Here is a 50,404-nt window from a genome sequence, read left to right on the forward strand (position 1 = left end):
TGAGGTGGAAGCGCGGTGACGTGTGGAGCTGACAGATACTAATCGATCGAGGACTTAACCTAAATATTTAAGCGAACGTCAGTGAATTGAATTGTGAGTTGTTATCTAGTTTTGAAGGAATATCCTTCTAAATATGTCTGGTAATGATGGCGAAGAGGCCACACCCGTTCCCATGCCGAACACGGAAGTTAAGCTCTTCAGCGCCGATGGTAGTTGGGGGTTTCCCCCTGTGAGAGTAGGACGTTGCCAGGCTTTGTATATTAATCCGCAGTAGCTCAGTGGTAGAGCTATCGGCTGTTAACCGATCGGTCGCAGGTTCGAGTCCTGCCTGCGGAGCCATTGCTTCCATAGCTCAGTTGGTAGAGTACTTCCATGGTAAGGAAGAGGTCACCGGTTCGAGCCCGGTTGGAAGCTTATGAAAATATTCTTCTAACTAAAGAACGGCCCATTGGTCAAGCGGTTAAGACACCGCCCTTTCACGGCGGTAACACGGGTTCGAATCCCGTATGGGTCACCAAAGTTTTTTTGCATAGCGAAAAAACTTACATTAATAATTTTCCTATAATAATAACTTTTGGAGGATTAGCTCAGCTGGGAGAGCATCTGCCTTACAAGCAGAGGGTCGGCGGTTCGATCCCGTCATCCTCCACCATAGATTTTTCGCGGAGCGAAAATATCTTACCATTTCATTTAACATCTTAAATACCTTCTACTAGCTTAGAGTATTTATTCCAAAGTGAAAATGGATTCTAAGATATTCAATGAAATAAATACTTAAATCTACACGCCGGTGTAGCTCAACTGGTAGAGCAACTGACTTGTAATCAGTAGGTTGGGGGTTCAAGTCCTCTCGCCGGCACTGTTTTATATATGGAGGGGTAGCGAAGTGGCTAAACGCGGCGGACTGTAAATCCGCTCCTTAGGGTTCGGCAGTTCGAATCTGCCCCCCTCCACCATCTTATTATATAATGAATGATGATAAACGATGATAGAGTTGGTTTTAATACAATTCATTAATTGTTTTTTTATTTTCTCATTATCAATATTGTGAATAACTTCACGATAATATGGTTACTATAATTATTAAGACATTTATTTATTGGGCTATAGCCAAGCGGTAAGGCATCGCACTTTGACTGCGACATGCGTTGGTTCGAATCCAGCTAGCCCAGCCATTTAGAGAGCCATTAGCTCAGTTGGTAGAGCATCTGACTTTTAATCAGAGGGTCGAAGGTTCGAATCCTTCATGGCTCATTTTTGCGGAAGTAGTTCAGTGGTAGAACACCACCTTGCCAAGGTGGGGGTCGCGGGTTCGAATCCCGTCTTCCGCTCCATATTTTTAAGGGGCCTTAGCTCAGCTGGGAGAGCGCCTGCCTTGCACGCAGGAGGTCAGCGGTTCGATCCCGCTAGGCTCCACCAAAATTATCAACAATAATGTACTTATATAAAAAGCGATAAACCTAGTTTATCGCTTTTAAAATTGTCTTTTTTAATTTCAATAATAAAATCAATGGGTTTTTCACGATTTATTTTACTTTCTTTAAAACTTTCCTCCAAAGTTCTCCAAAATTTGTTAAAATAATTTTATGTGAAAAAAATGAAACCAAACGGTAACCTTAATCGTATAAAAAGAGACCCGCAGAGTGCGGAGGTATGACAAAATGGAAACGATCGTGAAAAAAAGGATTAAACAAGTGAAAAAAGGTGATCAGAATGCCTTTGCTGAAATTGTTGATCTGTATAAAGACAAGATATATCAATTGTGTTATCGAATGCTAGGAAATGCTCATGAAGCTGAGGACATAGCTCAAGAAGCTTTTATTCGATCATATGTAAATATTCATACATATGATATGAATAAAAAGTTTTCTACATGGCTATACCGTATTGCAACAAACCTTTGTATCGATAGAATAAGAAAAAAGAAACCTGATTATTATTTAGATGCAGAGATTTCTGGAACTGAGGGTTTAACAATGTATTCTCAGGTTGCATCACAGGATGCTTTACCTGAAGAGGAGTTAGAAACAATAGAACTGCAGGAAACTATTCAGAAGGAAATTCTAAAGCTTCCAGATAAGTATAGAACTGTTATTGTTTTGAAGTATATTGACGAACTATCATTAATTGAGATTAGTGAAATTTTGGACATTCCTGTTGGTACGGTTAAAACCCGCATCCATAGAGGAAGAGAGGCACTCAGAAAGCAATTAAGGCATTTATAAAGAGGTGAGTAATGTGAGCTGTTCTAATGAGTTTATTCAGCTTTTACACAAATATATGGATCAAGAACTATTAGAGGAAGATGAAGCTAAAATAAAAGAACATCTTCATACATGTAAGGAATGTTATCACCATTTTCATGAACTTGAAAAAGCTGTTGCACTTGTTCAAAGTACATCTCATATAGAAGCACCATCTGATTTTACATCAGCTGTTATGAACAGACTTCCTAAAGAAAAGAAAACTGTATCTTGGAATAGATGGTTAAAGGGTCACCCACTACTATCAGCTGCATCTTTATTCTTATTACTGATGACAGGTAGCTTATTTTCTGCATGGAATGAAGATCAGCATTTTAGCGTTTCTAAGCAGTCTAATTTAGTTGTTGAAAATAGCAAGGTGACTGTACCAAAAGGTGAAATCATTGAAGGGGACGTTACAGTAAAGAATGGAACACTCTTAATTGAAGGTAAAATAGATGGAGATGTTACTGTAATTAATGGGGATGTAACGTCAAATAATGGTGAAAAGTATGTAGCATCTGCTGGTCAAGTTACTGGTGATATACATGAAGTAAATGAGATGTTTGATTGGCTTTGGTATCATATAAAGTCAACTTCAGAGGATGTTGTTAGTATTTTAAGATAATCGCTGGTAGGTACATCAGTTTGACTATCTATGCTCAGAAGATTGGCTGCACTATTTTTAAGGTCATCAAATTGGTGACCTTTTTACATGATTAAAGGTGAAGTGATATAATAGAGAAGTTACCTTTCGAAGCTATTTACATAACTGGATAAAAGATGAGGTAATGAGTTTTTTAGTGAAAATTATATATTGGAAACAGATTTTAAATAAAATGTATTGAGGTTTCTAGATTTTATTAAATTCTGTTTTATGTTTTAAACACAAATAGGCTTGCTTAGAAAGACGATTAAAACTCATGGAGGACGAGTGAATGGGATATGAGGATATACCGGTATTACATTACCTCGGTATAGCTGTTGATATTCTCCTTGTTTGGTATGTTATCTATAAACTAATTATGGTAGTAAGGGGAACAAAAGCTGTTCAGCTATTGAAAGGAATTACAGTTATAATCGTAGTCCGTATGTTAAGTCAGTACATGGGTTTGAGTACATTGCAATGGTTAATGGACCAAGCTCTAACATGGGGATTTTTAGCGATTATTATCATATTCCAACCAGAGCTGCGCAGAGCTTTAGAACAGCTAGGAAGAGGTCGGTTATTTACTAGAGGTGGTTTACCTGGAGAAGAAGATCCAGAAGTAGCCGTCGAAGCAATCGTAAAAGCAACAGATTATATGGCTAAACGTCGTATTGGGGCATTAATGACGATTGAAAAAGAAACAGGGATGAGTGACTATATAGAAACTGGAATCGCCTTAGAATCTAGAATTTCATCTGAATTACTAATTAATATCTTTATCCCAAATACACCTCTTCATGACGGTGCAGTTATCATTCAGAAAAACCAAATTGCAGCTGCAGCGTGTTATCTGCCACTATCGGAAAGCCCTTTTATTTCGAAGGAGCTTGGTACGCGACATCGAGCGGCATTAGGAGTTAGTGAGGTTACGGATAGTTTAACAATTATTGTTTCTGAAGAAACAGGAAGTGTATCTGCTGCTAGAAATAGTGAACTTCATAGGAACTTAACTCAGGATGAATTAAGAAATATTCTACAAAAAGAGTTAAATGCTCCAACAAAAGCTGTTTCCTCAAACCGTTGGCAATGGAGGGGAAAAAAGAATGGATAAACTAATAGAAAGCCCATGGGTCATGAGGTTTATTGCATTATTTTTAGCCTTGATGCTTTATGCCTCGGTTAATATTGAATCAGGATCTCCAAGTACAAGTAAGCCACCGCCATTATTAGGAGGATCTACATCTACTGATCAGAGCACGGTTACAGAAGTACCCGTCACTACATATTTTGATCAAGAAAATCTTGTTGTAACAGGAGTACCTGAAACAGTTAGTGTAACATTAGAGGGAACAACTGGTTCGATAACAAAGGCAAGTAAGCAAAAGGGTTTCGAAATTTATGCAGACTTAACGAATTTATCTATTGGAACACACCAAGTGAAATTAAAGCATAAAGATCTTCCAAGTGACTTAACAGCAAGCATTAACCCTTCAATTATTACAGTCTCAATTGAAGAAAAAATAACAAAGAGCTTTCCAGTGACAGTTGATTTTCTAAATGAAGATAAACTTGAAGAAGGCTATGAACCAGATCAGCCAATTGTTAGCCCAAATAGTATTAATGTGACGGCATCAAAGGAAGTAATAGAGCGAATTTCAGCTGTGAAAGCAACAATAAATTTGGAAAATGCAAAAGAAACAGTTGAATCAGATGCAACCATAACAATATATGATGGGGATGGAAATATTCTTCCTGTGGAGGTTGAACCTTCAGTTGTTGATGTTACGGTTCCTATTAAAAGTCCAAGTAAAGAATTACCTTTTAAAATAGTTAGAGAAGGTGAGCTTGGAAAAGGACTAAGCATTTTAAGTCTTGAGCCTGATCCAAAGCAGGTTACTGTTTATGGTCCTTTAGATGTTTTAGAGAACCTGGAATTTTTAGATGGAATCAAAGTTGATCTAAGTAAAGTGACAGAAGATACTGTTCTGGAAGTTGCAATTCCAAAGCCAGAAGGAGTTAACAAGGTATCTCCTGAGAAAATTAACATAAAAGTAGATATAGATAATCAAGAAGAAAAATTATTATCTGATCAATCAATCCAAGAGGTTGGAATGTCAGAGGGAAAGAGATTTGATTTCCTTGATCCAGATTTAGGCTCTATTGATGTACAAATCTTTGGGGCACCAAGTGTTATTGAAAACATAACGAGTGATGATATAGAGCTGTATATTAATTTGGCAGATTTAAGTGATGGAGAACATGAAGTAAAGGTAGAGGTTAATGGTCCTCAAAACATCACCTGGTCATTAGAACAAGAAACAGTAAAAGTGAAAATTTCCTCAGCCTCTTAGGCAGATAGGATAAAAGGAGCGAAACCAAATGGGAAAGTATTTTGGTACAGATGGAGTACGAGGAGTAGCGAATAGTGAATTAACACCTGAATTAGCTTTTAAAATAGGGCGATTTGGTGGGTACGTTTTAACAAAGGATAAAGAGCGTCCTAAGGTTCTTATTGGTCGTGACACTCGGATATCAGGACATATGTTAGAAGGAGCACTAGTTGCTGGGCTTTTATCAATTGGGGCAGAGGTTATGCGATTAGGCGTCATCTCGACACCAGGTGTTGCTTATTTAACAAAGGCACTTGGGGCAGAAGCTGGAGTCATGATTTCTGCATCACATAATCCTGTTGAAGATAATGGAATTAAATATTTCGGACCAGATGGTTTCAAGCTTTCTGATGATCAAGAGCTGGAAATTGAAGCATTGATGGATCAAGAAGAAGATACTTTACCTAGACCTGTAGGGAAGAATTTAGGACAAGTTAATGATTATTTTGAAGGTGGACAGAAATATCTTCAATTCTTAAAACAAACAGTAGATGAAGACTTTACTGGCATTCATGTTGCATTAGATTGTGCACATGGTGCAACATCGTCATTAGCAACACATTTGTTTGCTGACTTGGATGCAGATGTTTCTACTATGGGTACATCACCTAATGGATTAAATATTAACGATGGTGTTGGTTCAACACATCCAGAGGCACTTTCAGCCTTTTTAAAAGAAAAGAATGCAGATATCGGATTAGCATTTGATGGAGATGGTGACCGTATGATTGCAATAGATGAAAATGGTGCAATCGTTGATGGTGATCAAATTATGTTCATTTGTGCCAAGTACTTAAATAATGAAGGTAGACTGAAGAAAAATACTGTTGTATCTACAGTTATGAGTAACCTTGGTTTCTATAAAGGCTTGGAGATAGAAAATATCAAGAGTGTTGCTACAGCGGTAGGTGATCGTTATGTAGTAGAAGAAATGAGAAAAAATGACTATAATCTTGGTGGAGAACAGTCAGGGCATATTATTTTCTTAGATTACAATACAACAGGTGACGGATTGCTTTCTGGTTTACAGCTGGTTAATATTATGAAATTAACTGGTAAGAAATTATCAGAGCTTGCAGAGGAAATGCAAAAATTCCCTCAATTACTTATTAATGTGAGAGTAACTGATAAATATAAAGTAACTGAAAATGCCAAAGTTAAAGAAGTGATTACAGCAGTTGAAGCAGAGATGAATGGAAATGGTCGTATACTTGTTAGACCATCAGGTACAGAGCCGTTAGTACGTGTTATGGCAGAAGCTCCAACTGAAGAGCAATGCCGTGAATATGTAGAAAGAATTGTAGAAGTTGTAAAAGCAGAAATGGGATTAGAGTAGTAGCTTTAGAAGCGGGGAAACCCGCTTTTTTATATGCTTAAATATTGAGGATCAAGGTTTCTCATTAACAAGAAAAGAAACCCATGCATATAGTGTAAGTAAACAATCGATACTAAGGTTGTGAAGCAATTGGAAAAAATAGATTGACGATTTAAATCTTCGTATTGTAATATTAACTTTGTGTTTAAATTTAATGTAAAGGAGCATAGGTTTTATCTGAAAACATCATAAAGCGCCTGAACTAAGTGGACGAAAAAGCTTAGTTGACGAGGATGGAGGTTATCGAAATTTCGGCGGATGCCTCCCGGTTGATTGGTTACAACCGTAAACTTTTTCTTAAAACAAAGAGGTAACTTTTTGAACAAAGGGAAAAGTGTAGCCTTCCAAATAACAAAAAACATGTGTGAGGGGACAGTGAATGTCTCCGAAATTTAATTGACAACTGTCCCATGACACACTCTATGGGAGGAAACAAATATGTGCGGAATAGTAGGATATATTGGACAAAATGACTCTAAGGAAATTCTTTTAAAGGGATTAGAGAAATTAGAGTATCGAGGATATGACTCTGCTGGAATTGCAACGATGAATCAAGATGGAGTGCATATTTTCAAAGAAAAAGGTCGTATTGCTGAGCTACGTAAAAGTGTAGATGAGAAAGTTGAAGCATCAACAGGAATTGGTCATACAAGATGGGCGACTCATGGCGTACCAAGCCAAGTAAATGCACACCCACATCAAAGTACAACTAGTAGATTTACTATTGTACACAATGGTGTGATTGAAAACTATGCCATCTTAAAACGTGAGTATCTACAAAACGTTGACCTAAAAAGTGATACAGACACAGAAATAATTGTCCAAGTTATTGATAAATTTGTTAATGAAGGATTAGAGGTTGAGGAAGCGTTCCGTCAAACGTTATCAATCTTAAAAGGCTCTTATGCAATTGCATTATTAGATGAGCAAAATCCTAACATGATTTATGTCGCAAAAAACAAAAGTCCTCTTCTTGTTGGTTTAGGTGATGGTAGCTTCAATGTTGTAGCATCAGATGCTATGGCAATGCTACAAGTAACTGATCAATATGTGGAGATCATGGATAAAGAAATGGTATTCGTTGAACGTGAAACGGTTACTATTAAAGATTTACAAGGTAATGTAATTGAACGTGCACCTTACAAAGCTGAAATTGATTCTAGCGATATTGAAAAGGGCACATATCCTCACTACATGTTGAAAGAAATTGATGAGCAACCTTTAGTTACAAGAAGAATTATTGATAAATACCGTAATGATGCTGATGAAATCACAGTTGATTCAGATATCGTAGCTGCAGTTAATGCGGCAGACCGAATTTATATTGTTGCTGCAGGAACTAGCTATCATGCAGGGTTAATTGGTAAACAGTTTATTGAAAACTGGGCTAAAATTCCTGTTGAAGTTCATATTGCAAGTGAATTTTCTTACAATATGCCTTTATTATCACCTAATCCACTGTTTATTTTTATCTCACAAAGTGGAGAAACAGCTGATAGCCGTGCAGTATTAGTACAAATTAAAGAGCTTGGACATAAAGCATTAACAATTACAAATGTTCAAGGATCTACACTATCTCGTGAAGCTGATTATACAATGTTATTACATGCTGGTCCTGAAATTGCTGTAGCATCAACAAAAGCATATACAGCACAACTAGCAGTGCTTTCTATTCTTGCAGCAGTTGCAGCTGAAGGAAAAGGTCGTTCATTAGAATTTGATCTAACGAAGGAGCTTGGAATTGTTGCTAATGCAATGGAGGTTCTATGTGATCAAAAAGAAGAAATGGAAGAGATTGCAAAGGAATACTTTGCAACAACTCGTAATGCATTCTTTATTGGTCGTTCTGTAGACTACTATGTAGGATTAGAAGGAGCATTGAAGCTTAAAGAAATCTCATATATTCAAGCTGAAGGCTTTGCAGGTGGAGAATTAAAGCATGGGACGATTGCTTTAATCGAAAATGGAACACCAATTATTGCACTATCAACTCAAGAACATGTTAACTTAAGTATTCGTGGAAATGTGAAAGAAGTAGTAGCACGTGGTGCAAATCCTTGTATCATTTCTATGAAAGGCTTAGAAGAAGAAGATGATCGTTTCATTCTTCCAAGTGTTCATGAGCAATTATCACCATTAGTAGCTGTTGTACCATTACAATTAATTTCTTATTATGCAGCATTACACCGTGATTGTGATGTTGATAAACCAAGAAATTTAGCTAAGAGTGTTACAGTAGAATAATTGGTTAGAGTTAAATGCTATTAACAACATAAAGTTGCTAAAAGCTAATATATAAGTAATTCCCAAAAGCGATTGAAAATTGGAGCATCCCTCCAGTTTCAATCGCTTTTTTGTTTTCTTGTAAAGAAATAATATAGAAAAGTAGGTACCGTTGATATAAGTTTAGAAACTAAAATTTAAATACAAGTTGACAGGTAGGAATAATATGAATTATAATCTGACTAATTAGAAAATGGAATAAGAAAGCCGATCGGTCAACCGAAGGTATAACTTTATCACATGATTGGGTTATGCCTTTTTTATTGTCATTTTCATATCAAATGAGGTGTTAATTATGAGAAAATTGATTGTTTTTGCCTTTATTGGATTACTTGCACAGTTAATTGATGGTGCATTGGGAATGGCATATGGTGTTACATCTACATCACTTTTGTTGACCTTCGGCTTTGCTCCGGCAGTAGCTTCTGCATCGGTACATCTTGCTGAGGTAGTGACGACTGCTGCTTCAGGTGCGTCACATATCAAGTTTGGAAATGTTGATAAGCAGACTGTTTATCGATTAATTATTCCTGGTTCAATAGGAGCCTTTTTAGGAGCTACATTTCTTAGTCATATCCAGGTGAACTTGCAAAGCCTTATATATCGTTATTTCTTCTTTCGCTAGGCGTGTATGTATTGATCAAGTTTTTATTTAAATTCACTCCTACACAAGTAAAGAAAGAGATCTCACTTACTAAAAAGCAATCAATTCCACTAGGGTTGATCGCAGGCTTTGCTGATGCAACAGGTGGAGGAGGTTGGGGACCAATTGCTACACCTGTTTTATTATCAAAAAAGGGAATGAGTCCTCGCAAAGTAGTTGGCACAGTTGATACAAGTGAGTTTGCAATTGCTGTATCAGCAACACTAGGATTTCTTATTTCATTAGGGTGGCAAGATGTAAATTGGTTATGGGTAGGTGCATTAATGATAGGTGGTATTATTGCGGCACCAATCGCAGCTTGGATCGTTCAAAAAATTCATGGTCAATTAATGGGTGTTCTTGTAGGTGGATTTATTATATTGATTAATTCTAGAACATTAGTAACAAGCTGGATCGATAATACGGCAGTATATCCTTATATTTATATCGGGATTTTTGTAATTTGGATTATTGCTATTTCTCACACTGTATCAAAAATCAGAAGCATAAGCAGTAAGGTGAAAAATCAACTATCACTTGATTAAAAAGTAAACATTATTTAAGTGTTTGAGTATACACAGTGAAAGGTGAAAGGGGAGAAGGTTGTTGGTAAGGAATAATAGTAAACAAGAAGTTATCGATAAAATTGCTAGTTTATTAGAGGATATTGAATTTGGAACACTGCAAATCACAATACATGATTCACAAGTTACCCAAATAGAAAAAAGTGAGAAGTATCGTTTTGCCTTTAACAAAGGGAATGAAGAAACACAGGGTAAAAAGAAGTAAATAAAAAGTTGACCGTTTATTAGGCAGTTTACTCTATACTTTTCTAGAAAGAAACTTTTAAAAAAATCTCAATGATTTGAATAGAGATTTCAGGTAAAATAATTAGAATTGCTCGTAGAAAAAAGGAAGAAAGAGGAGAAGAAGGGAAGAAGGGGGTCTGTCCCTCACTATGGTGAGGGACAGACCCCCTTCTTCCCCCTTCTTCTATAAACAAATTATATCAAATTTAACTAAAAGCGTTTACAAGTAGGAGACATATTTCTTATAATAGAAATAAGTTAATATTCGTGCTGATAAGAAACCAGAGACAGCTATGCGTAATTATCGATTCATTCGATAGATGCATATGCTGTCTATTTTTTTATAAATATATAATCATTTATCGTTATCAGGGTCATTATTAAACGAAGAGTATTGTCTGAATAGATATAAGTAAATAGGGGGGATTTCAGTGGAAAAGAAATATGTATTAGCACTTGATCAAGGAACAACAAGCTCACGAGCAATTCTATTTAATAAAGAAGGAGAAATAGTTGATATTGCTCAACAAGAGTTCAAGCAATATTTTCCTAAATCAGGTTGGGTTGAGCATAATGCACAAGAAATCTGGAGCTCAATATTAGCTGTAATTGCACAATTATTAACTAAAACATCTATTTCTCCTAAAGAGATTGCAAGTATTGGTATTACAAATCAAAGAGAAACGGCTATCGTGTGGGATAAAGAAACAGGATTACCTATTTATAACGCAATTGTATGGCAATCAAGGCAAACAGCAGATATTTGTGAGGAATTAAAGGAAAAAGGATATAGCGACTTATTTCATAATAAAACAGGGTTGTTAATTGACGCCTATTTTTCCGGTACTAAGGTGAAGTGGATTCTTGATCATGTAGAGGGAGCAAGACAAAAGGCAGAAGAAGGGAAATTGCTATTTGGTACAGTAGATACATGGTTAATTTGGAAGTTATCTGGTGGACAAAGGCATGTAACAGATTATAGTAATGCTTCAAGAACACTTATGTATAATATTTATGACTTGAAATGGGATGAAGAATTATTAGACATTTTAACGATTCCAAAGTCAATGCTACCAGAAGTATGTTCTTCGTCTGAAGTGTATGCTACTACAGTTGATTATCACTTTTTTGGAGAAGCTGTACCGATTGCAGGTGTAGCGGGAGACCAGCAAGCAGCATTATTTGGGCAAGCATGTTATGAAAAAGGAATGGCCAAAAATACTTATGGAACAGGCTGTTTCATGTTAATGAATACTGGTGAAAAAGCGGTAAATTCAGAAAGTGGCTTACTAACAACAATTGCCTGGGGAATTGATGGGAAAGTTGAGTACGCGTTAGAAGGAAGTATCTTTGTAGCGGGCTCTGCCATTCAATGGCTCCGTGATGGACTAAGAATGATTGATGATGCTTCTGCTAGTGAGGAATATGCTAGTAAGGTTGAGTCTTCTGAAGGTGTATATGTTGTGCCTGCATTTGTTGGTTTAGGAACACCATATTGGGATAGTGAATCACGAGGAGCTGTTTTTGGTTTAACACGCGGAACAACAAAAGAGCATTTTATTCGTGCAACGTTGGAATCTCTAGCATTCCAAGCAAAAGATGTTCTTAAAGCAATGGAAGCAGATTCAGGTATTGAGCTTAAAAAGCTTAGAGTTGACGGTGGAGCGGTTAAGAATAATTTCTTAATGAATTTTCAAAGTGATGTTTTAAATGTACCTGTCGAACGACCAGTAGTTAATGAGACAACAGCGTTAGGAGCAGCATATTTAGCAGGTTTAGCAGTCGGATTTTGGCAGGATCGGAATGAAATTGCGAAGAAGTGGAAAGTAGAGAAGTCATTTGATCCAAGTATGAATGAAGATGAAAGAAGTCAGTTGTATGAAGGCTGGCAAAGAGCTGTCCATGCAACTATGAGCTTTAAACCTATGAAATAAAGAAAACGATGAAAGAGAGGCTGACAGCTTACCCAGTAATGCTGTCAGCCCTTTTTAATGCCACAACTTATAACCTAGTCGCTTTAAGATTATTTAATTGAGCTAGTAAGGAATTCAATTACTTGATCAGGTGTTTTTGCATTTGCGCTATGTAAGTGTGCTTGTTTTTCACCGTCCTTGAATACTAATAAGCTTGGAATCCCCATGACATCATACTTTTCTGCTATTTCAGGTAAATCATCTTTGTTGATTTCATACATCTCTACATTTTCAACCTCTTCAAAAACTGTTGGTAAAAACATATCCATTCGTTTGCAATCAGGACACCAATCTGTAAAGAATTTCAAAACAACTGGTTTATTGCTATTTATTAACTCCATAAATTTCTCTTCTGTTTTTACATGCTCCATTAAGATCACCTCATTCACTATTTTAACCTAATCATAAAGAAAATAAAGACCTCTATTCAACAATAGTAAAACAAAGCTTTGTTGCTACTTATTTGGTACAAGAAAAAATAACACTACCAAGATTTATCATGAGCTTTACTATAAGCTTTCATATATAATGTAAAACATCATATTTTCTATAGGAAAAAGCATAGAAAATTGACTTATTTATCTTTCGAATTTAAACTTACTTACAATAAGTAACCACTAATATTCTATAGATAGTAGGGGTACACGTAACTTCTTTTAGACAATGTAAGGGAAAGACCTTTTATATAATGGATCAATAATCAGGAGGCAATATGATGATAGAAGCAACAGAACAAACATCATTAAAAGCTTTGAAAAAGAAAATAAATATGATATCTCATGAATCTGGACAGACTTTTATTGTTGGTCCAATAAAATTGCCGGTTCAATTGGACGGGGCAACTTTGGAATTTAACTGGTACAGTTGGTTAGAGATGGAGAATTCCTTAAATCTACCTTTAGAAGAGCAAAAGGATATGTTAATCAAAAGCTTAGCAACGGCTAACTTAGCAGAAAGTCAGCAATCTAGTGTATTAGTTTATGGAGATTTTGAACATAGTGAAGAAGCACTTATCCGTATGCATAGCATTTGTCATACTGGTGATATATTTGGAAGTAAGCGATGTGATTGTGGATTTCAGTTGAAGCAATCGATGAAGATAATCGCTGAACATGGATCAGGTGCACTTTTTTATTTGGCAAATCATGAAGGTAGAGGAATTGGATTATTTAGCAAAGCAATGGCCTATCTTTTACAAGAAGAAGGGTTAGATACAGTAGAAGCTAATGAATATTTAGGCTTTAAAGATGATAGCCGTAATTATGATGAAGCTATTAGAGTATTAAAATCTATTCGTCAGAAGCCTGTTACGTTAATCACGAATAATCCGAATAAATTAGAGGCACTTAAAAATTCAGGTGCAAATGTGACTGGTAGAATGCCTTTATGGGGAGATATTTCGATGTATAATCAACGTTATTTAGAAACGAAAATGGAGAAAGCAGGTCATTTCCGAGGAGGATATCCAATTTGAGTGAACATGAATTTTACATGAAGCTAGCATTAGACAATGCGAAGGCGATGAAAGGCCAAACAGCTCCTAATCCGCTTGTAGGAGCTGTTATTGTGAATGACAATCGGATTGTTGGTGTTGGTGCCCATCTAAAAGCTGGGGAACCTCACGCGGAAATTCATGCTTTACGCATGGCAGGCGAAAAAGCAAAGGGTGGTACTATTTATGTAACACTGGAACCATGTTCACATCATGGACGAACAGGTCCTTGTGCAGAGGCACTTGTTACAGCTGGGTTAAAGAAAGTGATTATTGCAACACTTGATCCTAATCCAATTGTTGCGGGAAATGGTGTTAAAATTTTAGAAAAAGCTAATATTGAGGTTATCGTTGGAGTTTGTGAAGAAGAATCACGTAAAATGAATGAAGTATTTAATAAGTTTATTGTGAAGAAGCAGCCGTTTATGACATTAAAAGCAGCTACAACGTTAGATGGGAAAATATCCTCTCATATATGGGACAGTAAATGGATTACTTCAGAAGAAGCTCGCCATGATGTTCATCATTTGCGGAATGAACATACAGGTATTTTAGTCGGCGTTCATACAGTTATACAAGATGACCCAGAATTAACAACGAGAATACCATACGGTCGAAATCCTATTAGAATTATTTTAGACAGTACTTTACGTATTCCAATGAATAGTAAGGTAATTACTGACAAAAAAGCTGAAACATGGATTTTTACATCCGAGAATTATAATTCAGGGCTGAAACAGGAGTTAGAAAAACTCGGTGTGAAGGTTTTTGTAACAAAGGGCAAACAACGAGTAGATTTACATGATACCCTGAAAATATTAGGTGAACAAAATGTTTCATCTGTGCTAATTGAAGGCGGAGGAGAAGTTAATGCGTCCTTTTTAAAAGAACAATTAGTTGATAAGCTAGTTTTATATGTGGCGCCTAAATTAATTGGCGGTAAAAGTTCACCAGGTTTTTTTGCAGGTGAAGGTATCGAGAAAATGTCCGATGCAATAGATCTTAAAGAATTAGAAATTATTAAAATTGGTAAAGATTTTAAATATACTGGTTATCCTGTCTTTAAGAATGAAAAATAAATAGACGTTAACTATACACGATGTAAGCTCTTAAGCTTAATACATCGTGTTTTTTAATGTTGTCATGGAAAGAGATATCCTGTAGAATAAAACCAAGTAAACTAATAAGAATAATTAAGATAAACATATAATCTAAATAATCAAATCGACTAGGAGGAAGGAAGATGGAAAAAAACTCATATCCTGTGATCAATGGTGCAGAAAGCTTATACTTCTCTGGAAATAAAAAAGGAATTTTGTTATGTCATGGTTTTAATGGAACTCCACAGAGTATGCAATATATAGGTGAACAATTATCACAATATGGTTATACAGTATCTATTCCACGGTTATCAGGTCATGGTACTCACTATAAGGAAATGGAAAGTAGTACGTATGAAACTTGGATTTCAGATTTAGAAAATGCTTATGAGGAATTAAAATCAAGCTGTTCAAGCATATTTATTGTTGGTCAATCTATGGGAGGTGCTTTAACTCTACAGCTTGCAGCAAAAAAGCAGCATATTGATGGGATTTTCCTTATTAATGCTGCTGTAACAGAGGTAGCTTATGAAAATTTAAGAGACGCGGAATCACCAAGATTTATTAATGAAGGAACACCAGATATTAAAAAGCCTTCAGTCTTTGAAATTACTTATGATAAAGTGCCACTTAAAGCGATCCATCAATTATTATTTTTAATGGAGGATACAAAGCAGAAGATTACAAAAGTAAGTTGTCCTACTTTCATCTTTAAATCTGCCGTTGATCATGTTGTATCGCCAAGAAATTCAGATTTTATCTTCCATTATGTTTCATCAGATATCAAAAAACAAACTGTGTTAGAGCATTCATACCATGTAGCTTCAATGGATTATGATGCTCAGCTTATTGTTGATACTATCCACAAAGATATTAACAATTTAAAATCTCTTGAATCAGTAAAAACAGGAAAAAATGAAGTGTATAAAGCATAAAAGTGGATAACTAAGCATGTTATCCACAGGTTATCCCCATAATCACATAGTTACCCACATTTTTGTAAACACTTTATTTTTATAAATGTTATTCTCCACAGCTGTTACAACCCCCAAAAGTAATGCTATAATTTGTCATTATGAAAACCATTTTAAATGAGGTCGAGTAAAATGAATGTAACAATTCGGAGTATGAAAAATGAAGAATGTAACAATTCGGAGTATGAAAAATGAAGATATTCAGAGTGTTCAACATGTAGCGAAAACAAGTTGGAACACTACTTATAAGGGAATTATTCCAACCGAAATACAGGAAAATTTTATTAATATGGCATATTCTAATGAAATGCTCGAAAAGAGATTAGTAAATACAGTATTTTTAGTAGCTGAAGTAGAAGGGGAGATTATCGGATTTATTAATTTTACACCTTTAAAAAGTGATGCTAAAGTTGAATTAGCTGCTATTTATCTTTATAAAGATTATCAAGGAAAAGGGATTGGCACATCTTTATTAAATGAGGGAATTACGTTCTTTCCCAACTTGAAGAAAGTATATGTTAATGTTGAAAAGGATAATGAGGTTGGACTTGCCTTTTATAAAGCCAAAGGGTTTATCATTGAAACAGAGTATGATGATTTGTTCGATGGTCATATATTAAAAACAATCAGACTGGCACTAAATTTATAGAACTTTTACACTCGCTTTAATAGATAGACCGAAATATAATAAAAGTGAGAAGATAAAAGTTTTATAAGGGAGTGAGTGTAGTGAGAAAAAGCTTACAGTATCCGATTGGTGAATTTGTCGTTCCGAAACAAACTAGTATCGAAGATAGGAATCAGTGGATAACAGATATAGAACAAATGCCTCTTCTCTTAACAAAGGCACTTGATGATTTATCTAAATCGTTGATAGATACATCATATAGACCTGGAGGATGGACAGCAAGGCAAGTTGTTCACCATTTGGCTGATAGTCATATGAATAGTTTTATACGTTTTAAGCTAGCTCTTACTGAGGAGAGGCCGACAATAAAGCCATATGAGGAGCATTTATGGGCTGAGCTGCCAGATTCTAAGTTATTCCCAGTGGAACACTCACTTGATTTACTTCATTCTCTTCATAGTCGTTGGACGTATTTATTGAAGAATATGTCTTCTTCAGATTTTGATAAAACCTTATATCATCCTGCAAGTAAGAGGGAGATGTCTTTGTTAATAAATACTGCTCTTTATTCTTGGCATGGTCGACATCATATTGAGCATATTAAATTAGTGCAGGTTCATTAATAGTAAGAGGAATGTATAGGATTTAAATAAGGATAGGTTGCTAGTAGTAGAGCTAGTAACTTATCTTTTTTATTTAGGGCGTTTTCTTAAACTAGGTTGGTTTTGGTGAGAATAGTTATTTTAGTGGATTTTAACGTAAAAATTGGTTCGTTTCATTGCGTTGCAGACACAAGATTCGCCGGGGAGGAAGTCGAGCCTCCTCGTAAGCTGCGCGCCTGTGGGGTCTCGATCATTCCTCTACACCCGCAGGAGTCAAGTGTCTTCCGCTCCATTCCACTATGGTTATATTAATATTTTTAAAGCAACAATCCTTTGAGTAGACCATTTTTTGAGAAGAAAACATAAAGTATGACTTGAAATAAGATATTAAAACATAATTATGTTTAGCTGCATTAACGTATAAAAAACAATGCAAATAGCGAAGAAGAGAGTGTGTCCCACATTCAATGAATTTAAAAGTTTGTAAAAACATATTGGTATGCAAGTATATAAGCGATATTTAATGCTATTGCAATTATTAATTTGATGAAGGGTTCTTTTAACACAATTGCACCTATTCCTAAAAGTACTCCGCAAAATGTTACCATTGGTGGTAAGAGGAAGATAGCAATATTTAAGATCCGTAGGGAAAAAAAGTCGAAATGTTAGATGGAAAAGTGACTATAGTTAACGTGATATTAAGTACGACACAAAAATAGGACATTTTATTTAAAGGTGGCAATAAATTAACCTCTATTCATTTGTGGAGTTTTTCGACCAATCACTTGAACATAGGGGTTGTATGTTTAGTAAACATCACCTGACTTCAACAAGGGTTTGATTTATTCCTATAATTGAAGTGAGCTGTAGTTTGTTTTAAAGTGGTTGAATAATGCAACTTCGATATTCGATAACCACTTTAGTTCTCCTAAATGTCTTCGGAATACTAATTCATCTGGCTTCTCAGATGCTACTCTTTTTCTGGCTATTTCTTGTCCGTTCTTATCCTTTGCGATCAAAAATATATCACAGGAATATAAACCATGTTCTATAAAAACTTCTGCTTTATAGTTTCGATTTGGGCTACTTTTTGGTTTCTTCCATACATAATTAGTTTTGTAACTAGCTTTTTTCACGCAATTATAAGCATCATTGAATGGAGTGCTTTCCCATTTATTCAGTTCAACGACTTTATCAATCCCTTGCTTCAACTTCTCGAGTATGACTACTCTTTTCTCTTCGTCATCTAACTTGAAAAATTCACTTGCATCATAAAGAATCTCCACATCGCAAAAGCCGCCTATAATAGTTAAATTTGACTTTGGAGATGCCTTCACACAGATAATATTGATTTGTTTAACTTCGGTCGTGTAAAAATTTGAAAAGTGTCTTTCATAAAGAGACGTTATACACCTTGATTGAAAAGACAGATTTTTATCCACTTCTGCAATACCCTCATCATCACTGGAATACAAGAGAAAATGTTTTAAAATTATTAGTTATCACCCTCTGTAGTAGCTATTAAATTAATGTTTCTCATCCCTGAATCATTTTGCTATGTTAATAGCGACTGTTCTTATTGAACACTCGCCCCGTTTGTTGAATATGGTTAGTCAAATTGTCTTATAGGTGGTTCTTAGTTTAATGAGTTGGAGAAGAACTCGCTAATATTTTTTTCAAGAGTCGAAAAATAAGATAAAATATAAAACAATTAAATAAAAAGCCTAATGGTTGAAGGGAAACAGAGCCATTTATAGGATAATAGCTGAACCATTGTGCAGGAAAACCATAGAAACTGTCATCACCTTCAGTGTAAACACCTATAACAGGTACAAAAACAATCCCTATCGTAATAACATAACTTAGGAAGTAGAAATTTTTATATAGCTTCATATCTTTTCCAAATAAATATACTCCCATAACTCCAATAATCAAAGCAACAATAATAAATGGAACAAAGAAACTGGGTTCTTCGATGTCATAAAACCTCATGGGGGGGATGATAGTTATGAGATAAAAAACTAGGAAAATATACAATACTTTACATGTATCCTTGATCATCAGTTTACCTCCTGAAACTTGGTTTTCTCAATAGCATTTACTTGAAAAATATCTTGATGTTAAGACGGACTATTTTATTTTTAAACTATCCATTAATTAAAAGGTATTCCTGCTTTTATCGGAGAAGGGCTCTCTAGATGAAGATCATCTGTTTTCTACTTTATAAAAATATGGTCCACACATTGATTCATGGGTATTAACATATGTCCAAGAAAAGTTTTTATCGAAAATATAAATATCTTGCTGAGAGTCAAAGTTTTCAGCTACTAATTCAGATGCATTTAAATATAGAAGTACACTAGTAACTCCTTGATACATGATGTAAAGATCTTGTTTCTCGACAGCATTAAAAGCATTTCTCGCTGCTTCTTCCTCTAAGCACTCTTGTTTCTCGTAACTAAAAATATGCCACCTAAATTGATCATAATAAATATCTCTTTTAACGTGATCACTTATATTCTTGGCAAACGTGCGATCCCATCTCTTAATTAGTTCCTCTGAATCTTCTATATCTGAAATAACGACTCCTTTATCTTGAAGATTTTTATTATATAGATACTCTTCTTCGATGGATTTAATTGACCAATAAACATTTTCTAATTCTTCTTCTGGTAACTTGTCTAAAAGTTGGTTGATTTTAGTTCTTATCATTTTGAACTCCTTACTTTACTTTAGTGATGTAGTCAGTCTTCTTGCATTTTTTAAAAGAAAGGCTCTAATCTCTTTATTAACTAAGGTACTCTTGAACTAATTTTCTTCACGAAGAATCATTTCTTTAAATTTTAACATTAATTTCCTTTTATGTATCCGAAAAAATTCATCTGTTAGTGATTATATAAAGAAGAAATTCTCGCTAAAAGGTTTAGTATGTATGAAAAAGTGGCATTTAAATGATAAGGTGATGTGTTGATGAAGTCATTTAAGAAACATTTTAGTAAACCAGATGGGATTTTAGGGATGATAGCTGGGAGAATTATGGCTTTAGAAAATAGAAAGTTAAATGCTTGGACTGTTTCTTTATTAGGGTTAAAGAATCATGATCATATACTTGAAATTGGCTATGGAAGTGGAATGTGTATGGAAAAGATCTTAAAAACGCACAATAATATTAAGATTGATGGAGTAGATGTGTCTGAAACGATGAGAAAGCAAGCATCCAAAAGATTAGAAGATAAAATCGAAAATAAGCAAGTTCATCTTATCACTGGTGATATTGAAGAGGTAGATATGCCTTATCAGGCTTACGATAAAATTATGACAGTGAATAACTATACGATCTGGGATCATCCCAAAAAGGGTTTGGAGAATGTGTTTGGTGCTTTAAAATCAAATGGGAAAATAGCAATCACAATGCAACCACGGGAAGAAAATGCAAGCTCAGCAAAAACAAGAATGTTCGCTAAACAAATTTTTAATGATTTAACTAATTGTGGTTTTTCTAATATAAAAATTCACTTCAAAAGAATTCGCCCTGAATTAGCAGTTTGTGTAACTGCTGTTAAATTAAAGAGGCTGGGACATAATTAAAGATGTCATACAAAAAGACGAATAAATTTAAATTCAGTTAAGTTGAAAGAATCAAGTTCGTTCCATTGCGCTGCAGACATTTGCTTTCCGCGGGGAGGAGGCTAAGCCTCCTCGGCGCAAGCGCCTGTGGGGTCTCAGCCTTTCCTCTGCACCCGCAGGAGTCAAATGTCTTCCGCTTCATTCCACTAGTTCTTAAAGATAGTATGCAAAATCAAAAGATCTATTGAAGACAACAAATAAAAACCCGAAATATTAGGCGAATAATCAATTGAAATATCTCCTAATATTTCGGGTTTATCATTAGCTTAAATACTTATGTCCCGGCCTCTTTTGTTCATTTTTATGTTAAATCCCTATTTCTCAAGATAAGAGCTAACAAGACCGATAAGAATTCCAAGCAATGCTCCTCCTGCAACCTCAGCAGGTTGGTGACCCAGTAATTCATTCAATTCTTTTTCTTGTTTGACGTGAAATAATCCAGGCATATGACCGGACAAAACCTCAATATCAGCATCGATATCATTGACTATTTTAGCTATTTCTCCAGTATGTCTTCTAATTCCTTGAGCGTCATACATAACAATGATTCCAAAAATAACAGCTAGTGCTGTATCTGTGGAGTTCCATCCTTTTTTTGTTGCTACATAAGTAGCTAAAGCAGAAACTCCTGCAGAGTGGGAGCTTGGCATACCACCTGTTTGAAAAATAGGTCTCCAATCCCACTCATTATTTACTCGTTTATTTGTGAGAACCTTCAATCCTTGAGCAATTCCAATTCCTGAAAGTGCTGTCCATATTCCTCGATTCATTAAACTCACCCCTATATATGTAGTGTTCAACAAATTCATTTCTATATTCCAAAAAGGGTCGTGATTTCTCAAAAAACATTTGTGCTTAAGTGAGTGTTTTAGATGAGGAGGTTTTAGAAAGTAGTGGCACTTTTTTTTGATAACCAGAAAGAAATACTAGCAACTCGTCAAATTTAGACAAATTATTTCCCGTAAAATAATTGGTGATTCATTTTTAGATAAATGGTTCAAGCAATGCTAAGAAGGGAATGGATTGGTATATACAAAATGAAAGGAGAACATAAATGTGGATTAAGCATTCCTTTTTTAAATATGTAACAGCTACTATCTTAATATTAATTGTACTGCTTTTATTAGGTAGACTAGATTATTTAGTACAGCCGGTAATGACATTAATTGAGACTTTATTTTTACCTATTCTAATTGCAGGGTTTTTGTATTACCTTATCCGGCCAATCGTCGTATTTGTTTCAAAAGCTCGATATATTAATCGAACAGTAAGTATTTTCTTAGTATTTGGTTTAATTATCGGGGGGATAAGTGGTCTCGTTTATTCAATGGGTGATGTTGTTCAGAGTCAATTTAATGAATTAAAAAGTGAGGTACCAAGCAAATTTGAAGAATCTGTTGGGAAAACAGAGGCCTTTATTAATGAAAATAACCTCCCTTTTTCCATAACGAAAAATGTAAGAGAAACAGCATTTTCCTATATTGCTGATTTAGGCGAAAACCTCAGTGATCATATTTTCGGAATTATATCAGCTATTGCAAATTTTGCAACAGTGTTAATAATCGTTCCATTTATTTTGTTTTATTTATTAAAAGATGATAACCGTTTTTCGCCATATTTATTGAAATTCATCCCTGAAGATCATGAAAAGGAAGGTAAAAGGATATTGTCGGATATACATACGACGTTATCTACCTATATTGTCGGTCAAATGATTGTAGCAAGTGTAAATGGTGTACTTATGTATATTGGATATCTAATCATAGGTCTTGATTATGCTCTAGTCTTAGCTTTATTTGTTGTCATTACAGCAATTGTACCCATTTTGGGACCATTGTTAGGAGTATTGCCTGCCCTGTTTGTTGGGTTAATGTATGATCCATTCATGCTTGTCAAAATTGGTGTGGTTTTACTCATTGTTCAACAATTAGAAGGTAATTTAGTTTCGCCGCTTGTTATAGGAAATCGATTGAAGTTACATCCACTAACTGTCATTCTACTATTACTTGCAGCAGGTAGCATGTATGGATTCATTGGGATCTTAATCGTTATACCTGTTTACTCTGTATTAAAAGTCACAATTAATAACGCTATTCGTTTCTACAAGCTACGTTATAGCTAAATAAGGAAGCGCCCTGATCTCACAATAAAGATCAAGGCGCTTTTTCATTATGTTTGTTGACGTGTAATCCATTTAGTTAGCGGAGGAGGATCATATGTAAAGAATTTTTCAATAAGTGGTTTCGGATCTTCCTTAACAATAATCATTGACTGATATTCAGGCTTAAGAAATTGCTCTTGGACCATATGGTCGAAAAAGGTAAGCAGCTTATCATAATAATGGTTGCTATTGAGGATACCAATTGGCTTTCGATGTTCTCCGAGCTGTGCCCATGTATAGACTTCGAAAAATTCCTCCATAGTGCCAGGTCCTCCTGGTAAAACAACAAATCCATCTGAGAGCTCTTCCATTTTAGCCTTACGTTCATGCATTGTATTGACTACAATTAACTCTGAAATACCTGTATGTGCTATTTCTCGTTCCATTAACATCTTAGGAATAACGCCAATTACCTCTCCACCAGCTTGGAGTGCTGCATTTGCCACTACACCCATTATTCCTACTTTTGAACCACCATAAACAAGAGTTAAACCTTCCTTTGCTAGCTGTGTTCCAAGCTGTTTTGCTGATTCGGAATATAATGGAGATGCTCCAGTGCTTGATCCACAAAAAACACTAATTCGCTTCATCGAAATTCACGTCCCTTTTGGTCTCGATAGAATTTTTTTGTTAGTAACTACAATTAAGTGTAGTATGTTTTCCTAAATTAAAAAAGACTATATTTGTTAAATTTGTTCCTTAAGTGGGAATGTTTCTATTTACAAGCTTTTTATTGTGATAAAAGGTTAATGCATAAAGCTATTAAATTACTATATGCTTACTAAGGTTCTAAATAGTAAATGGGAAGTAAAATTTTTAAATTACATAATTTTCATGAATAAGAGAGAAAATGGAAACATATCAATGTAATTTAGGAGAGATAATGATGAATTTTGATTTCCGCTTGTTAGTGATGAAAGACGGTATAAAGCTTTTAAGTCCTAATGATAAAGAAGTGGCAATTACTTTTTATGAGAAGTACATACAGAAACCAAAAGGAAGATTCTTAGAAATAGCGATAAATCCACAGGAACCATTATTTCATAATAGCGATGATAAAATAGATAAATTAACACTTACAAATGAGGAGCTTAATACAAGCAGAAACCATGTTTTAGTAGAAAAGCAAGAATCAGGATCGATCTATAAAGCAACAACAACTAACCAATTTAGCCTACCTTATCTATATGATGTCATAATGATTCCATTTGGTGGGATATTGTCGGTAGGTGACAGAAAGACTGCCATAGGCGTATTAAAATCAATTTGTGATTCTTTAAAAACTGGTGGAGAAATCATTATTGATCTTTTTAGTCAAAATGAACTTTATCTTAATAAGCAGGAAGAAAACATTGAGAGTGAAGATAAAAATATTACAATATTCGATTCACGTGTCTTAGATGTTGATTTTTTTCAGCAAAAAGTAAACTACTTACTTTCACTTGAAAATTGGCAGGAAGGTAAATTAGTTAATAAAGAACGAAAGCTCCAGCCATTTATTTGGTTTGGTATGAAGGAATTTAAATTAGTTCTTGAAAGAGTGGGATTTAGTGAGGTTGAGGTCATTGGTGATTATCTTCGTACAAATGAAAAAAGTTATTCAGAAAGTAAGGTTTTCACATTTGTAGCCAAAAAAGCATAAAGATTATGTTAAAGCTTCCTGTTTTTAATAGTAAGATACCCACAGGTGCACTAAGTCGGAAAGTGAATCGTTGTAACGGTCATCAACTACAAAGGTGTACAGAGCCTATAAAAAATATAATGAAGCCCCCCTCAAACATCATTTCTTGATTCGAATATCTTTAGATCTAGAAAGAGATGGAAAATTTAATGAGAAATAGCTTAATCATTAATAACAATTTTGTCTTAAAGTGATAAAATAGGAATGATGAAAGTACTTGAGGAGGAAACCTACATGAAAATGAAATTAGGTCTAATATATGGTGGGAAGTCTGCAGAGCATAATGTGTCCCTGCAAACAGCCCTTGCGGTTATAAATGCGTTAGATATGAGTAAATTTGACATACATCCAATATATATTAAAGAAAATGGTGAATGGGTTAGAGGTCAATCATTACAAGAACCTGTAAAGGAAGTAAGTACATTAAAGCTTGATAACAATGGTGAGGTTATTTCGCCAGTTTCTTTGAATACAGAGTTATTTCCTACAAAGGTAGATAGTCCTGGCAAAATCGATGTGATTTTTCCTTTACTTCATGGACCAAATGGTGAGGATGGAACTGTTCAAGGTTTGCTAGAGTTAATGAATATCCCTTATGTGGGGAACGGAGTCCTTGCTTCTGCCGCTGGAATGGATAAAGTAGTAATGAAAAACCTTTTTGCTCAGGCTGGTCTTGCTCAGGCTAAGTATGTTCATTATATAAAAAAGGATTATGATAAAAGACCTTTAGAAGTTGTTGAGGAAGTTGAAAATACACTTGGTTATCCTTGCTTTGTTAAGCCGGCAAATTTAGGTTCTAGTGTTGGGATAAATAAGTGTGATGATCGTAAAGGTCTAGAAGCTGCAATCATAGAAGCATTTGAGTATGATCGTAAAATTATTATTGAAGAAGGTATTGTAGGAAGAGAAATTGAAATTGCTGTAATTGGAAATGATGATCCAATCTGTTCTGTTGTTGGAGAAATAGCTCCTAAGAAGGCATTTTATGATTATAAAGCAAAGTACGAAGATGGTGACACAGAATTAATTATTCCTGGCAATATTACAGAAGCTGAATATAAAATGATTGAAGAAATGGCAATAGCATCATTTAAAGCAATTGATGGTTCAGGCTTAGTGCGTGCTGACTTTTTCTTAACAAAAGATGGTGAAGCATTGATTAATGAAGTAAATACAATGCCAGGTTTTACACCATTTAGTATGTTCCCATTAATGTGGAAGCATACAGGCTTAGAATATGCTAAATTAATTGAGAAGCTTGTTGAGCTTGCTTTAGAGCGATTCGAGCAAAAGCAGAGCATTAAGCATACTGTTTAATGAGATGAACGGGTATGAAATTATCTGAGAGATATAAGATTTAAGATTGGTTTAGATTAGTATGGGGAGCTGAATGTGTTCTAGTCAGTTCCCTTTTTTAGTCATGTTAAATGATAAACAGAAAGGGGAGTTATATGTGATTGTAAAAACATTGTCTTCTGTAGAAAAAATGGTGAGTGGTTTTGGCTTAAAAGAAGAGCATCTAAACATTACGATTGAAGGTGTCACAACGGATTCTCGTCAGGTTGAACAAGGGAATTTATTTTTCCCATTAGTTGGTGATGTTTTCAATGGTCATGAATTTGTTGATAAAGCAATAAATAATGGTGCAGCAGCAATTATTTGGGGTAAATCAGAAGAAAATCCTCCTGAAAATATACCGGTTATCTTCGTAGAGGATACACTTCTTGCGCTTCAAGCCCTTGCTAATAATTATATTGATTTATTAAATGTTAAAGTAGTGGGTATTACAGGAAGTAATGGGAAAACGACAACTAAGGATATGGTTTCAGCTGTATTAGAAACAACGTTTAAAGTACATAAAACAAAGGGTAATTTTAATAATCATATTGGATTACCTTTAACGATTCTAAGTATGAGTGAAGATACAGAAATCGCTATTTTAGAAATGGGTATGAGTGGAAGAGGAGAGATTGAGCTTCTTTCAAAGCTTGCCAAACCAGATGTGGCGATTATTACAAATATTGGAGAAGCCCATTTGCTTGATTTAGGATCTAGAGATGCTATAGCAGAAGCAAAGCTAGAAATTGCAACAGGTCTTAAAGACAAGGGTGTATTAATTTATCATGGTGATGAACCACTGTTACAGGAAAAAGTAAAATCTGTGATGAAGGAAAAAGTGACATTTGGTGAAACAAAGCAAAATGATTATTTTGCAACAAATATTATCCAAGAATTAACAGGAACATCTTTTAAAATAAAAGATGAAGATTATTTTATCCCTGTTTTAGGCAAGCATAATGTTAGCAATGCATTAGCTGCATATGCAGTAGCGAAAGCATTTGATGTAAAAGAGGTGTCTATAAAAGAAGGATTTAAATCTATTAAGGTAACTGGTATGCGTTTGGAATTAATCGAGTCCAAAAAGGGTTTTTCAATTATTAATGATGCTTATAATGCTAGTCCAACTTCAACAAAGGCGGCTATTTCTTTGTTAGAGGATTTAAAAGGCTTTGATAAGAAATTTGTTGTGCTAGGAGATATGCTGGAGCTAGGAGAAGATGAAAAGGAATTTCATCGTCAAGTAGGTCGTTCCATAAGCAAGGATAAGATCTCCCATATCGTAACTTATGGTGAACTAGGTAAAGAAATTGCAATAGGAGCTAAAGAAACACATTCTGCGGATGCTGTACATCATTTTGATGATAAGCAAAAATTAATACAGTACCTAGATCGTTTAATGAACAAGAATGATGTTGTCCTTATAAAAGCATCCAGAGGAATGGAATTAGAAGAAGTTGTGGAAGCATTGATTTAACCTGAAAATTTATCTAGGTGTGGTTTGCTCCTTATAGAGATATCTTTTATCTAGGCTGTTTTCGCAAGCTTTGTTGCTTCTAAATACTTGAGAAATCAGCACAGTAGTAAACCTAATGGCATCTCTTCTTCATATATATGCGAAAATCACTGTTACTACTGTATATTTTAGTTACATAGCAACAATCATTCAAAAAAAGAGCCTTTAAACCCCAAAATGATTTCAACAAACACCAAAAATAAGGAGCTAATTGTTTAGTGATTTTTCTAAATAAATCTTTAGAAATTAATTTGTAATTTGTGGAATTGTTTTCATAAAAAGGAGGGGAAAGTATGAAGGGATGTCTATTCATACATGGTTTTACTGGTGCGCCATATGAAGTTGAGCCATTAGCAAACTACTTTAAGGAAACAACAAATTGGGTAATTAAAGTTCCTACACTTCCGGGACATGGAGTAACACTTGCTCTAAAAGGGCATACATATAATGACTGGGTTTCACATGCTGAAAAAGAGCTTCTTGAATTAATGGAGCAGGTAGATGAAGTATATGTCATTGGTTTTTCAATGGGTGGAATAATTGCTTCTTATTTAGCTGCTAAATACAATGTGAGTAAGTTGATTTTGCTTAGTGCAGCAGCTTACTATGTGAATCCAAAGCAGCTCATGCTAGATTTTAAAGATATGGTAAAGGATTTTTTAAAAGGATCTATTTATGAAAATGAATTGTTTAATCGTTACAAAAAAAAGATCATGCAGACTCCTCTACGTTCAACATTAGAATTTCAGAAGTTAGTTAAAGCAATTAAGCCATATTTAGAGAAAATAACGTTGCCAGTTTTGATTGTCCAAGGTGAGTGTGATGGTATTGTACCGGTAAAAAGTGCACACTATCTATATAATACAATTCCATCTGAGATGAAGGAACTATGCTTACTTCCATGTTCTAAACATCTTGTCTGTCATGGTGATGATTATGAACATTTAAAGAAACTAGTAGAGGATTTCTTACATGAACATAATCATGACGTAAAACATGTGAATCCAAGTCAACAAATAAATATTCATTAAAAGTAAGAGCTTACATGCTTATTGTGAGTAGTTTTTATCATTATTGCAGCAGGATTAAATCTTACAATAAGTTGAAATTACGAAATGGTAGTGGTATGATTACATTTAAAGTGTTTGCGGGCTTTAAATAAGGTAAACTGCTGCCCTTGGTTGTTGAAGGGTATTTTTTGTGTGAGGGAAATGGAGACGAAGAAACGCTAAATATGTAGCATATGCATTATATTAAATGATTTTGCCATGTGTTTAGTAGTACTTCGTTCGCTATGCTAACGTGTATAAGGGTTTCGGCGATACTCAGTTTTTCCTTCATTTAGATGTTGGCGTCTTTAAGCCATAGCCGTATTGTAAACAATAAATCAGAACGGTTTTCTACATCTACTGTTTTTCATGATGACACAACAGTTGATAACTTACTTTGAGCTTTTAAAGGCTACATGCCTATAGCTTATAAGGATTGGATATAAACATCGTTTCATTATGAACACGATATAAAATTACCTATAAGGTCTGTAAATATTTACAGCAAACGATATAGAAGGAGTATGAAAACATTGACATTAACGTTTCAAGAATTAGGTTTAAGTTCGTCATTAATGGAATCAATAAGTAAAATGGGGTTTGAAGAGCCATCACCAATACAGGCTCAAACAATTCCACTTGGTCTACAAAACAAGGATGTAATTGGACAAGCGCAAACTGGTACAGGTAAAACAGCTGCATTTGGTATTCCACTTATTGAGAAAATCGACGTAAACAGTAACAGTATTCAAGCTGTAGTGGTAGCACCAACACGTGAGCTTGCAATCCAAGTATCTGAAGAATTGTACAAAATTGGTTACCATAAGCGTTCTCGCGTGCTTCCAATTTACGGTGGTCAAGACATTAACCGTCAAATGCGTTCTTTAAAGAAAAATCCACATATTATTGTTGGAACTCCTGGACGTTTATTAGACCATATTAATCGTAAAACTGTGAAATTAAACGCAGTTCATACTATGGTTTTAGATGAAGCAGATGAAATGTTAAACATGGGCTTTATTGAGGATATCGAATCAATCCTTTCTAACGTTCCAAGTGATCGTCAAACATTACTTTTCTCTGCAACAATGCCAGATCCAATTCGCCGAATTGCTGAGAAATTCATGAGAGATCCTGAGTTAGTAAAAGTGAAAGCAAAAGAAATGACAGTTCCAAATATCACTCAATACTACCTAGAAACACATGAAAGAAAGAAATTTGACGTATTAACAAGATTGCTTGATATTCAATCTCCAGAGCTTGCGATTGTTTTTGGTCGTACAAAACGTCGTGTTGATGAATTATCTGAAGCATTAACTTTAAGAGGTTATACAGCTGAAGGAATTCATGGTGATTTAACTCAAGCAAAACGTATGTCAACTTTACGTAAGTTCAAAGAAGGCACAATCGAAGTATTAGTTGCTACAGATGTTGCTGCGCGTGGACTTGATATTTCTGGTGTAACTCATGTTTATAACTTTGATGTACCTCAAGATCCAGAAAGCTATGTTCACCGTATTGGTCGTACAGGGCGTGCTGGTAAAACAGGTATGGCAATGACTTTTGTTACGCCAAGAGAAATTGACATTATTAAAAACATTGAGCGTACAACAAATAGCAAAATGGAACGCATGAAGCCACCAACTGTTGATGAAGCTATTGAAAGTCAGCAACAAATGACAGTTGAAAAGATCCGTTCTATTGTTGAAAGTGATAACCTTGCTTTCTACAAGCGTACTGCTGAAGAACTGTTAGAAGAGTTTGATGCACAAGTTGTTGTTGCAGCAGCTATTAAATATATGACAAAAGAGCCGAACGCTGTAGAAATTAAACTTACAGAAGAAGCGCCTATGTATAGAGGGAAAAGTAAAGGTCGTTCTTCATCTTCATCTAATAACAGAAGAAGAGGCGATAACCGTAGTAGTGGTGGCGGTAGTGGCAGTGGTAGTGGACAAAAAAATCGTTCATACGGCAACCGTGACAGAGCTAAAAGCGGTAGTGGTGGACAAAGTAGCAGCAAACGTCGCTACTCTAATCCAAAATAAATAAAAACAGATCGAATCCATTTATGGGTTCGATTTTTTTATTTGAGGTTATTGCGAAAACAGCCTTTATGTAAAAAGACCCTAACATTCGGATTACATAGTTAATTGAAATCACTATAGTTGGTGAAACTAAGAATAGATTCTAATTGAGGTGATTTTAATGACAATTGTACGTTTAGGGTATGTTGCGATGAGTATGAATCTCCAAAACTGTTCTCCTTCGCAAACAATGACATTTGCTCAGTTTAGTAAAATAAAAAATCGGGAAGCAGCAATAGCTAAGTTAGAGAAAATAGCGAGATCAAATTTAGAAAATTGCTTAAGATTATTAAAACATAATGAAGCAAACGATATTCGTTTTTTTCGCTTTAGCTCAAAACTCATTCCTCTAGCTAATCATGAAGAACTCAAGGATTGGGATTATATGAGTGAGTTGGGTGAACCATTAAAGAATATTGCAGAATTTTTAGCTATTCATCCTATGAGAGTAGGTTTTCATCCAGATCATTTTGTTGTGTTGAATTCTCAACAACCAGATATTTTTAAAATGTCATTAAAAACATTACGAATGCATGAACATCTTTTAAAGGGAATGGAAGTTAATTCTGAGCACCGCTGTGTATTACATATTGGAGGAGCGTATGATAATAAAGAAAAGGCTCTAGAGCAGTTTATCCATAATTGGGGACTAATACCGGTATCCATTCAGAAAATGCTTATGCTAGAAAATGATGATACAACCTTCCATGTTAATGATGCACTATATTTATGTGAAAAATTAGGTGTGCCGCAAATCTTTGATTATCATCATCACCTAGCATATTATGAAGACTTGAGTTGGGAGCATCAGTGGGAAAGGGTTTTAAACACATGGAAGGAATCCTCCCTACCTGTAAAAATGCATATTTCGAGTCCTAAAAATGAAAAGGAATTTCGAGCACATTCAGACTATATTGATGTTAGCATGTTTATGGAATTTTTAAATACAGTTAAAGATGACAATACAAAGCAAATTGATTGCATGATAGAAGCAAAACAAAAGGATAATGCCTTGTTTCAATTGGTGAAGGATTTAAAGAAGTACCCAGAGATTGAATGGATTGATAAAGCTTCTTTTAAAATTAAATAGGATTTGCAATGGGTAATAAACGCTCATCTCTTTTTTTATTCTTGTAGCTATTTGATCAAGGTGATAGTAGCCAAATGTTAATAACATTGAGGAAGTTTTTAAAACTAATAATATAATTATGAAAATAATTCCAGTATGCTATAATCAAATGGGATTATTTTCTTTGATGTTTTTATTGTTATTTTAGTTATTAAGGGGGGAGCATGTTGAGAGAATTACCAAAAAATCAGATTAGCTTGCAGGCGCTGAAGGTTTGGAGATTAAGTGCCATTATTGTTGCAACTATTTCCTTAGTTATTCTTATAGCTGGTGGAATTGGGGTGTATTTCCTAGAATTATCCTACTGGATTACAATCATATCAGCTTTATTATGGTGTATTTACTCACTTGTGACTATTGTTATTATTCCAAAGCTTAGGCACAGGATGTGGAGATATGAGGTCTTTGAGCATGAAATAGATTTACAGTACGGACTTTTCGTTATTAAAAGAGTGCTAATACCAATGGTAAGGGTTCAACATGTTGATACACATCAGGGGCCTTTGCTACGTAAACATAAATTAGCATCAATTGAAATTTCCACAGCTGCTACTACACATGAAATTCCAGCATTAGATTTAGAAGAAGCTGACATTCTTAGAGACTATATCTCGAAGCTTGCTAGGGTGACTGATGATGATGTTTAAGCCAAAGCGAATTCACCCTGTAGGAATGATCCTATCTTTTGCGAAGATGATTAAATCTTATATTATTCCTGCTATTATTTTCATTTTTGTTGGGGTGGAGGAAACTTTTAATATCTACTTTACTATTGGAGCAATTTGTTTAGTTGTCATCATTGTGATTATTAGTATATTAGAATGGTTAAAATTCACCTATTGGATTGAAGATGGAGAATTTAGAATTGAACATGGTGTTTTTGTAAAGAAAAAACGGTATATTCCGATTGAAAGAATTCAAACAATCAATACTAGTGCAGGAATTGTTCAACAAATTTTTCGTTTAGTAAAAGTTCAAATTGAAACAGCTGGTGGTGGCTTAGAGGCAGAAGCGGTTTTAACAGCAATTAGTAAAAATGAAGCAGATGCAATCGAACAGGCACTCTCTGCTCATAAAAACCAGCTACCTGAAGAGTCTATAGTAGAAAGTGATGTAGTAGAAAAGTCAGAGCATCCTACATATCATATAAAACCTAAAGAATTATTTGTGGCTGCGTCTACATCAAGCGGTATCGGAGTAATTATTTCTGCTGTTGCTGCATTTTTAAGTCAGTTTGAAGAATTTATTCCATTTGAACAGCTGTTAAATCGTTTTGAGTTTCTTACAAACGCAAGCTTTACACTATACGTTATATTGGTGTTTCTTGCTTTTTTCATTGCCTGGATATTAAGCATTATCGGTGTTTTGCTTAAATATGCCTTTTTTACTGTACATAAAGTGGAAGATGATATTAAAATTTCTAGAGGGATTTTTGAAAAAAGACAGATTTCTATACCGATTGCACGTATACAGGCAATAAGGGTAGTCCAAAATCCTTTAAGACAGTTATTAGGCTACTCAACTGTTTATATCGAAAGTGCAGGTGGAACTGCGGGAGATGATGGTAGTACCTCTACAATCCTATTTCCTGTTATCTCTAAGAAAGAAGTAATAGAACTTCTCTCTATATACCTTCCTAGTTTTAAGGTGAAAGAAGAAGTGCATTCCTTACCTAAACGCTCGATGCAAAGATATATTATTAGAAAATGTCTCTTATCTTTAGTGGTTATCATACCTTTAAGCTCAATCTTTTTCCCTTGGGGACTACTTTCAGTTTTTTTACTTCTTGTAGGGATCTATTGGGGATATAAAGCATTTAATGACACAGGATGGAGCTTGATAGATAATCAGCTACAATTAACATATCGATTTGTTTCGAAGTCAACAATCTTAGTACGGAAAAATAGAATTCAATCTATCAGTCATACAAAAAACTTTTTTCAGGATAAAAAATTTCTTAGATCCTTTAGAGTATCAATAAAATCGGGCATAGTAGGAAAGAGCTTTTCAATAAAAGATATGGATGCTGATGATGTTGAAAAGTTGTTATCGTGGTATTCCTATTCCCCGGAAAATAAAACCAGACACTGATGGTTAAGTGTCTGGTTTTATTTCTATTACTATTTTTGTATAGGTCATTAAAAGAGTCGAGATAAAATCCCGATTAAGATAATGATAAAGAAGATTAACCAAAATCCTTCTTTATATGTCCATTTTCCTTTTCTCCAATGGAGTTTTGGTCTACTAGTCGGGGTATAATGGGTTTCATGGACAAAGTGGTTGCTTTTTTTAATAAATAATGGTGCTAAAATAAACCCTCCGATAAAGCCAAATATATGGGCAATAACATTTATATTGGAATTTATGAAGGTCATAATTAAGCCGATAACCAAAATGCTAACAATAATTTGTGAATTAGCTTTATCGATTGTACCTTTTCTAAAGTAAACCATGAATAAATATGTACCAAATAAACCGAAAATTGCTCCAGATGCTCCGATATGAACATATTGCAAAGGTTCAAAGATAAATGTCGCGATATTAGCGAAAATCCCTGCGCCTACATACAAAAGGATAAATTTAAATTTCCCTAGAAATCGTTCTAATGCTGGAGCAAATAGAATGAGGGAAATGGTATTAAAGAATACATGACCAAAGCTAATATGAACGAATATTGGTGATACTAATCTCCAATACTCTCCATAGGCAATTCCAGCGTTATAGCCCTCTAATAAGCTTAAAGAAATTCTTATAGAAGGAAGAGGAATCTGAAATAACAACCAAAATAAGAGGTGTATTCCTACTATGACTGATACAACTGGATATAATCGAAGAAAGGATTGAAAACTTTCTGTTCTAGTGAACATCATCATTGCTCCTTTGCTTTATTTATGGCTCTTTTCTGAAAGATTGTTGCTAATAGAAGTCATTATCTGTTATAACCAATGTGTTATCTCATAAAGGATGCGATTTGTAGAAGAAAAGATGCCACTAGCCTCTATACAGATTTGTTTTCCTATGATTCTAAAAACAACAAAGTTTACGAAAACAGCCTTATTTATATTGGTTCTTTTAGCATAATTTGTTGCTTGTAATTAAATTTTAGGTAGTAAAGAAATCGTTCGTTTCGCTCCACTATATTCGATTTAATGTTTGATTGGGAAAACTGTAATCTGTGAGAAAAGAGCGTCTTTACTTGAGTTAGTAAGAAGCAATATAGTAACGATAGCTGATATTTCTATTTGAAAAAGCGTGAATAGACCCTTTGAATGGAAAACTCACTTTATACTAACATGAATATGTACAAGTTGTATAAAATAGTACTATAAAAGGCTCATTGGAAGGTGTTGTTACATAATGATTATGGGGATTGGATTAGATATTATTGAACTAGATCGGATACGAAGAATCGTGGATCGACAGCCTGGTTTTATAAAGAGAATATTAACATTAAATGAAATAGAAAAATTTGCGTCTCTTTCAAAGGAAAGAAAGGTTGAATTTTTAGCAGGCCGATTTGCAGTAAAAGAAGCTTATTCTAAGGCATTGGGAACAGGGATCGGTGAAGAAGTTAGTTTTCAAGACGTTGAAGTGATGAATGATGATAAGGGAAAGCCTGTTATAAAGATATTAACTGAAAAAGAGGTGGACTTCTCTATTCATGTTTCAATTACACATACTCGTCAATGTGCTGCTGCACAAGTGATATTAGAGAAATAGAATATTAAGGAAGGCTACTCATGTTGAAGGATTATAACTGAGAGGCTTTCCTTTTTTCTTTATAAGTCATACTTTGAAAAGTTTTATAAGTAATTAATTGATCTGAGGTACCTAGTTAAAAATTCAGGATGTTCCCACACTATATTTAAAATAAATTTTAGTTAATAACGTAATCGTTCCATTTTTGTTCCGATTTATTAAAAGTTACAATCTCTGAGACAACAAGAAGGGATATAATTATAGATTTTATTCATAGAGACAAATAAATCTAAATTATCCAATTTCAATTTACATATTAATCAGTTAATGCTGGGAAAATAAGTTTCGTTCCATTGCGCTGCAGACACTTGCTTTCCACGGGGAGGAAGCTGAGCCTCCTCGCCGCAAGCGCCTGCGGGGTCTCAGCCTTTCCTCAATTCCCGTAGGAGTCAAGTGTCTTCCGCTCCATTTCACTTGTGCTTATCAATTTATACAAAATCAAAAATCTATTGAAGACAGTTATTTAAGACCAAAAATTTTATACGAAAGATTGAATGATACCCTAATAATCGGGTTTAATATTAGCTTAAATACTTATGGCAGCCTCTTTTGAAATCTTTTTTTCATTCATATTATTGATACTTTTTACTTTGATAACTTTGTGTTTTTAAAGTTACCAATAATTCCCCCATTCTATCATTACAATTTTCAATAAAGTCTTTGTAGAAAATAAGGATCTGTAATGTTATTAGTAAATTTTATAGCTAGCCTGCATATTTGGAAAGTTTGTCTCATATATTTGGTAATGCGATAGGGAAGACAAGTTGTTTTAGCAATTCATCTTTTCATTTTGGCTTTTTTAATAATTTAATAGATAAGATGTAGCTAAAAGAGATGAGTCTAGCAATACGATCTTCCAATTTAACGTTATATGAAGCAAAGGGGTTGAAAAGGTTGAAAAAAAGGCTTGTATTATTTTTAGTAGGGCTTTTAGCAGTAGTAGCTTTAGTTGGGTGCGGTGAGAAATCACAAGCTGATGTTGTTCAAGCGTTAGAAAAGAAGGTTGAAGAAATGTCCGGGTATAAAGCGAAAGGGAAAATGACGCTTCAAACCGGAAATGATCCACAGGAATATGAAATTGAAATTTGGCATAAGGGTCCAACGTATTATCGTGTGAACCTTAAAAATTCTCAAAAAGAACAAAGCCAAATGATTTTACGCAATGATGAAGGTGTTTTTGTTTTAACTCCAGCACTAAATAAAAGCTTCCGTTTCCAAAGTGATTGGCCGCAAAACAGTAGCCAAGCTTATCTTTATGAGTCTTTAGTAAAAGACATCTTAAAGGATGCAGATGCGAAGTTTAGTTCAGCTGAAGATAAATATGTTTTTGAAACAAAAACAAATTATCAAAACAACAAAATGCTTCCGATCCAAGAAATTACGTTTAACAAAAAGGATTTAACTCCTACTATGGTAAAGGTGATGGATACAGATCGTAATCCACTTGTTGTTGTTGAGTTTACGAGCTTTGAATTCAATGCTTCATTTGATGATAATTCATTTGATGTAGAGAAAAACATGTCTAGTGCTCAAATTGAAGTACCAACTATGGCAACTGGTGATCGTGAGCCTTTCGCCGTTAAATATCCATTGGAACAGCCAAATGGAGCAAAATTAGTAAAAGAAACTGAGATTGACACTGAAAATGGTAAACGAGTGATTTTAACATTTGAAGGAGAAAAGTCATTTACTTTAATCCAGGAAAGTGCTGAAATTGCGACACCAGCTTCAGCTTCAACTTCAACATATGTGAATGGATCACCAGCTGATTTAGGATTTACTATTGGTGCAATGTCTGATACATCTCTAACATGGACACATGATGGAGTAGATTATATGTTAGCATCTGAAGATTTAACAACAGATGAATTAATAATGGTTGCTAAGTCAGTACAAGGTCAAACAGCTAAATAATTAAAATTTAGGCTGTAAGTATTTAAGTTAATGATAAATCCGAATTATTAGGTGATATTTCAATTAACCATTCGCCTAATAGTTCGGTTTTTTTATTTGCCGTCTTCAATAGATTTTGATCTTGTTTGCATCTAATTTTAAGAACTAGTGGAATGGAGCGGAAGACACTTGACTCCTACGGGAATAGAGGAAAGGCTAAGACCCCGCAAGCGTAGCGAGGAGGCTTAGCTTCCTCCCCGTGGAAAGCAAGTGTCTGCAGCGCAATGGAACGAACTTGTTTCTTTCAACTTAATTGAATTTAGGTTTATTCGTCTTTTTGTATGACTACTTTAATTATGTCCCATCCACTTTTTTTATGGAGCTGTTTTCGTAAACTGTGCTGTTGATTTCAATAGTAATGGATTAGTTCCCTTACTATTAAAAGTGAAAGGTCTTCCTCCTATTTATTAAATCTTCAATTATTTTCTTAGTCACCATTTGACAATTATATAGTATAGTCGAGATAATTATTTTTATAGAAGTAGGATGAGGAAGTGTATTAAGATGTTGTCTGATTTTTATCGAGATACTTGGGTAGAAGTGAATTTGGATGCAATAACAGATAATGTTTTATCTATGAAAAAGCATATCGGTGAGCAGATTGATATTATTGCTGTTGTAAAGGCAAATGGCTATGGACATGGAGCAGTACAAGTGGCAAAAACTGCATTGGATGCAGGTGCTTCAATGTTAGCTGTTGCTTTTTTAGATGAAGCAATAGCACTTAGAAAAGCGGGAATTAACGCCCCGATATTAGTGATGGGTGCAACGCGTCCGAGTGATGTTGAAGTGGCGATTCAATTTAACATCACGTTAACTGTTTTTTCAATTGATTGGCTTATGGAAGCCGATCAATTTATTTCGTCTGATAAGGTACATTTCCACATTAAGGTTGATACGGGGATGGGTCGTTTAGGTGTTAGAGAAAAAGATGAACTAATAAGGATATATTCTTACCAAGAAAACTCAGCACATTTTGAAATTGATGGGATCTTCACACATTTTGCAACAGCAGATGAAATTGATTCGCTTTATTTTGTTGAACAATATGAAAAATTTGAAGAGCTGTTAACAGCTATCCCACATCAACAATTATTAGTTCATTGTGCTAATAGTGCAGCTGCTCTTAAATATGAACGGAAGCTATATAATGCGATTCGATTGGGCATTTCTATGTATGGTCTAACTCCTTCGATTGAGATGAAGAAGGAATTACCATTTGAGTTAAAAGAAGCTTTTTCATTACAATCAAAGCTTGTTCATGTTAAAAGGATTCGTAAAGGTGAAAAAGTAAGCTATGGTGCAACATATGAAGCAAAGGAAGATGAATGGATTGGCACACTTCCTATAGGGTATGCTGATGGTTGGATTAGACGTCTAAAGGATTTTGAAGTATTGGTGGGGGATACACGTGCTCCATTAGTAGGAAGAATTTGTATGGATCAATGTATGGTAAAGCTTCCAGCTCACCTTCCTGTCGGTACCAAGGTTACATTGATTGGAGAACAAAATGGACATGTTATTTCAATAGATGATGTAGCCAAACGTCTTGATACGATCAATTATGAAGTTCCATGTATGATAACATTACGAGTTCCTCGTATTTTTTTGAAAAATATGCGTATAATTGAAAGGGTTAACTCAATTTTACCCTAAATTGTTTACGTGTATGGTTCCGGGACATAACTTTAGTGTTTAGCAAAATTTCCAATCAAAGGAATAGCTTGGCGGAGTCAGGAACACCGTAACAGCTATACCCTTTGTGCAGTTTCTATTTTGTTAAAATACTTTTGTCCCAGTTAAGTTGTTGTGACACCTTTCTTCTTTAGAATTGTACCTTTTTATTACCGTAATTACGTTCTTTTAGTACTGTTTTTTCAGAAGAGCATCCGAAGCTCGGGAACCAAACATTGTTAATATGAGAAATAAAATCATATTGATGAATAATTACCCTTTACATGACGATAATATTGAAGGGTAATGAATTAAACGTGCAAATTTTTCGAAACATTTAGGAATTTGAAATTATACGATTATCTTTAAGAAAGGCTCTTCTCTGAAAGTTTGTTGTTAATGGACCTAATTGCATGTTTAGAACAATCTTTTTATTGTATATAAGTACTATTCTAAGAAGAAAAGATGCCCCTAGACGATATATAGTGCGTTTCAATTAAGTTTCTAAAAGCAACAAGGTTTTCGAAAACAGCCTTAAGAAAATGTTATGAGATGAATTCAAAGACTAAATGACATGATCAAGGCATTTTTGGTAAATAATTTGGCGTAGAATACTGTGTTTATTAGGAAAAGACTTTGCTTATTGTGCTGTAGATGTTATTATTAAATTTGGAATGAATAATAGGTGGTAAGTTTGGTGGAGGTGTGTGTTTGTGTCTGAATCCAGCGCGACAACAGAAATCTTAATTCAGTTACCTCAAGCATTAGTATCAGAATTAGATGGACTAGTAAAACAGGAGAACGGAAACAGAAACGAGCTTATTTATCAAGCAACTAAAATGTACATTCGTGAGCGCAAAAAGCGCCAAATTCGCGAATCTATGAGACGTGGTTACATGGAGATGGCGAAAATTAATCTTAACATTGCATCCGAAGCATTTTTGGCAGAATCTGAGGCTGACCATACCGTTGAACGCTTAGTAAGCGGGGGTTAAGCATTTGATTGTTAAACGAGGCGACGTGTATTTTGCTGATTTATCCCCAGTTGTAGGTTCGGAGCAAGGTGGCGTACGTCCTGTATTAATTATCCAAAATGATATCGGAAACCGCTTTAGTCCTACAGTTATTATAGCGGCAATTACGGCCCAAATTCAAAAAGCAAAATTGCCAACTCATGTTGAGATCGATGCAAAGCGTTACGGGTTTGAGAGGGATTCGGTTATCCTGCTCGAACAGATACGAACGATTGATAAGCAAAGGTTAACTGATAAAATCACTCATCTAGATGATGAGATGATGGATAAAGTGGATGAAGCCTTGCAAATAAGTTTAGGACTTATTGATTTTTAACTAATAACTTTAACTTAAATAACATAAAAAACAAAAAGGTTGCTCAAAAAGCAACTTTTTTTATTAGAAATTGAAAGATTATGATCAATATGATAATTGAATGCAACATTACATATTTCTTGTAAAATCATGTACTTGTTGTATTCTTTTTTTTGTTCCATATTATAGGTATAATATTAGAATAGTGTTTGAATATGCTAAGGAGGAATAAAGCGAGATGAACCAACCGTCAAATCCATTTTTGAAGTTTATTCAAAATAATAGAGAAGAATTACTAACTGAATGGACAGATAAAATGAAGGCTCTTGATGATCCAAAAGTGTCTTCTGTACTATCAGACCAAGTTTATACAAATACTTGTAATGAGTATATGAATATATTACTACTTTCTTTTAGAGGTGAAGATCAAGAGATTACTAGTAAAATATCAGACTTTTCTCAAAGGATCGTTCAACAAGGCTGGTCTTTACGCTACATTTCAACAAGTTTATCTGAATTTAATAAGTTGTTGTTTTCTAAAATGACTGTAGATGAATCAGAAGAGAATAAAATGAAATTAGTATGGTCTTTTGATAAATGGATTTCCCCAATTAATAGTGAGGTGCTTTATCAATATGCATCTTCATGGGAGAGAACAGTTTCTCTACAAAAGATTGCTTTACAAGAGCTTTCCGCACCATTAATTCCTGTGTTTGAAAATATAACCGTCATGCCTTTAGTAGGGACAATTGATACAGAGCGTGCTAAACGTATTATGGAAAATCTCCTTCAAGGTGTTGTGAAGCACCGTGCAGAGGTTGTCTTAATTGATATAACGGGTGTTCCTGTAGTAGATACAATGGTGGCGCATCATATTATTCAGGCATCAGAAGCTGTCAGACTTGTTGGAGCAAAATGTCTGCTAGTTGGAATTAGACCAGAAATTGCCCAAACGATTGTAAATCTTGGAATAGACTTAAGTCAGATAATTACTAAAAATAGTCTTCAAAAGGGTATTGAATCAGCTTTAGAAATGACAAATCGTCAAATTGTCTCATTGGAGGAATAGATTATGAATCCTAGAATACCAATATTAAAATTACATAATTGTTTATTGATTTCAATTCAATGGGAGCTAGATGATCAGACAGCACTTCAGTTTCAAGAAGATCTTTTGCATAAAATCCATGAAACTGGAGCAAATGGTGTTGTGATAGATTTAACCTCTGTGGATGTTATTGACTCGTTTATTGCAAAAGTACTTGGTGATGTTATTAGTATGTCAAGGCTGATGGGAGCAAAAGTTGTGTTAACGGGAATACAACCAGCTGTAGCCATAACACTCATAGAATTAGGCATTCAGCTTGAGGATGTCAAAACAGCCCTTGATTTAGAAAAAGGCCTTGAAACATTACAACAGGAGTTGGGGGAGTAAGCATGGAAAACCAATCCTGTGTTAAAATTGTCACCGAATGGGACATAGTTGCAGCACGACAACTTGGTCGGAATGTTGCGAAGGAGCTTGGATTCGGTACAGTTGATCAAGCTAGAATCACAACTGCGATTTCCGAATTAGCCCGAAATATATACTTATATGCAGGACAAGGTGAGATGCGAATTGAACGCATAAATGACCTTGGTAAAAAGGGTTTGAAAATAGTAGCCATAGATAATGGGCCTGGAATTTCTGATATCCGAAAAGTGATGGAAGATGGATTTTCAACTTCTGGAGGGTTAGGTGCTGGATTACCGGGTGTTAAACGTTTAATGGATGGATTTGATATTACTTCCACTGTTGGTGAAGGAACAAATATCCAAGCGGTGAAATGGCTTCGATAGGAGGACATAAATGGAATTTCGCGATTTTCTAGAGACAAAATATCGAGAGCTATTAAGAAACTATTTAAATGAACAAACAGAAACAGCCTTATATCAAGGGCAAAAATTTAGTAGAAAAACAATCGAACATCAAATACCGCCTGAAGAAATTATTAGTGCACATAGAAAGGTCTTGCAAGAACTCTTTCCTGATATTCAAACAGAGGTTCTCTCTTCATTAGATTTCCTGCTTGAGGTCATGATGGGATATGGTCTAGCTTACCAGGAGCATCAAAGTCTACGCGATCAACAATTAGAAATTCGATCTGAGATTGAAATCGCTGCAAATGTTCAAAAAACATTATTAGAAACAACGGTTCCTGACATTGATTCATTGGATATTGGTGCTATTAGTGTACCATCGAAGCAAATGAATGGTGATTATCATCATTTTGTTCATGATGAAAAGGGAGTAAGTATTGCCGTTGCTGATGTTATTGGTAAAGGGATACCTGCAGCGTTATGTATGTCTATGATTAAGTATGCTATGGATAGTTTCCCTGAATCTCGTAAAAATCCTAATCAAATATTGGAAAATTTAAATCGAGTTGTTGAGCGTAATGTTGATCCAAGCATGTTTATTACCATGTTTTATGGAATGTATAATGTGGTTGACCACATTTTCACATATGCTTCAGCAGGTCATGAGCCAGGTTTTTATTATCACTCAGAAACAGATCATTTTGAAGATTTAATTACAAAAGGACTTGTTCTTGGTGTTGATCATAATGTTCAATACAGACAATATCAACAAAAGGTTGAGGTTGGAGATATGGTTGTACTCTTATCTGATGGTGTAACAGAGTCTCGAACTGAAGATGGATTTATCGAAAGATCAGCCATTACAGATCTCATAATGATGAATAAACATCTTTCCTCACAGGAAATCGTTGAGAAAATCTATCGCCATTTCGAAAAAATGCAGGATCTCCAGTTAAGGGATGATTTTACATTAATAATTATTAAACGTTTGGTTTAGTTATTATGATAACGGGGTATGTATTAACATAAATGATCCTTAGAGGTGAAGAAAGATGAATATGAAAATAGATATAAGTAAAGAAGATGATAAGACCGTTGTATTAGTTGCTGGTGAAATTGATGCGTATACAGCACCTAAGCTTAGAGAGGCATTACTACCATTAGCAGAAGAAGAGAATCCCCAGGTTACTGTTAATTTAAAGAATGTATCTTATATGGATAGCACGGGATTAGGAGTATTTGTTGGCTTATTGAAAAACGTAAGAAAGAATAACGGAAATTTACATTTAGTGGAGTTAACAGATCGCTTGGAACGATTGTTTAGTATAACAGGACTAAGTGACATCATTGATATATCTTCAAAATCAGAGGGTGGGTTACAATGAAGCAACTAGTAGATTATATAGAAATGAAGGTTCCAGCTAAGCCGGAGTATGTTGGTATTATAAGGTTAACCCTATCAGGGATTGCAAGTAGAATGGGTTATTCATATGATGAAATTGAGGATTTGAAAATTGCGACAAGTGAAGCATGTACAAATGCTGTTCAGCATGCTTATAAAAATAACGAAGAAGGCGAAGTTGTAATAGGTTTTGGTCTTTATGATGATCGCCTTGAAGTAATGATTGCTGATAATGGGAAAAGCTTTGATTTTGAAAAGACTAAAAATGAACTTGGTCCTTATTCCTCACAAAGTCCTGTAGATCAGCTACCAGAGGGAGGGTTAGGTCTCTATTTGATGGAAACGCTCATGGATGAAGTCCGTGTCCTAGTTAACTCAGGTGTAACGGTCTTCATGATTAAGTATTTAAGCGGGGAGCGAATAGAACATGGCACAACCATCTCAAAGTATGAAGCTAACTAAAGAACAAGTAATTGAGCTAATTATTGATTTTCAAAAGACGGAAAGTAACAGTGCCCAACTAGCGCTTGTTGAACATTTTACAGGTTTAGTTGAAACCTTAGCTAAGAAATATTCTAAAGGGAAAAGCTTTCATGAAGATCTTAGACAGGTTGGAATGATCGGTTTATTAGGTGCGATAAGAAGGTTCGATCCTACGATTGGTAAACCTTTTGAAGCATTTGCGATCCCTACTATTATTGGTGAAATCAAGCGCTTTTTAAGGGATAAAACATGGAGTGTACATGTCCCTAGAAGAATTAAGGAACTTGGGCCAAAGATAAAAGCTGCAGTTGATATATTAACAAATGAAAATGAACGATCGCCTCAAGTACAGGAAATTGCTGATTATATTGGGGTTACAGAAGAAGAAGTGTTAGAAACAATGGAAATGGGAAAAAGCTATCAAGCTTTATCAGTAGACCATTCAATTGAAGCCGATTCAGATGGAAGTACTGTCACAATCCTTGATATTGTGGGCTCTCAAGATCAAGGATTTGAAAATGTGAATCAGAGGCTTATGCTTCAAAGTGTTTTACATGTTTTATCAGAGAGAGAAATGGAGATTATTGATTGTACATTTATCCAAAATAAGAGTCAAAAGGAAACTGGAGAACATCTTGGTATCTCTCAGATGCATGTGTCAAGATTGCAGCGGAGAGCAATTCAAAAGCTTAGAGAGGCTCTAGCTAAAGACATGCCATCGGAGATGAAGCAATGATAGTAAGAGAATCAAATAATCATATTGATACATTGGCTTTCCAATTATCAAAAGAAGGAAAACTCTGCTGTGGAGATAGCTTTTACATAAAAGCAACTGATGAATATTATATATGTGCATTAGCTGATGGTTTAGGTAGTGGAGAACGAGCAAATGATTCTTCTTCGGCAATCAGTACATTAGTCGAAAACAATCATGCTGAAGATGTAGACGTACTAATTGACCTATGTAATAAAGAATTAAAGGATAAGCGTGGAGCAACCGTTTCAATATTGAAGTTCTTTTTCAAAAGCAAACAGTTCACGTACAGTTCTGTAGGAAATATTCGATTTGTACTCTGTGCACCTTCTGGATCATATATCTATCCACTACCTCTACTTGGCTACTTATCAGGAAAACCACAAAAATACCGTACCCATACCTACGATTATGAAGAAGGATCCAAATTTATCATTCATACAGATGGATTGGTTTTACCGGCTATAAAATCTCTCTTGAAAAAGGGTGAGTCGGTAGATAATTTATCAAAGCAATTAGAAGAATATACATTGACACGAAATGATGATTTAACATACATAGTCGGTCAACTGTTTTAATTTTAAAATGGTTGACCGATTTTTTGTTTTTCATTTTGCTAAAAAATTAAATAGATAATTGTTAGATACCTAAATCTGTTATCTATTTCAATAGAGCTCTAAAATTTGGTAAAATGTTAGAATGTATGAAGAAGTAAATAAGCAGGATTGGCTGTAATAGGTAATTTCTGATTTGGAGGATTTTAAATGACAGAAAAACAAGGCAAAATGATGCAGCATGTTAGCAAGGAACTTTCTATTAATGAAAAGCAAGTTGTAAGTGTAATTAAGCTATTAGAAGACGGCAATACCGTACCATTCATTGCTCGCTATCGTAAAGAACAAACAGGAGCACTTGATGAAGTGCAAATCCGTGATATATCTGATAAATGGACATACATACAAAATCTCGAGAATCGTAAAGAGGAAGTACTTCGTTTAATAGAAGAGCAAGGAAAGCTAACAAAAGAGCTTGCAGAAGAGATTCAAAAATCATTAAAGCTTCAGCAGGTAGAAGATTTATATAGACCGTATAAACAAAAAAGAAGAACAAAAGCAACAGTTGCGAAAGAAAAGGGACTAGAACCACTAGCGGAATGGATTCTTGCTTTACCACAGCAAGGTGATTTACAACAAAAGGCTCAAGAATTTATTAATGAAGAAAAAGAAGTGAACACTTCTGAAGAAGCAATTCAGGGAGCAAAAGATATCATAGCTGAACAAATTTCTGATCAGCCAAAATATCGTCAATGGATTAGAGATCTTACCTTCAAAAAAGGGACAGTTTCTTCAGTAGCTAAAGATGAGGAAAAAGACGAAAAGAATGTTTTTGAGATGTATTATGATTATGAAGAACCTATTCAGAAGATTGTACCTCATCGTGTTCTTGCGATGAATCGTGGAGAAAAGGAAGATGTTTTAAGAATATCCGTCAAACCACCACAAGATCAAATTATTAGTTATCTAACAAAAGAAGAGTTAAAAAATAATATAACAACAGTAAGAGACGTTTTAATAGAGGCTATAGATGATGCTTATAAAAGACTGATTCAGCCATCAATAGAAAGAGAAATAAGAAAAGAGCTTTCTGAAAAAGCAGAAGACCGTGCGATTCATATTTTCTCAGAAAACTTAAGGAACTTATTACTTCAGCCCCCATTAAAAGGGAGAATGGTATTAGGTGTGGATCCAGCTTATCGGACAGGCTGTAAATTAGCAGTAGCAGATGAAACAGGCAAAATGATGCATATTGGTGTGATTTATCCACATCCACCTGTAAACAAAAAAGAAAAAGCAAAAGAAACGGTTGTTTCGATTTTGAAGGATTATAAAATAGAGGTCGTGGCTATTGGTAATGGAACAGCATCTAGAGAAACAGAACAATTTATTGCTGATATATTAAAAGAAGTTTCAGCAGAAATTTCATACCTTATCGTAAATGAAGCAGGAGCAAGTGTTTACTCAGCATCTGACTTAGCGAGAGAAGAGTTCCCGGATTTGCAGGTAGAAGAAAGAAGTGCTGTCTCCATTGCGAGAAGATTACAGGATCCTTTAGCTGAATTAGTAAAAATTGACCCAAAATCAGTAGGAGTTGGTCAATATCAGCATGATGTATCACAAAAGAAGCTTAATGATTCATTAACATTTGTTGTTGAAACTGTTGTAAACCAAGTTGGGGTAAATGTAAACACAGCTTCGTCTTCTTTATTACAATATGTAGCTGGACTTAGTAAATCAGTGGCAAATAACATAGTTAAGAAAAGAGAAGAGCTAGGCAGGTTTACGAATAGAAAGGAACTTAAAGATATTCCTAGACTAGGCGCTAAAACGTATGAGCAATGTATCGGTTTCTTAAGGGTATCAGATGGTGATCAGCCTCTAGATCGAACAGGCATTCACCCGGAAAGATATGCAGAAGTGAAGAAGCTACTCAAACAGTTAGATGCAACTGCTGAAGATTTGGGAACAACAGAATTAAATGAAAAGGTGAAAAATCTAAATCTTAAAGAAGTTTCTGAAATCCTTTCAATAGGTGAGCTGACGTTAAAGGACATATGTGATGCCTTAGTTCGACCTGAGAGAGACCCGCGTGATGAAGTTTCAAAGCCATTACTCAAAAAGGATATTCTTAAATTAGAAGATCTTCAACAAGGTATGGAATTACAAGGTACTGTAAGAAATGTAGTTGATTTCGGTGCTTTTGTAGATATAGGTGTAAAACAGGATGGGCTAGTGCATATTTCAAAAATGAGTAATAGCTTTGTTAAGCATCCATTGGATCTTGTTTCAGTTGGAGATGTTGTTACAGTTTGGGTTGATGAAGTTGATTCGAAGAAGGGCAGAGTTGCTCTTACGATGTTAAAAAATTAACCTAGCTTACTGTAGATTGAATACTGTTATATGTTAAAAATGTAGACTCCTCATTTCTATTAAAAAGTTTTCTTTTTAAAGAGGAGTCGCATATTTGTCTAAGGATATAAAGTGAAAAGTGGTTTTGATATAGCTTCAGATTATCTCACTAGGATAATTATGAATTTGCTTCTTTTTCTCTATAGAAAAACCAACATTGATTAAGTAGCTTTATTTGATAACGATTTTTTTCTAAAAAGGCACGTTGCATTTGACTTTGTAACCATGATGGCATTTGCTCATACCTCCTTAACCATTATAATGGTGTATAGGTGTTTATAATGTATGCAATGGACGAGTGCTGTGTTCCAATTTAAAACGGGGGAATTATCATGGATGATGTAAAGCTTCAGAAATTGGTAGAAGATTTATCTTCGAGTCTTTTTCATAAACCTTTTAAACATAAAGCAACCTTTAATAACAGGCTACGAACAACTGGTGGAAGATACATGCTAGGAAGTCATAATATAGATATTAATCCGAAGTACTATGTTGAGCATGGTCTTGATGAGATGATTGGAATTATTAAACATGAGCTATGTCATTATCATCTTCATATAGAAGGAAAAGGGTATAAGCATGGTGATCAAGATTTTAAAGATCTTCTTATGAAAGTAGATGCCCCTAGATTCTGTACCCCATTAATAAAAACACCTAAACCTAAAGCTGTAAGTTTAACGTATAAGTGTACAAGATGTGGTCAAGAGTATAAGAGGAAAAGGCGAGTCGATACATCTAGAATGGTTTGTGGCAAATGTGCTGGAAAAATCTATCTTATTGAAAAGGGTTGACTATGAGATAGTGGCTATGATAAATTATAAAAGCCGTCGCTGATGGTAATGAATTTCCTTAAAATATTGATTGTTTGTCTTGACAGGACATGCCTCTATCAATATAATAAAGAAAGTCTGTGATAAATAATTATTCCGCAGTAGCTCAGTGGTAGAGCTATCGGCTGTTAACCGATCGGTCGTAGGTTCGAGTCCTACCTGCGGAGCCATATGGGGAAGTACTCAAGTGGCTGAAGAGGCGCCCCTGCTAAGGGTGTAGGTCGTGTAAGCGGCGCGAGGGTTCAAATCCCTCCTTCTCCGCCATATGAATTTAGGCCCGTTGGTCAAGCGGTTAAGACACCGCCCTTTCACGGCGGTAACACGGGTTCGAATCCCGTACGGGTCATCATATATTATTAGAGGGTAGGAAGTGGGCGCACTTGTAGCTCGCCTCCTATTTCTTTCTGAATTGGTATATGATGAGAAAGTGTGAGATTATAAATTATTGCTTTGATCTTAAAATTCAGATCTAATGTGAGGATTTTTAATTTTTGCTGACTTTTCAAGAGTAAGTGCAAGGATGTTTATTTTCACTACGTGAAAAAAACTACTTGGTCCGGTAGTTCAGTTGGTTAGAATGCCTGCCTGTCACGCAGGAGGTCGCGGGTTCGAGTCCCGTCCGGACCGCCATTAATTTATTTTAATAATTAGTTATCACTTGTGTTTAATGTTTAATCATGATAAAATTTAACTCTTGTCACTTTTGGTAAGTAAATAGTTTATTGGGCTATAGCCAAGCGGTAAGGCATCGCACTTTGACTGCGACATGCGTTGGTTCGAATCCAGCTAGCCCAGCCATTTTTATTTGATTATATCATTTTATTTACTATATAAAATGAGCCATTAGCTCAGTTGGTAGAGCATCTGACTTTTAATCAGAGGGTCGAAGGTTCGAATCCTTCATGGCTCACCATTTACACACCATGCGGGTGTGGCGGAATTGGCAGACGCGCTAGACTTAGGATCTAGTGTCCTTGTGACGTGGGGGTTCAAGTCCCTTCACCCGCATCAAAGTTTTTACGAAAGTAAATAACTTTCATATGTTTCGCGGTCGTGGCGGAATGGCAGACGCGCTAGGTTGAGGGCCTAGTGGGGGCGACCCCGTGGAGGTTCAAATCCTCTCGGCCGCACCAATAAAACATTTTCAAGAAATTGTTGACTTAGCAATAACAAGATGTTATGATATAAAAGTTGCTCCTTTGAACAACGTTAAAATAATATTTGCGCCCGTAGCTCAATTGGATAGAGCGTTTGACTACGGATCAAAAGGTTAGGGGTTCGACTCCTCTCGGGCGCGCCATTGACGGGAAGTAGCTCAGCTTGGTAGAGCACTTGGTTTGGGACCAAGGGGTCGCAGGTTCGAATCCTGTCTTCCCGACCAGTCGAGACACTTTTTGCGGGTGTAGTTTAGTGGTAAAACCTCAGCCTTCCAAGCTGATGATGAGGGTTCGATTCCCTTCACCCGCTCCAATTATGATCTTTGAAAACTAAACAAAACCAAGCGTGCCAACGTTAATTTCGATTAACAAAAACGTACTATATAGTACAAATACGAAACAACTATGAGCAAGTCAAACACTACTTTATTGGAGAGTTTGATCCTGGCTCAGGACGAACGCTGGCGGCGTGCCTAATACATGCAAGTCGA

General features: G+C 35.0%; 45 protein-coding genes, 21 tRNA genes, 2 rRNA genes and 2 pseudogenes. 62 read left to right on the top strand and 8 right to left on the bottom strand.

Annotated elements, in window-relative coordinates; translation table 11 throughout:
• Nucleotides 1-136: 136 nt before the first annotated feature.
• The 20 genes and pseudogenes from rrf (at nucleotide 137) to glpK (ending at nucleotide 12,326) form a co-directional block, all read left to right on the top strand.
• Nucleotides 137-252: ribosomal RNA gene (gene rrf / locus JOC75_RS23045) — 5S ribosomal RNA — on the top strand.
• A 12-nt stretch (nucleotides 253-264) separates the two neighbouring features.
• Nucleotides 265-339: transfer RNA gene (locus JOC75_RS23050), tRNA-Asn, on the top strand.
• A 2-nt stretch (nucleotides 340-341) separates the two neighbouring features.
• Nucleotides 342-414: transfer RNA gene (locus tag JOC75_RS23055), tRNA-Thr, on the top strand.
• A 28-nt stretch (nucleotides 415-442) separates the two neighbouring features.
• Nucleotides 443-517 (top strand) — tRNA-Glu (locus JOC75_RS23060).
• 59 nt (nucleotides 518-576) lie between these two features.
• Nucleotides 577-652: transfer RNA gene (locus JOC75_RS23065), tRNA-Val, on the top strand.
• 134 nt (nucleotides 653-786) lie between these two features.
• Nucleotides 787-859: transfer RNA gene (locus tag JOC75_RS23070), tRNA-Thr, on the top strand.
• A gap of 13 nt (nucleotides 860-872) precedes the next feature.
• A tRNA-Tyr gene (locus JOC75_RS23075) sits at nucleotides 873-956 on the top strand.
• Between the two features lie 144 nt (nucleotides 957-1,100).
• Nucleotides 1,101-1,175 (top strand) — tRNA-Gln (locus tag JOC75_RS23080).
• 6 nt (nucleotides 1,176-1,181) lie between these two features.
• A tRNA-Lys gene (locus JOC75_RS23085) sits at nucleotides 1,182-1,254 on the top strand.
• A gap of 5 nt (nucleotides 1,255-1,259) precedes the next feature.
• Nucleotides 1,260-1,334 (top strand) — tRNA-Gly (locus JOC75_RS23090).
• Between the two features lie 9 nt (nucleotides 1,335-1,343).
• A tRNA-Ala gene (locus tag JOC75_RS23095) sits at nucleotides 1,344-1,419 on the top strand.
• 242 nt (nucleotides 1,420-1,661) lie between these two features.
• Nucleotides 1,662-2,225 carry an RNA polymerase sigma factor SigW gene (sigW, locus tag JOC75_RS23100; RefSeq protein ID WP_146950708.1) on the top strand — a complete coding sequence of 188 codons (564 nt, stop codon included), beginning with the start codon at nucleotides 1,662-1,664 and terminating at the stop codon, nucleotides 2,223-2,225.
• 13 nt (nucleotides 2,226-2,238) lie between these two features.
• Complete coding sequence (locus JOC75_RS23105) at nucleotides 2,239-2,871, top strand: zf-HC2 domain-containing protein (protein ID WP_204956274.1); 633 nt, start codon at nucleotides 2,239-2,241, stop codon at nucleotides 2,869-2,871.
• 310 nt (nucleotides 2,872-3,181) lie between these two features.
• Nucleotides 3,182-4,003, top strand: a complete 822-nt coding sequence (cdaA, locus tag JOC75_RS23110) for a diadenylate cyclase CdaA (RefSeq protein WP_204956275.1) — start codon at nucleotides 3,182-3,184, stop codon at nucleotides 4,001-4,003.
• Nucleotides 3,996-5,243, top strand: coding sequence for a CdaR family protein (locus JOC75_RS23115; protein WP_204956276.1), 1,248 nt, complete (start codon nucleotides 3,996-3,998; stop codon nucleotides 5,241-5,243). Before cdaA ends, JOC75_RS23115 begins: the two co-directional genes overlap by 8 nt.
• Nucleotides 5,244-5,271: 28 nt before the next feature.
• Nucleotides 5,272-6,618: a phosphoglucosamine mutase gene (gene glmM, locus JOC75_RS23120; RefSeq protein ID WP_204956277.1), complete on the top strand. Its 1,347-nt coding sequence runs from the start codon at nucleotides 5,272-5,274 to the stop codon at nucleotides 6,616-6,618.
• A gap of 477 nt (nucleotides 6,619-7,095) precedes the next feature.
• Nucleotides 7,096-8,901, top strand: a complete 1,806-nt coding sequence (gene glmS / locus JOC75_RS23125) for a glutamine--fructose-6-phosphate transaminase (isomerizing) (RefSeq protein WP_204956278.1) — start codon at nucleotides 7,096-7,098, stop codon at nucleotides 8,899-8,901.
• A gap of 334 nt (nucleotides 8,902-9,235) precedes the next feature.
• A pseudogene (locus JOC75_RS23130) lies at nucleotides 9,236-10,128 on the top strand (sulfite exporter TauE/SafE family protein).
• Nucleotides 10,129-10,186: 58 nt separating this feature from the next.
• Nucleotides 10,187-10,372, top strand: a complete 186-nt coding sequence (locus JOC75_RS23135; protein WP_204956279.1) for a YezD family protein — start codon at nucleotides 10,187-10,189, stop codon at nucleotides 10,370-10,372.
• Between the two features lie 451 nt (nucleotides 10,373-10,823).
• A complete protein-coding gene (gene glpK, locus JOC75_RS23140; protein ID WP_204956280.1) occupies nucleotides 10,824-12,326 on the top strand; it encodes a glycerol kinase GlpK in 1,503 nt (500 codons plus the stop codon).
• An 89-nt stretch (nucleotides 12,327-12,415) separates the two neighbouring features.
• Here the strand turns inward: glpK and JOC75_RS23145 are convergent, their stop codons facing one another.
• Nucleotides 12,416-12,736: a thioredoxin family protein gene (locus JOC75_RS23145; protein ID WP_204956281.1), complete on the bottom strand. Its 321-nt coding sequence runs from the start codon at nucleotides 12,734-12,736 to the stop codon at nucleotides 12,416-12,418.
• A gap of 344 nt (nucleotides 12,737-13,080) precedes the next feature.
• On the opposite strand from JOC75_RS23145, the gene JOC75_RS23150 reads away from it, so the two are divergent.
• From JOC75_RS23150 to JOC75_RS23170, 5 genes are all read left to right on the top strand, one after another.
• Nucleotides 13,081-13,839: a GTP cyclohydrolase II gene (locus JOC75_RS23150; RefSeq protein WP_204956282.1), complete on the top strand. Its 759-nt coding sequence runs from the start codon at nucleotides 13,081-13,083 to the stop codon at nucleotides 13,837-13,839.
• Complete coding sequence (ribD, locus tag JOC75_RS23155; protein WP_204956283.1) at nucleotides 13,836-14,936, top strand: bifunctional diaminohydroxyphosphoribosylaminopyrimidine deaminase/5-amino-6-(5-phosphoribosylamino)uracil reductase RibD; 1,101 nt, start codon at nucleotides 13,836-13,838, stop codon at nucleotides 14,934-14,936. Before JOC75_RS23150 ends, ribD begins: the two co-directional genes overlap by 4 nt.
• A gap of 164 nt (nucleotides 14,937-15,100) precedes the next feature.
• On the top strand, nucleotides 15,101-15,892 hold the full coding sequence (locus JOC75_RS23160; protein ID WP_204956284.1) for an alpha/beta hydrolase: 792 nt from the start codon (nucleotides 15,101-15,103) through the stop codon (nucleotides 15,890-15,892).
• Between the two features lie 199 nt (nucleotides 15,893-16,091).
• Complete coding sequence (locus JOC75_RS23165) at nucleotides 16,092-16,580, top strand: GNAT family N-acetyltransferase (protein WP_204956285.1); 489 nt, start codon at nucleotides 16,092-16,094, stop codon at nucleotides 16,578-16,580.
• An 80-nt stretch (nucleotides 16,581-16,660) separates the two neighbouring features.
• The gene (locus JOC75_RS23170; RefSeq protein WP_204956286.1) at nucleotides 16,661-17,182 is read left to right on the top strand and encodes a YfiT family bacillithiol transferase; all 522 of its coding nucleotides are present in this window, start codon (nucleotides 16,661-16,663) and stop codon (nucleotides 17,180-17,182) included.
• An 827-nt stretch (nucleotides 17,183-18,009) separates the two neighbouring features.
• Here the strand turns inward: JOC75_RS23170 and JOC75_RS23175 are convergent.
• From JOC75_RS23175 to JOC75_RS23185, 3 genes are all read right to left on the bottom strand, one after another.
• The gene (locus tag JOC75_RS23175) at nucleotides 18,010-18,447 is read right to left on the bottom strand and encodes a hypothetical protein (protein ID WP_204956287.1); all 438 of its coding nucleotides are present in this window, start codon (nucleotides 18,445-18,447) and stop codon (nucleotides 18,010-18,012) included.
• A gap of 355 nt (nucleotides 18,448-18,802) precedes the next feature.
• Nucleotides 18,803-19,222, bottom strand: coding sequence for a hypothetical protein (locus JOC75_RS23180; protein ID WP_204956288.1), 420 nt, complete (start codon nucleotides 19,220-19,222; stop codon nucleotides 18,803-18,805).
• 144 nt (nucleotides 19,223-19,366) lie between these two features.
• Complete coding sequence (locus JOC75_RS23185; protein ID WP_204956289.1) at nucleotides 19,367-19,873, bottom strand: DUF4275 family protein; 507 nt, start codon at nucleotides 19,871-19,873, stop codon at nucleotides 19,367-19,369.
• 258 nt (nucleotides 19,874-20,131) lie between these two features.
• Between JOC75_RS23185 and JOC75_RS23190 the strand changes: the two genes are divergently transcribed.
• Nucleotides 20,132-20,749 carry a class I SAM-dependent methyltransferase gene (locus tag JOC75_RS23190; protein ID WP_204956290.1) on the top strand — a complete coding sequence of 206 codons (618 nt, stop codon included), beginning with the start codon at nucleotides 20,132-20,134 and terminating at the stop codon, nucleotides 20,747-20,749.
• 353 nt (nucleotides 20,750-21,102) lie between these two features.
• Here JOC75_RS23190 and JOC75_RS23195 read toward each other — a convergent pair whose 3' ends face one another.
• A complete protein-coding gene (locus JOC75_RS23195; RefSeq protein WP_204956312.1) occupies nucleotides 21,103-21,567 on the bottom strand; it encodes a divergent PAP2 family protein in 465 nt (154 codons plus the stop codon).
• Between the two features lie 275 nt (nucleotides 21,568-21,842).
• On the opposite strand from JOC75_RS23195, the gene JOC75_RS23200 reads away from it, so the two are divergent.
• Nucleotides 21,843-22,910 (top strand): AI-2E family transporter, encoded by a 1,068-nt coding sequence (locus JOC75_RS23200; RefSeq protein ID WP_204956291.1) that lies wholly within the window; start codon nucleotides 21,843-21,845, stop codon nucleotides 22,908-22,910.
• Nucleotides 22,911-22,957: 47 nt separating this feature from the next.
• On the opposite strand, the gene JOC75_RS23205 is transcribed toward JOC75_RS23200, so the two are convergent.
• Nucleotides 22,958-23,539, bottom strand: a complete 582-nt coding sequence (locus tag JOC75_RS23205; protein WP_204956292.1) for an LOG family protein — start codon at nucleotides 23,537-23,539, stop codon at nucleotides 22,958-22,960.
• Between the two features lie 296 nt (nucleotides 23,540-23,835).
• Between JOC75_RS23205 and JOC75_RS23210 the strand changes: the two genes are divergently transcribed.
• From JOC75_RS23210 to JOC75_RS23245, 8 genes are all read left to right on the top strand, one after another.
• Entirely contained in the window at nucleotides 23,836-24,591 is a 756-nt protein-coding gene (locus JOC75_RS23210; RefSeq protein ID WP_204956293.1) for a hypothetical protein, read from the top strand.
• 273 nt (nucleotides 24,592-24,864) lie between these two features.
• Nucleotides 24,865-25,947, top strand: a complete 1,083-nt coding sequence (locus JOC75_RS23215) for a D-alanine--D-alanine ligase (RefSeq protein WP_204956294.1) — start codon at nucleotides 24,865-24,867, stop codon at nucleotides 25,945-25,947.
• 136 nt (nucleotides 25,948-26,083) lie between these two features.
• Nucleotides 26,084-27,445 carry a UDP-N-acetylmuramoyl-tripeptide--D-alanyl-D-alanine ligase gene (locus JOC75_RS23220; protein ID WP_204956295.1) on the top strand — a complete coding sequence of 454 codons (1,362 nt, stop codon included), beginning with the start codon at nucleotides 26,084-26,086 and terminating at the stop codon, nucleotides 27,443-27,445.
• A gap of 332 nt (nucleotides 27,446-27,777) precedes the next feature.
• The gene (locus JOC75_RS23225) at nucleotides 27,778-28,515 is read left to right on the top strand and encodes an alpha/beta hydrolase (protein WP_204956296.1); all 738 of its coding nucleotides are present in this window, start codon (nucleotides 27,778-27,780) and stop codon (nucleotides 28,513-28,515) included.
• 551 nt (nucleotides 28,516-29,066) lie between these two features.
• On the top strand, nucleotides 29,067-30,578 hold the full coding sequence (gene cshA, locus JOC75_RS23230) for a degradosome RNA helicase CshA (RefSeq protein ID WP_275580353.1): 1,512 nt from the start codon (nucleotides 29,067-29,069) through the stop codon (nucleotides 30,576-30,578).
• Between the two features lie 160 nt (nucleotides 30,579-30,738).
• Nucleotides 30,739-31,707, top strand: a complete 969-nt coding sequence (uvsE, locus tag JOC75_RS23235) for a UV DNA damage repair endonuclease UvsE (protein ID WP_204956298.1) — start codon at nucleotides 30,739-30,741, stop codon at nucleotides 31,705-31,707.
• 206 nt (nucleotides 31,708-31,913) lie between these two features.
• Nucleotides 31,914-32,393 carry a PH domain-containing protein gene (locus JOC75_RS23240; RefSeq protein WP_204956299.1) on the top strand — a complete coding sequence of 160 codons (480 nt, stop codon included), beginning with the start codon at nucleotides 31,914-31,916 and terminating at the stop codon, nucleotides 32,391-32,393.
• Entirely contained in the window at nucleotides 32,383-33,837 is a 1,455-nt protein-coding gene (locus tag JOC75_RS23245; RefSeq protein WP_204956300.1) for a PH domain-containing protein, read from the top strand. Before JOC75_RS23240 ends, JOC75_RS23245 begins: the two co-directional genes overlap by 11 nt.
• Before the next feature lie 194 nt (nucleotides 33,838-34,031).
• On the opposite strand, the pseudogene JOC75_RS23250 reads toward JOC75_RS23245, so the two are convergent.
• Nucleotides 34,032-34,613, bottom strand: a pseudogene (locus JOC75_RS23250) (rhomboid family intramembrane serine protease); the annotation flags it as partial.
• Nucleotides 34,614-35,103: 490 nt separating this feature from the next.
• Here JOC75_RS23250 and acpS point away from each other — a divergent pair.
• The 14 genes from acpS to JOC75_RS23320 all read left to right on the top strand — a co-directional run bounded on the left by acpS (nucleotide 35,104) and on the right by JOC75_RS23320 (nucleotide 47,887).
• On the top strand, nucleotides 35,104-35,466 hold the full coding sequence (gene acpS, locus JOC75_RS23255; RefSeq protein ID WP_204956302.1) for a holo-ACP synthase: 363 nt from the start codon (nucleotides 35,104-35,106) through the stop codon (nucleotides 35,464-35,466).
• A gap of 933 nt (nucleotides 35,467-36,399) precedes the next feature.
• Nucleotides 36,400-37,419: a LolA family protein gene (locus JOC75_RS23260; RefSeq protein ID WP_146950749.1), complete on the top strand. Its 1,020-nt coding sequence runs from the start codon at nucleotides 36,400-36,402 to the stop codon at nucleotides 37,417-37,419.
• A 546-nt stretch (nucleotides 37,420-37,965) separates the two neighbouring features.
• A complete protein-coding gene (gene alr / locus JOC75_RS23265; protein WP_420828050.1) occupies nucleotides 37,966-39,114 on the top strand; it encodes an alanine racemase in 1,149 nt (382 codons plus the stop codon).
• A 731-nt stretch (nucleotides 39,115-39,845) separates the two neighbouring features.
• On the top strand, nucleotides 39,846-40,127 hold the full coding sequence (locus JOC75_RS23270) for a CopG family ribbon-helix-helix protein (protein ID WP_026562079.1): 282 nt from the start codon (nucleotides 39,846-39,848) through the stop codon (nucleotides 40,125-40,127).
• A 4-nt stretch (nucleotides 40,128-40,131) separates the two neighbouring features.
• Nucleotides 40,132-40,482 carry a type II toxin-antitoxin system endoribonuclease NdoA gene (gene ndoA / locus JOC75_RS23275; protein WP_026562078.1) on the top strand — a complete coding sequence of 117 codons (351 nt, stop codon included), beginning with the start codon at nucleotides 40,132-40,134 and terminating at the stop codon, nucleotides 40,480-40,482.
• 217 nt (nucleotides 40,483-40,699) lie between these two features.
• Nucleotides 40,700-41,530, top strand: a complete 831-nt coding sequence (locus tag JOC75_RS23280; protein WP_204956304.1) for an STAS domain-containing protein — start codon at nucleotides 40,700-40,702, stop codon at nucleotides 41,528-41,530.
• Nucleotides 41,531-41,896, top strand: coding sequence for an STAS domain-containing protein (locus JOC75_RS23285; RefSeq protein WP_146950737.1), 366 nt, complete (start codon nucleotides 41,531-41,533; stop codon nucleotides 41,894-41,896).
• 2 nt (nucleotides 41,897-41,898) lie between these two features.
• A complete protein-coding gene (locus JOC75_RS23290; protein WP_146950738.1) occupies nucleotides 41,899-42,300 on the top strand; it encodes an anti-sigma regulatory factor in 402 nt (133 codons plus the stop codon).
• A 10-nt stretch (nucleotides 42,301-42,310) separates the two neighbouring features.
• Nucleotides 42,311-43,318, top strand: a complete 1,008-nt coding sequence (locus JOC75_RS23295; protein ID WP_204956305.1) for a PP2C family protein-serine/threonine phosphatase — start codon at nucleotides 42,311-42,313, stop codon at nucleotides 43,316-43,318.
• A gap of 55 nt (nucleotides 43,319-43,373) precedes the next feature.
• Nucleotides 43,374-43,706: an anti-sigma factor antagonist gene (locus tag JOC75_RS23300; RefSeq protein WP_204956306.1), complete on the top strand. Its 333-nt coding sequence runs from the start codon at nucleotides 43,374-43,376 to the stop codon at nucleotides 43,704-43,706.
• On the top strand, nucleotides 43,703-44,185 hold the full coding sequence (gene rsbW / locus JOC75_RS23305) for an anti-sigma B factor RsbW (RefSeq protein WP_146950741.1): 483 nt from the start codon (nucleotides 43,703-43,705) through the stop codon (nucleotides 44,183-44,185). The genes JOC75_RS23300 and rsbW overlap by 4 nt, the downstream gene beginning before the upstream one ends.
• Entirely contained in the window at nucleotides 44,151-44,942 is a 792-nt protein-coding gene (gene sigB / locus JOC75_RS23310; RefSeq protein ID WP_204956307.1) for an RNA polymerase sigma factor SigB, read from the top strand. The genes rsbW and sigB overlap by 35 nt, the downstream gene beginning before the upstream one ends.
• Complete coding sequence (locus JOC75_RS23315) at nucleotides 44,939-45,538, top strand: PP2C family serine/threonine-protein phosphatase (RefSeq protein WP_204956308.1); 600 nt, start codon at nucleotides 44,939-44,941, stop codon at nucleotides 45,536-45,538. The genes sigB and JOC75_RS23315 overlap by 4 nt, the downstream gene beginning before the upstream one ends.
• A gap of 186 nt (nucleotides 45,539-45,724) precedes the next feature.
• Entirely contained in the window at nucleotides 45,725-47,887 is a 2,163-nt protein-coding gene (locus JOC75_RS23320; RefSeq protein WP_204956309.1) for a Tex family protein, read from the top strand.
• 157 nt (nucleotides 47,888-48,044) lie between these two features.
• On the opposite strand, the gene cmpA is transcribed toward JOC75_RS23320, so the two are convergent.
• Nucleotides 48,045-48,161, bottom strand: a complete 117-nt coding sequence (gene cmpA / locus JOC75_RS23325) for a cortex morphogenetic protein CmpA (RefSeq protein ID WP_204956310.1) — start codon at nucleotides 48,159-48,161, stop codon at nucleotides 48,045-48,047.
• A gap of 97 nt (nucleotides 48,162-48,258) precedes the next feature.
• Here cmpA and JOC75_RS23330 point away from each other — a divergent pair, with 97 nt between their 5' ends.
• From JOC75_RS23330 to JOC75_RS23390, 13 genes are all read left to right on the top strand, one after another.
• A complete protein-coding gene (locus JOC75_RS23330) occupies nucleotides 48,259-48,717 on the top strand; it encodes a SprT family protein (RefSeq protein ID WP_204956311.1) in 459 nt (152 codons plus the stop codon).
• 134 nt (nucleotides 48,718-48,851) lie between these two features.
• Nucleotides 48,852-48,926: transfer RNA gene (locus tag JOC75_RS23335), tRNA-Asn, on the top strand.
• A 3-nt stretch (nucleotides 48,927-48,929) separates the two neighbouring features.
• Nucleotides 48,930-49,020: transfer RNA gene (locus JOC75_RS23340), tRNA-Ser, on the top strand.
• Nucleotides 49,021-49,030: 10 nt separating this feature from the next.
• Nucleotides 49,031-49,102 (top strand) — tRNA-Glu (locus JOC75_RS23345).
• Nucleotides 49,103-49,309: 207 nt separating this feature from the next.
• Nucleotides 49,310-49,386 (top strand) — tRNA-Asp (locus JOC75_RS23350).
• A gap of 93 nt (nucleotides 49,387-49,479) precedes the next feature.
• Nucleotides 49,480-49,554, top strand: a tRNA-Gln gene (locus JOC75_RS23355).
• Nucleotides 49,555-49,593: 39 nt separating this feature from the next.
• Nucleotides 49,594-49,669 (top strand) — tRNA-Lys (locus JOC75_RS23360).
• Nucleotides 49,670-49,681: 12 nt separating this feature from the next.
• Nucleotides 49,682-49,764 (top strand) — tRNA-Leu (locus JOC75_RS23365).
• 39 nt (nucleotides 49,765-49,803) lie between these two features.
• Nucleotides 49,804-49,889 (top strand) — tRNA-Leu (locus JOC75_RS23370).
• A gap of 90 nt (nucleotides 49,890-49,979) precedes the next feature.
• Nucleotides 49,980-50,056, top strand: a tRNA-Arg gene (locus tag JOC75_RS23375).
• 4 nt (nucleotides 50,057-50,060) lie between these two features.
• A tRNA-Pro gene (locus JOC75_RS23380) sits at nucleotides 50,061-50,137 on the top strand.
• A 15-nt stretch (nucleotides 50,138-50,152) separates the two neighbouring features.
• Nucleotides 50,153-50,226: transfer RNA gene (locus JOC75_RS23385), tRNA-Gly, on the top strand.
• Nucleotides 50,227-50,339: 113 nt separating this feature from the next.
• Nucleotides 50,340-50,404 (top strand): 16S ribosomal RNA (locus JOC75_RS23390); the annotation flags it as partial.

The sequence above is a fragment of the Metabacillus crassostreae genome (genome assembly GCF_016908395.1).
GTDB lineage: Bacteria > Bacillota > Bacilli > Bacillales > Bacillaceae > Metabacillus > Metabacillus crassostreae.

Bases quoted from the DNA above. Each gene is read 5' to 3' on its own strand.
- sigW (WP_146950708.1), top strand. From the start codon at position 1,662: ATGGAAACGATCGTGAAAAAAAGGATTAAACAAGTGAAAAAAGGTGAT.
- cdaA (WP_204956275.1), top strand. From the start codon at position 3,182: ATGGGATATGAGGATATACCGGTATTACATTACCTCGGTATAGCTGTT.
- JOC75_RS23115 (WP_204956276.1), top strand. From the start codon at position 3,996: ATGGATAAACTAATAGAAAGCCCATGGGTCATGAGGTTTATTGCATTA.
- glmM (WP_204956277.1), top strand. From the start codon at position 5,272: ATGGGAAAGTATTTTGGTACAGATGGAGTACGAGGAGTAGCGAATAGT.
- glmS (WP_204956278.1), top strand. From the start codon at position 7,096: ATGTGCGGAATAGTAGGATATATTGGACAAAATGACTCTAAGGAAATT.
- JOC75_RS23145 (WP_204956281.1), bottom strand. From the start codon at position 12,736: ATGGAGCATGTAAAAACAGAAGAGAAATTTATGGAGTTAATAAATAGC.
- JOC75_RS23150 (WP_204956282.1), top strand. From the start codon at position 13,081: ATGATAGAAGCAACAGAACAAACATCATTAAAAGCTTTGAAAAAGAAA.
- JOC75_RS23160 (WP_204956284.1), top strand. From the start codon at position 15,101: ATGGAAAAAAACTCATATCCTGTGATCAATGGTGCAGAAAGCTTATAC.
- JOC75_RS23165 (WP_204956285.1), top strand. From the start codon at position 16,092: ATGAAGAATGTAACAATTCGGAGTATGAAAAATGAAGATATTCAGAGT.
- JOC75_RS23180 (WP_204956288.1), bottom strand. From the start codon at position 19,222: ATGATCAAGGATACATGTAAAGTATTGTATATTTTCCTAGTTTTTTAT.
- JOC75_RS23185 (WP_204956289.1), bottom strand. From the start codon at position 19,873: ATGATAAGAACTAAAATCAACCAACTTTTAGACAAGTTACCAGAAGAA.
- JOC75_RS23190 (WP_204956290.1), top strand. From the start codon at position 20,132: ATGAAGTCATTTAAGAAACATTTTAGTAAACCAGATGGGATTTTAGGG.
- JOC75_RS23200 (WP_204956291.1), top strand. From the start codon at position 21,843: ATGTGGATTAAGCATTCCTTTTTTAAATATGTAACAGCTACTATCTTA.
- JOC75_RS23205 (WP_204956292.1), bottom strand. From the start codon at position 23,539: ATGAAGCGAATTAGTGTTTTTTGTGGATCAAGCACTGGAGCATCTCCA.
- JOC75_RS23210 (WP_204956293.1), top strand. From the start codon at position 23,836: ATGAATTTTGATTTCCGCTTGTTAGTGATGAAAGACGGTATAAAGCTT.
- JOC75_RS23215 (WP_204956294.1), top strand. From the start codon at position 24,865: ATGAAAATGAAATTAGGTCTAATATATGGTGGGAAGTCTGCAGAGCAT.
- JOC75_RS23225 (WP_204956296.1), top strand. From the start codon at position 27,778: ATGAAGGGATGTCTATTCATACATGGTTTTACTGGTGCGCCATATGAA.
- uvsE (WP_204956298.1), top strand. From the start codon at position 30,739: ATGACAATTGTACGTTTAGGGTATGTTGCGATGAGTATGAATCTCCAA.
- JOC75_RS23245 (WP_204956300.1), top strand. From the start codon at position 32,383: ATGATGTTTAAGCCAAAGCGAATTCACCCTGTAGGAATGATCCTATCT.
- acpS (WP_204956302.1), top strand. From the start codon at position 35,104: ATGATTATGGGGATTGGATTAGATATTATTGAACTAGATCGGATACGA.
- JOC75_RS23280 (WP_204956304.1), top strand. From the start codon at position 40,700: ATGAACCAACCGTCAAATCCATTTTTGAAGTTTATTCAAAATAATAGA.
- JOC75_RS23290 (WP_146950738.1), top strand. From the start codon at position 41,899: ATGGAAAACCAATCCTGTGTTAAAATTGTCACCGAATGGGACATAGTT.
- JOC75_RS23295 (WP_204956305.1), top strand. From the start codon at position 42,311: ATGGAATTTCGCGATTTTCTAGAGACAAAATATCGAGAGCTATTAAGA.
- JOC75_RS23300 (WP_204956306.1), top strand. From the start codon at position 43,374: ATGAATATGAAAATAGATATAAGTAAAGAAGATGATAAGACCGTTGTA.
- rsbW (WP_146950741.1), top strand. From the start codon at position 43,703: ATGAAGCAACTAGTAGATTATATAGAAATGAAGGTTCCAGCTAAGCCG.
- sigB (WP_204956307.1), top strand. From the start codon at position 44,151: ATGGCACAACCATCTCAAAGTATGAAGCTAACTAAAGAACAAGTAATT.
- JOC75_RS23315 (WP_204956308.1), top strand. From the start codon at position 44,939: ATGATAGTAAGAGAATCAAATAATCATATTGATACATTGGCTTTCCAA.
- JOC75_RS23320 (WP_204956309.1), top strand. From the start codon at position 45,725: ATGACAGAAAAACAAGGCAAAATGATGCAGCATGTTAGCAAGGAACTT.
- cmpA (WP_204956310.1), bottom strand. From the start codon at position 48,161: ATGCCATCATGGTTACAAAGTCAAATGCAACGTGCCTTTTTAGAAAAA.
- JOC75_RS23330 (WP_204956311.1), top strand. From the start codon at position 48,259: ATGGATGATGTAAAGCTTCAGAAATTGGTAGAAGATTTATCTTCGAGT.